The 54,340-nt window shown below is 60.5% G+C and carries 64 protein-coding genes (1 of these 64 cut by a window edge); 45 read left to right on the top strand and 19 right to left on the bottom strand.

Annotated features, from left to right (window positions below; translation table 11 throughout):
* From add to glnA, 5 genes are all read right to left on the bottom strand, one after another.
* Positions 1-195 carry the 5' end (the start) of an adenosine deaminase gene (add, locus tag PG896_RS04090; protein ID WP_041212164.1) on the bottom strand. Its footprint begins 807 nt before the window's first position, so the window shows 195 of its 1,002 coding nt (coding positions 1-195); it begins with the start codon at positions 193-195; its stop codon lies beyond the left edge, outside the window.
* 141 nt (positions 196-336) lie between these two features.
* Positions 337-1,755: a nitrogen regulation protein NR(I) gene (gene glnG / locus PG896_RS04085; RefSeq protein WP_010672523.1), complete on the bottom strand. Its 1,419-nt coding sequence runs from the start codon at positions 1,753-1,755 to the stop codon at positions 337-339.
* 9 nt (positions 1,756-1,764) lie between these two features.
* Positions 1,765-2,820, bottom strand: a complete 1,056-nt coding sequence (gene glnL / locus PG896_RS04080) for a nitrogen regulation protein NR(II) (RefSeq protein WP_010672524.1) — start codon at positions 2,818-2,820, stop codon at positions 1,765-1,767.
* A gap of 86 nt (positions 2,821-2,906) precedes the next feature.
* Positions 2,907-3,476: a DUF4124 domain-containing protein gene (locus PG896_RS04075; protein ID WP_010672525.1), complete on the bottom strand. Its 570-nt coding sequence runs from the start codon at positions 3,474-3,476 to the stop codon at positions 2,907-2,909.
* Between the two features lie 191 nt (positions 3,477-3,667).
* A complete protein-coding gene (gene glnA / locus PG896_RS04070) occupies positions 3,668-5,077 on the bottom strand; it encodes a glutamate--ammonia ligase (protein ID WP_010672526.1) in 1,410 nt (469 codons plus the stop codon).
* 350 nt (positions 5,078-5,427) lie between these two features.
* Here glnA and typA point away from each other — a divergent pair, with 350 nt between their 5' ends.
* From typA to dtd, 3 genes are all read left to right on the top strand, one after another.
* Positions 5,428-7,239, top strand: coding sequence for a translational GTPase TypA (gene typA / locus PG896_RS04065; RefSeq protein WP_043153538.1), 1,812 nt, complete (start codon positions 5,428-5,430; stop codon positions 7,237-7,239).
* Positions 7,240-7,416: 177 nt separating this feature from the next.
* Entirely contained in the window at positions 7,417-8,289 is an 873-nt protein-coding gene (locus PG896_RS04060; RefSeq protein WP_039039511.1) for a virulence factor BrkB family protein, read from the top strand.
* Positions 8,290-8,415: 126 nt separating this feature from the next.
* Positions 8,416-8,853: a D-aminoacyl-tRNA deacylase gene (gene dtd, locus PG896_RS04055; protein WP_010672529.1), complete on the top strand. Its 438-nt coding sequence runs from the start codon at positions 8,416-8,418 to the stop codon at positions 8,851-8,853.
* Between the two features lie 66 nt (positions 8,854-8,919).
* Here dtd and PG896_RS04050 read toward each other — a convergent pair whose 3' ends face one another.
* Entirely contained in the window at positions 8,920-9,600 is a 681-nt protein-coding gene (locus tag PG896_RS04050) for a methyltransferase domain-containing protein (protein WP_043153606.1), read from the bottom strand.
* Positions 9,601-9,773: 173 nt separating this feature from the next.
* Between PG896_RS04050 and PG896_RS04045 the strand changes: the two genes are divergently transcribed.
* Positions 9,774-10,682, top strand: a complete 909-nt coding sequence (locus PG896_RS04045; protein WP_010672532.1) for a bifunctional GNAT family N-acetyltransferase/hotdog fold thioesterase — start codon at positions 9,774-9,776, stop codon at positions 10,680-10,682.
* Between the two features lie 46 nt (positions 10,683-10,728).
* Here the strand turns inward: PG896_RS04045 and PG896_RS04040 are convergent, their stop codons facing one another.
* The 4 genes from PG896_RS04040 to PG896_RS04025 form a co-directional block, all read right to left on the bottom strand.
* Positions 10,729-12,795: an AsmA-like C-terminal region-containing protein gene (locus PG896_RS04040; protein WP_043153532.1), complete on the bottom strand. Its 2,067-nt coding sequence runs from the start codon at positions 12,793-12,795 to the stop codon at positions 10,729-10,731.
* A 254-nt stretch (positions 12,796-13,049) separates the two neighbouring features.
* Complete coding sequence (recG, locus tag PG896_RS04035) at positions 13,050-15,119, bottom strand: ATP-dependent DNA helicase RecG (RefSeq protein WP_010672534.1); 2,070 nt, start codon at positions 15,117-15,119, stop codon at positions 13,050-13,052.
* Positions 15,120-15,295: 176 nt separating this feature from the next.
* Entirely contained in the window at positions 15,296-16,645 is a 1,350-nt protein-coding gene (gene pssA, locus PG896_RS04030; RefSeq protein ID WP_270835388.1) for a CDP-diacylglycerol--serine O-phosphatidyltransferase, read from the bottom strand.
* Positions 16,646-16,797: 152 nt separating this feature from the next.
* The gene (locus tag PG896_RS04025) at positions 16,798-18,159 is read right to left on the bottom strand and encodes a GntP family permease (RefSeq protein ID WP_234035436.1); all 1,362 of its coding nucleotides are present in this window, start codon (positions 18,157-18,159) and stop codon (positions 16,798-16,800) included.
* A 165-nt stretch (positions 18,160-18,324) separates the two neighbouring features.
* On the opposite strand from PG896_RS04025, the gene PG896_RS04020 reads away from it, so the two are divergent.
* From PG896_RS04020 to PG896_RS04005, 4 genes are all read left to right on the top strand, one after another.
* Complete coding sequence (locus PG896_RS04020; RefSeq protein ID WP_039039504.1) at positions 18,325-18,834, top strand: gluconokinase; 510 nt, start codon at positions 18,325-18,327, stop codon at positions 18,832-18,834.
* Between the two features lie 60 nt (positions 18,835-18,894).
* Positions 18,895-20,691 carry a phosphogluconate dehydratase gene (gene edd / locus PG896_RS04015; protein WP_043153528.1) on the top strand — a complete coding sequence of 599 codons (1,797 nt, stop codon included), beginning with the start codon at positions 18,895-18,897 and terminating at the stop codon, positions 20,689-20,691.
* Between the two features lie 9 nt (positions 20,692-20,700).
* Positions 20,701-21,342, top strand: coding sequence for a bifunctional 4-hydroxy-2-oxoglutarate aldolase/2-dehydro-3-deoxy-phosphogluconate aldolase (locus PG896_RS04010; RefSeq protein ID WP_039039502.1), 642 nt, complete (start codon positions 20,701-20,703; stop codon positions 21,340-21,342).
* Between the two features lie 138 nt (positions 21,343-21,480).
* Entirely contained in the window at positions 21,481-22,173 is a 693-nt protein-coding gene (locus PG896_RS04005; RefSeq protein ID WP_151027772.1) for an AraC family transcriptional regulator, read from the top strand.
* Positions 22,174-22,228: 55 nt separating this feature from the next.
* On the opposite strand, the gene PG896_RS04000 is transcribed toward PG896_RS04005, so the two are convergent.
* On the bottom strand, positions 22,229-22,618 hold the full coding sequence (locus PG896_RS04000; RefSeq protein WP_041214080.1) for a nuclear transport factor 2 family protein: 390 nt from the start codon (positions 22,616-22,618) through the stop codon (positions 22,229-22,231).
* Between the two features lie 110 nt (positions 22,619-22,728).
* Positions 22,729-23,736 (bottom strand): substrate-binding domain-containing protein, encoded by a 1,008-nt coding sequence (locus PG896_RS03995; protein WP_039039499.1) that lies wholly within the window; start codon positions 23,734-23,736, stop codon positions 22,729-22,731.
* Between the two features lie 89 nt (positions 23,737-23,825).
* Here PG896_RS03995 and PG896_RS03990 point away from each other — a divergent pair, with 89 nt between their 5' ends.
* Positions 23,826-24,476 (top strand): Qnr family pentapeptide repeat protein, encoded by a 651-nt coding sequence (locus PG896_RS03990; protein ID WP_041212172.1) that lies wholly within the window; start codon positions 23,826-23,828, stop codon positions 24,474-24,476.
* A 206-nt stretch (positions 24,477-24,682) separates the two neighbouring features.
* Here PG896_RS03990 and PG896_RS03985 read toward each other — a convergent pair whose 3' ends face one another.
* Both PG896_RS03985 and gpmM read right to left on the bottom strand, forming a co-directional pair.
* Entirely contained in the window at positions 24,683-26,086 is a 1,404-nt protein-coding gene (locus tag PG896_RS03985) for a peptidoglycan DD-metalloendopeptidase family protein (RefSeq protein ID WP_043153520.1), read from the bottom strand.
* A gap of 9 nt (positions 26,087-26,095) precedes the next feature.
* The gene (gene gpmM, locus PG896_RS03980) at positions 26,096-27,625 is read right to left on the bottom strand and encodes a 2,3-bisphosphoglycerate-independent phosphoglycerate mutase (RefSeq protein WP_043153519.1); all 1,530 of its coding nucleotides are present in this window, start codon (positions 27,623-27,625) and stop codon (positions 26,096-26,098) included.
* 348 nt (positions 27,626-27,973) lie between these two features.
* On the opposite strand from gpmM, the gene PG896_RS03975 reads away from it, so the two are divergent.
* Genes PG896_RS03975 through gpsA form a run of 3 tightly spaced genes read left to right on the top strand, consistent with a single transcriptional unit; the run spans position 27,974 to position 29,930 of the window.
* Positions 27,974-28,405, top strand: a complete 432-nt coding sequence (locus tag PG896_RS03975; protein WP_010672546.1) for a rhodanese-like domain-containing protein — start codon at positions 27,974-27,976, stop codon at positions 28,403-28,405.
* Between the two features lie 47 nt (positions 28,406-28,452).
* Positions 28,453-28,923 (top strand): protein-export chaperone SecB, encoded by a 471-nt coding sequence (gene secB / locus PG896_RS03970; protein ID WP_010672547.1) that lies wholly within the window; start codon positions 28,453-28,455, stop codon positions 28,921-28,923.
* Positions 28,924-28,925: 2 nt separating this feature from the next.
* Positions 28,926-29,930 carry an NAD(P)H-dependent glycerol-3-phosphate dehydrogenase gene (gpsA, locus tag PG896_RS03965; RefSeq protein WP_043153517.1) on the top strand — a complete coding sequence of 335 codons (1,005 nt, stop codon included), beginning with the start codon at positions 28,926-28,928 and terminating at the stop codon, positions 29,928-29,930.
* 291 nt (positions 29,931-30,221) lie between these two features.
* On the opposite strand, the gene nfuA is transcribed toward gpsA, so the two are convergent.
* Positions 30,222-30,800, bottom strand: coding sequence for a Fe-S biogenesis protein NfuA (gene nfuA / locus PG896_RS03960; protein WP_010672549.1), 579 nt, complete (start codon positions 30,798-30,800; stop codon positions 30,222-30,224).
* A 148-nt stretch (positions 30,801-30,948) separates the two neighbouring features.
* Entirely contained in the window at positions 30,949-31,677 is a 729-nt protein-coding gene (locus tag PG896_RS03955) for a ComF family protein (protein ID WP_043153514.1), read from the bottom strand.
* Positions 31,678-31,715: 38 nt separating this feature from the next.
* Between PG896_RS03955 and bioH the strand changes: the two genes are divergently transcribed.
* The 3 genes from bioH (at position 31,716) to PG896_RS03940 (ending at position 33,549) form a co-directional block, all read left to right on the top strand.
* Complete coding sequence (bioH, locus tag PG896_RS03950; protein WP_043153512.1) at positions 31,716-32,480, top strand: pimeloyl-ACP methyl ester esterase BioH; 765 nt, start codon at positions 31,716-31,718, stop codon at positions 32,478-32,480.
* Positions 32,481-32,552: 72 nt separating this feature from the next.
* The gene (locus PG896_RS03945; RefSeq protein ID WP_041214075.1) at positions 32,553-32,786 is read left to right on the top strand and encodes a hypothetical protein; all 234 of its coding nucleotides are present in this window, start codon (positions 32,553-32,555) and stop codon (positions 32,784-32,786) included.
* A gap of 1 nt (position 32,787) precedes the next feature.
* A complete protein-coding gene (locus PG896_RS03940) occupies positions 32,788-33,549 on the top strand; it encodes a putative metalloprotease CJM1_0395 family protein (RefSeq protein ID WP_043153510.1) in 762 nt (253 codons plus the stop codon).
* Positions 33,550-33,607: 58 nt separating this feature from the next.
* Here PG896_RS03940 and PG896_RS03935 read toward each other — a convergent pair whose 3' ends face one another.
* Positions 33,608-35,914, bottom strand: coding sequence for a Tex family protein (locus PG896_RS03935; protein WP_043153507.1), 2,307 nt, complete (start codon positions 35,912-35,914; stop codon positions 33,608-33,610).
* 268 nt (positions 35,915-36,182) lie between these two features.
* On the bottom strand, positions 36,183-36,656 hold the full coding sequence (gene greB / locus PG896_RS03930) for a transcription elongation factor GreB (protein ID WP_043153505.1): 474 nt from the start codon (positions 36,654-36,656) through the stop codon (positions 36,183-36,185).
* A 202-nt stretch (positions 36,657-36,858) separates the two neighbouring features.
* On the opposite strand from greB, the gene ompR reads away from it, so the two are divergent.
* Positions 36,859-37,578, top strand: a complete 720-nt coding sequence (ompR, locus tag PG896_RS03925) for an osmolarity response regulator transcription factor OmpR (RefSeq protein ID WP_010672556.1) — start codon at positions 36,859-36,861, stop codon at positions 37,576-37,578.
* Entirely contained in the window at positions 37,575-38,885 is a 1,311-nt protein-coding gene (envZ, locus tag PG896_RS03920; RefSeq protein ID WP_010672557.1) for a two-component system sensor histidine kinase EnvZ, read from the top strand. The genes ompR and envZ overlap by 4 nt, the downstream gene beginning before the upstream one ends.
* A 36-nt stretch (positions 38,886-38,921) precedes the next feature.
* Here the strand turns inward: envZ and PG896_RS03915 are convergent, their stop codons facing one another.
* Positions 38,922-39,836, bottom strand: coding sequence for a DMT family transporter (locus PG896_RS03915; RefSeq protein WP_048209251.1), 915 nt, complete (start codon positions 39,834-39,836; stop codon positions 38,922-38,924).
* Positions 39,837-40,190: 354 nt separating this feature from the next.
* Here PG896_RS03915 and rpsJ point away from each other — a divergent pair, with 354 nt between their 5' ends.
* The 28 genes from rpsJ (at position 40,191) to rplQ (ending at position 53,812) form a co-directional block, all read left to right on the top strand.
* Positions 40,191-40,502, top strand: a complete 312-nt coding sequence (gene rpsJ / locus PG896_RS03910) for a 30S ribosomal protein S10 (protein ID WP_005307944.1) — start codon at positions 40,191-40,193, stop codon at positions 40,500-40,502.
* A 22-nt stretch (positions 40,503-40,524) separates the two neighbouring features.
* The gene (rplC, locus tag PG896_RS03905; protein WP_010672559.1) at positions 40,525-41,157 is read left to right on the top strand and encodes a 50S ribosomal protein L3; all 633 of its coding nucleotides are present in this window, start codon (positions 40,525-40,527) and stop codon (positions 41,155-41,157) included.
* A 17-nt stretch (positions 41,158-41,174) separates the two neighbouring features.
* Positions 41,175-41,780, top strand: coding sequence for a 50S ribosomal protein L4 (gene rplD, locus PG896_RS03900; RefSeq protein WP_005340616.1), 606 nt, complete (start codon positions 41,175-41,177; stop codon positions 41,778-41,780).
* Positions 41,777-42,079 carry a 50S ribosomal protein L23 gene (gene rplW / locus PG896_RS03895; RefSeq protein ID WP_005307955.1) on the top strand — a complete coding sequence of 101 codons (303 nt, stop codon included), beginning with the start codon at positions 41,777-41,779 and terminating at the stop codon, positions 42,077-42,079. The genes rplD and rplW overlap by 4 nt, the downstream gene beginning before the upstream one ends.
* Positions 42,080-42,094: 15 nt before the next feature.
* Positions 42,095-42,916, top strand: a complete 822-nt coding sequence (rplB, locus tag PG896_RS03890) for a 50S ribosomal protein L2 (protein ID WP_010672560.1) — start codon at positions 42,095-42,097, stop codon at positions 42,914-42,916.
* Positions 42,917-42,938: 22 nt separating this feature from the next.
* Positions 42,939-43,217, top strand: a complete 279-nt coding sequence (gene rpsS / locus PG896_RS03885) for a 30S ribosomal protein S19 (protein ID WP_005307960.1) — start codon at positions 42,939-42,941, stop codon at positions 43,215-43,217.
* A gap of 10 nt (positions 43,218-43,227) precedes the next feature.
* Entirely contained in the window at positions 43,228-43,572 is a 345-nt protein-coding gene (gene rplV / locus PG896_RS03880) for a 50S ribosomal protein L22 (RefSeq protein ID WP_010672561.1), read from the top strand.
* Positions 43,573-43,575: 3 nt separating this feature from the next.
* Positions 43,576-44,289, top strand: a complete 714-nt coding sequence (rpsC, locus tag PG896_RS03875) for a 30S ribosomal protein S3 (RefSeq protein WP_005331168.1) — start codon at positions 43,576-43,578, stop codon at positions 44,287-44,289.
* A gap of 13 nt (positions 44,290-44,302) precedes the next feature.
* Positions 44,303-44,716, top strand: coding sequence for a 50S ribosomal protein L16 (gene rplP, locus PG896_RS03870; RefSeq protein WP_005340612.1), 414 nt, complete (start codon positions 44,303-44,305; stop codon positions 44,714-44,716).
* Positions 44,716-44,907: a 50S ribosomal protein L29 gene (gene rpmC, locus PG896_RS03865; RefSeq protein WP_005307965.1), complete on the top strand. Its 192-nt coding sequence runs from the start codon at positions 44,716-44,718 to the stop codon at positions 44,905-44,907. Before rplP ends, rpmC begins: the two co-directional genes overlap by 1 nt.
* Positions 44,907-45,155, top strand: a complete 249-nt coding sequence (rpsQ, locus tag PG896_RS03860) for a 30S ribosomal protein S17 (RefSeq protein WP_005307966.1) — start codon at positions 44,907-44,909, stop codon at positions 45,153-45,155. Before rpmC ends, rpsQ begins: the two co-directional genes overlap by 1 nt.
* A gap of 147 nt (positions 45,156-45,302) precedes the next feature.
* Entirely contained in the window at positions 45,303-45,671 is a 369-nt protein-coding gene (gene rplN, locus PG896_RS03855; RefSeq protein WP_005307975.1) for a 50S ribosomal protein L14, read from the top strand.
* An 11-nt stretch (positions 45,672-45,682) separates the two neighbouring features.
* The gene (rplX, locus tag PG896_RS03850) at positions 45,683-46,000 is read left to right on the top strand and encodes a 50S ribosomal protein L24 (protein ID WP_005307977.1); all 318 of its coding nucleotides are present in this window, start codon (positions 45,683-45,685) and stop codon (positions 45,998-46,000) included.
* A gap of 13 nt (positions 46,001-46,013) precedes the next feature.
* Complete coding sequence (rplE, locus tag PG896_RS03845; protein WP_005331162.1) at positions 46,014-46,553, top strand: 50S ribosomal protein L5; 540 nt, start codon at positions 46,014-46,016, stop codon at positions 46,551-46,553.
* Between the two features lie 10 nt (positions 46,554-46,563).
* The gene (gene rpsN, locus PG896_RS03840; protein WP_005331161.1) at positions 46,564-46,869 is read left to right on the top strand and encodes a 30S ribosomal protein S14; all 306 of its coding nucleotides are present in this window, start codon (positions 46,564-46,566) and stop codon (positions 46,867-46,869) included.
* A gap of 19 nt (positions 46,870-46,888) precedes the next feature.
* On the top strand, positions 46,889-47,281 hold the full coding sequence (gene rpsH / locus PG896_RS03835) for a 30S ribosomal protein S8 (RefSeq protein WP_010672564.1): 393 nt from the start codon (positions 46,889-46,891) through the stop codon (positions 47,279-47,281).
* A 13-nt stretch (positions 47,282-47,294) separates the two neighbouring features.
* A complete protein-coding gene (gene rplF, locus PG896_RS03830; protein WP_010672565.1) occupies positions 47,295-47,828 on the top strand; it encodes a 50S ribosomal protein L6 in 534 nt (177 codons plus the stop codon).
* A 9-nt stretch (positions 47,829-47,837) separates the two neighbouring features.
* On the top strand, positions 47,838-48,191 hold the full coding sequence (gene rplR, locus PG896_RS03825; RefSeq protein ID WP_041212181.1) for a 50S ribosomal protein L18: 354 nt from the start codon (positions 47,838-47,840) through the stop codon (positions 48,189-48,191).
* Between the two features lie 14 nt (positions 48,192-48,205).
* A complete protein-coding gene (rpsE, locus tag PG896_RS03820) occupies positions 48,206-48,706 on the top strand; it encodes a 30S ribosomal protein S5 (RefSeq protein ID WP_005340605.1) in 501 nt (166 codons plus the stop codon).
* Between the two features lie 6 nt (positions 48,707-48,712).
* On the top strand, positions 48,713-48,892 hold the full coding sequence (rpmD, locus tag PG896_RS03815) for a 50S ribosomal protein L30 (protein ID WP_005307985.1): 180 nt from the start codon (positions 48,713-48,715) through the stop codon (positions 48,890-48,892).
* Positions 48,893-48,894: 2 nt separating this feature from the next.
* Entirely contained in the window at positions 48,895-49,332 is a 438-nt protein-coding gene (gene rplO, locus PG896_RS03810; RefSeq protein ID WP_005307987.1) for a 50S ribosomal protein L15, read from the top strand.
* 8 nt (positions 49,333-49,340) lie between these two features.
* Entirely contained in the window at positions 49,341-50,669 is a 1,329-nt protein-coding gene (gene secY, locus PG896_RS03805; RefSeq protein WP_010672567.1) for a preprotein translocase subunit SecY, read from the top strand.
* Positions 50,670-50,696: 27 nt separating this feature from the next.
* Positions 50,697-50,810, top strand: a complete 114-nt coding sequence (rpmJ, locus tag PG896_RS03800; RefSeq protein WP_005319705.1) for a 50S ribosomal protein L36 — start codon at positions 50,697-50,699, stop codon at positions 50,808-50,810.
* A 139-nt stretch (positions 50,811-50,949) separates the two neighbouring features.
* Positions 50,950-51,306, top strand: a complete 357-nt coding sequence (rpsM, locus tag PG896_RS03795; protein ID WP_005307991.1) for a 30S ribosomal protein S13 — start codon at positions 50,950-50,952, stop codon at positions 51,304-51,306.
* A 14-nt stretch (positions 51,307-51,320) separates the two neighbouring features.
* A complete protein-coding gene (gene rpsK, locus PG896_RS03790) occupies positions 51,321-51,710 on the top strand; it encodes a 30S ribosomal protein S11 (protein WP_005319702.1) in 390 nt (129 codons plus the stop codon).
* A gap of 39 nt (positions 51,711-51,749) precedes the next feature.
* The gene (gene rpsD, locus PG896_RS03785; protein WP_010672568.1) at positions 51,750-52,370 is read left to right on the top strand and encodes a 30S ribosomal protein S4; all 621 of its coding nucleotides are present in this window, start codon (positions 51,750-51,752) and stop codon (positions 52,368-52,370) included.
* Between the two features lie 25 nt (positions 52,371-52,395).
* Positions 52,396-53,385 (top strand): DNA-directed RNA polymerase subunit alpha, encoded by a 990-nt coding sequence (locus PG896_RS03780; RefSeq protein WP_005307997.1) that lies wholly within the window; start codon positions 52,396-52,398, stop codon positions 53,383-53,385.
* Between the two features lie 43 nt (positions 53,386-53,428).
* A complete protein-coding gene (gene rplQ / locus PG896_RS03775; protein ID WP_005307999.1) occupies positions 53,429-53,812 on the top strand; it encodes a 50S ribosomal protein L17 in 384 nt (127 codons plus the stop codon).
* The last annotated feature ends 528 nt before the right edge of the window (positions 53,813-54,340 follow it).

The following is a 54,340-nucleotide window of genomic DNA, read 5'->3' as shown; positions in this document are numbered from 1 at the left end:
CCAGTCCAGTTTCTTCAGGAAGGCCACCAGACTCGGCTCGTTCTCGACGATCTGCACGTGCGGGCGCAGGGCTTCCAGCTCATCGGCCGGCAGTCGGATGTTGTGCTGACGTCCCAGCTCGAGAATGGTCTGCGGGCGGATGTTGCCATCCAGATGGCGATGCAGGTCGGTCAGGGGGAGGGATCTGTCAATCATGGGGCACCTTCTGCGAGTCGGGTTGGAAAGCCTGCCATTCTAGGCGGGGCGCCTGAAAAAGATACCCCGTTTGCAAGCAAACGGGGTGTGATTGGTCAGGCTTTCCCTCAAGGCGTGATGGGAATCGTTTTTCCCGCAGGCTCAGGGAATGTCGAGCTCCTTGAGCTTGCGGGTCAGGGTATTGCGGCCCCAGCCGAGAAGGCGGGCAGCCTCCTGCTTGTGACCGTGGGTGTGATCCAGTGCCGTCTCCAGCATGATCCGTTCGAACTGGGGCATGGCATCCGCCAGGATATCGGTCTCCCCCAGGGCCAGCTTGGCGGCCACCCAGTCCTGCAACTGCTGCTGCCAGCCACCGGTCAGGGCGGGCTGGCCCGGCTCGGCGGTGCTGGTGATGGGAGTCAGCAGCTCGGTGGGCAGATCGCCTACCAGCACCTCCTGGCCCGAGGCCATCACCGTCAGCCAGCGGCAGACGTTCTCCAGCTGGCGCACGTTGCCCGGCCAGGGCAGGCGGCTGATGTAGGTCTGGGTATCCGGGTGCAGGCTCTTGGCCTCCACGTTCAGCTCCTTGGCGGCTCGCAGCAGGAAGTGTTGGGCCAGCTGGGGGATGTCCTCCCGGCGCTCCTTGAGGGCCGGAATATGGATGCGGATGACGTTGAGGCGGTGGAACAGGTCTTCCCGAAACTCGCCGTCGGCGACCCGCTTCTCCAGATTCTGGTGGGTGGCGGCAATGATCCGCACATCCACCTGCACCGGTTGGTGGCCGCCAACCCGGTAGAACTGCCCGTCCGCCAGTACCCGCAGCAACCGGGTCTGCACGTCCAGCGGCATGTCGCCTATTTCGTCGAGAAACAGGGTGCCGCCGTCGGCCTGTTCGAAGCGGCCGTGACGAATGTTGTTGGCACCGGTGAAGGCCCCCTTCTCATGACCGAACAGCTCGGATTCGATGAGATCTTTCGGGATGGCCGCCATGTTGAGGGCGATGAAGTTCTTGTGGGCCCGGGGGCTGTGCTTGTGCAGGGCATGGGCAACCAGCTCCTTGCCGGTACCGCTTTGACCGTTGATGAGCACCGAGATGCTGGAGCGCGACAGCCGGCCGATGGCGCGGAACACCTCCTGCATGGCAGGGGCTTCGCCGATGATCTCCGGGGTGGTGGTGGCTTCCTGTTGGCGAGCCTTGCGCTTGGTACGTTGCTCCTTGAGATGGTTCTCGGCCCTGCGTACCAGGGTGACAGCCTCGTCGATGTCGAACGGCTTGGGCAGGTATTCGAAGGCTCCGCGCTGGTAGGCGTTGACCGCGCTGTCGAGGTCCGAGTGGGCCGTCATGATGATGATGGGTAGATCGGCCTGGCGGCGATGGATCTGTTCCAGCAGGCTCAGGCCGTCGATGCCCGGCATGCGGATATCCGAGAGGATCACGTCCGGTGAGCGCATCTCCAGTGAACTCAGCAGGGCTTCGCCGTCGGCGAAACTTTCGCATTCGAAGCCTTCGCTGCCAAGGGTGCGCTCCAGAACCCACCGGATGGAGCTGTCGTCATCGACGATCCACACTTTTGCTGTCATGAGGTTCCCTTATTTGCGAAGTGGTAGATAAATGGTGAATTCGGTGTGGCCCGGCCAGCTGATGCAGTCGATGCGACCCTTGTGCTGATCGATCAGGTTCTGGGCGATGGAGAGGCCCAGGCCCGTTCCCCCTTCCTTGCCGGTGATCATGGGGTAGAAGAGGGTGTCGCGAATGGCGTCGGGAATGCCGGGGCCGTTGTCGATGATCTTGATTTCGGCCGCCAGGCGATAGCGCTGGCCATGGATGGTGATCTGGAAGGCGGTGCGCGTCTTGATGCGGATGAGGCCGTCCTGATCCCCAAGGGCCTCGGCGGCGTTGCGCACTATGTTCAGGAACGCCTGTTGCAGCTGGTCCGATTCCATCTCGAATTCGGGGATGCTGGGGTCGTAGTCCCGCTCGATGCGGATCTGCGGCGGCAGCTCCAGGTCCACCAGACGGCGCACCTGTTCCAGCACGGAGTGAACGTTGTGCATCTGGTGACGGCCGGGACGCTGGGGACCGAGCAACCTGTCGACCAGCACCCGCAGGCGATCGGCCTGCTCGATGATGATGCCGGTGTATTCACGCAAGGCCGGGTCGGGCAACTCCTTTTGCAGCAGTTGGGCCGCGCCGCGCAATCCCCCCAGGGGGTTCTTGATCTCGTGCGCCAGGCCGCGCACCAGCTCCTTGGCGGCCTGCTGCTGGGCGTGTTGCTGCAGCTCCTGGCTGATCTTCTTCTGCTGATCGATCTTGCGCAGTTCTACCACCATCAGTCGCTGTTCATGATCGGCCATGGGGCTGACGCTGATCTCCACCAGCCTGGGTTCCCCCTCCACCACCAGGGTGACTTCGCTGTCGGTGAAGCCCTGCCCCGAAATGAGGCACTGTTTGAAACGCTGCAGATCGAGAGAGATATGTTCCAGCAGGTGGGGCAGTTCGATGCCGATCAGTCGTCGTTCGCTGAGGGAAAGCAGCTGCTCTGCCGCCGGGTTGACGAATTGAATGCAGAGACGCTCATCCATGAGAATGACGGCGGTCAGCAGGTTGTCCAAGAGTGTCTTGGCGTTGTCCGAGCGGGTTGGCACAGGTTTCTCCCTAAAACGGTGCTGTACACCTAGAATGCACCAATATAGTGCATCAAGTTTACCCGCATCGGTGCGTCACATCACCCCTAATTGGCCTTGGGGGCGGCTCTGGGAGCCTGATTCACCGACGCCCTGTGCAGGTAAAAGGTGGTTGGCTTAGATTTAGCAAGGATCGTACCGTCTTTGGCGAGCAACTCGAGCCGTGCCTCATAGGCGCCTCTATCGAGGTTTTCCACCCGTATGGCCAGGCTGTTGTGAACCAGGGGCACCGCCTTGCCGTTCAGGATCAGGCGAACATCGTATTGCACCGGGACCTGGGGAGAGATCTCGCCCTGGAAGACGATGTTGCCGGTATTGTCGCGCAATGTGCTGCCCGGTTCCGGAGAGATGAGATCGATCTCCAGGGGAGCCGCTTCCAGGGCTTTCCTGGCATCGACACCGGTCAGGCTGTTGAAGTTGTCCACCTGGACCGAGTGGGGGGCTGTGCCGATGAGCGGCGAGACCCGCAGGTCCACCTCTTTTGCGCTCTTGCCGGGAGGGGGGGCATCGGTGTAGTGGGTCACCCCCTGGGGATCGACCCAGGAGTAGACGCGGGCGGCCTGTGCGGAACAGGAGGCCATCAGCAGGAGGCTCAGCAGCCAGGGTACAGTGTTCATCCATCTCTCCTTGACGGGGTTCACCTTAATCCTATCAGAGAAAAACCACGGGGTCGGGGTGTGAACAGCCGAGGGTGGTACGGCTCCGTGAACGGGATCATCTTTCTGCATGATCGTGCCCGTTCGGCGGTATTTCCGTTGCCAGAATGAAAAAAACCCGCCAGATGGCGGGTTTGTCATGGGAAAGCGGATTAGACGGAGTAGTACAGCTCGAACTCCAGCGGGTGCGGGGTCATGCGCACGCGGTCAACATCCTGCTGTTTCAGTTCCAGGTAGGAGTTGATGAAGTCATCGCTGAACACGCCACCACGGGTCAGGAACTCACGGTCTGCATCCAGTGCGGACAGCGCTTCGTCCAGGGAACCGGCAACGGTCGGCACTTCAGCGGCTTCTTCCGGCGGCAGATCGTATAGGTTCTTGTCCATGGCATCGCCCGGATGGATCTTGTTGATGATACCGTCCAGACCGGCCATCAGCTGGGCAGCGAAGGCCAGGTACGGGTTGGCAGCCGGATCCGGGAAGCGTACTTCGATGCGGCGGGCTTTCGGGCTCGGCACGACCGGGATACGGATGGAGGCAGAGCGGTTGCGGGCGGAGTAGGCCAGCATGACCGGTGCTTCATAGCCCGGCACCAGACGCTTGTAGGAGTTGGTGGTCGGGTTGGCGAAGGCGTTGATGGCCTTGGCGTGCTTGATGATGCCGCCGATGTAGTGCAGTGCCATCTCGGACAGACCGCCATACAGGTCGCCTGCGAACAGGTTGACGCCGTCTTTGGCCAGGGACTGGTGGCAGTGCATGCCGGAGCCGTTGTCGCCAAACATGGGTTTCGGCATGAAGGTGACGGTCTTGTTGTAGGCGTGGGCCACGTTGTGGATCACGTACTTCAGGACCTGTACTTCGTCAGCCTTCAGGGTGAGGGTGTTGAAGCGGGTTGCGATCTCGTTCTGACCGGCGGTCGCCACTTCGTGGTGGTGAGCTTCGACGACCTGGCCCATCTCTTCCAGTACCAGGCACATGGCGGCACGGATGTCCTGGGAGGAGTCAACCGGGGCAACCGGGAAGTAACCACCCTTGACGAACGGACGGTGACCCTTGTTGCCGTGCTCGTAGTCGGTACCGGAGTTCCAGGCAGCTTCTTCGGATTCGATCTTCACGAAGCTGTGGCCCATGGTGTTGGAGAAGGTGATGTTGTCGAACATGAAGAATTCCGGCTCCGGCCCGAACAGCACGGTGTCAGCGATGCCGCTGGACTTCAGGAAATCTTCGGCACGCTTGGCGATGGAGCGCGGATCACGGTCATAGCCTTGCATGGTGGCGGGTTCAAGCACGTCACAGACGATGTTCAGAGTAGTCTCTTCGGTGAACGGGTCCAGTTTGGCGGAAGCCGGGTCCGGCATCAGCACCATGTCAGACTCGTTGATGCCCTTCCAGCCGCCGATGGAGGAACCATCGAACATCTTGCCGTCTTCGAAGAAGTCTTCGTCAACCTGGTGGGAAGGGATGGATACGTGCTGCTCTTTACCCTTGGTGTCGGTAAAACGCAGATCAACAAACTTGACTTCGTGTTCCTGGATCAGGGCCAAAACGTTCTGGGCTGACATGCTAAGTAACCTCCGGTGTTAAAACTCTTTGGGTGAATGCGTCGTCACATTCACATAAGCCAGTATCGTGCCAAGTTTGTGACAGCTTGATTTCAGGGCACTTGCACCGTTTCAGGCTGTCGAGAAACCCGTTCTCATGCCGGTTGCTGCATTAAAGTGGTGCAACCTTGGATCGTTTTGGTGCACCGAGATGGTGCGCCAGCGTATCCAGGCCATCTAAGCAGCCTTTTGCTGCGGGGTCCATGATCCTGATCCTTTGTTGTGTGTGAATGTGTTGCAATTCTGCTAGGCAGATCACAAAGGCGAGAGTACAATTAGCGCCCAATTTTACCCGGTGATTTGAGGCGAGAATGTTAGAGAATTTACGCAATATTGCGATTATTGCGCACGTTGACCACGGCAAAACGACTCTGGTTGATAAGCTGCTGCAGCAATCCGGCACTCTGGATCGCACCAGCGAAGGTCAGGAACGGATCATGGACTCCAATGATCTGGAACGGGAACGTGGCATCACCATTCTCGCCAAGAACACTGCGATCCGCTGGAACGACTATCGCATCAACATCGTGGATACCCCGGGTCACGCCGACTTCGGTGGTGAAGTTGAACGCGTACTCTCCATGGTTGACTCCGTGCTGCTGCTGGTCGACGCCGTTGACGGCCCGATGCCGCAGACCCGTTTCGTGACCCAGAAGGCGTTCGCCCAGGGTCTGAAGCCCATCGTGGTCATCAACAAGATCGACCGTCCGGGTGCTCGTCCTGACTGGGTAATGGATCAGGTCTTCGATCTGTTCGACAACCTGGGTGCCACCGATGAGCAACTGGACTTCAAGGTTGTTTACGCCTCTGCACTGAACGGTTGGGCCACCCTGGATCAGGACGTCCCGTCCGAGAACATGGAACCCCTGTTCCAGGCCATCGTCGACAACGTGGAAGCCCCGAAGGGCGACGTTGACGGTGCCTTCCAGATGCAAATCTCCCAGCTGGACTACAACTCCTACGTGGGCGTCATCGGTATCGGCCGCATCACTCGTGGTCGCGTCAAGACCAACCAGCAGGTCACCATCGTCAGTGCCAACGGCAAACCGCGTACCGGCAAGGTCGGTCAGGTGCTGGGCTACCTGGGCCTGTCCCGTACCGAAGTGACCGACGCGCAAGCGGGTGACATCATCGCCATCACCGGTCTGGGCGAGCTGAAGATCTCCGACACCATCTGTGACAACAGTGCCGTCGAAGCCCTGCCGCCGCTCTCCGTTGACGAGCCGACCGTGAACATGACCTTCCAGGTCAACACCTCGCCGTTCGCCGGTAAAGAAGGCAAGTTCGTCACCTCCCGCAACATTCTGGAGCGTCTGAACCAGGAACTGGTCCACAACGTGGCCCTGCGCGTGGAAGAGACCGAAGATCCGGACAAGTTCCGCGTCTCCGGCCGTGGTGAACTGCACCTCTCCATCCTGATCGAAAACATGCGTCGCGAAGGTTACGAACTGGCGGTATCCCGTCCGGAAGTTATCCTGCGTACCGTGGATGGCGAACTGCAAGAACCGTTCGAAACCGTTACTGTGGACGTGGAAGAAGCGCATCAGGGTTCCGTGATGGAGCAGCTCGGCCTGCGTAAAGGCGAGATGACCAACATGACCCCGGATGGCAAGGGTCGGGTCCGTCTGGACTTCATCATCCCGAGCCGTGGCCTGATCGGCTTCCAGACCGAGTTCCTGACCATGACCTCTGGTACCGGTCTGCTGTATCACACCTTCGACCACTACGGTCCGCACAAGGGTGGCAGCATCGGTGAGCGTCAGAACGGCGTGCTGATCTCCAACGCCACCGGCAAGGCTCTGACCTTCGCCCTGTTCGGTCTGCAAGACCGTGGTCGTCTGTTCATCGGTCACGCGACCGAAGTATACGAAGGCCAGGTGATCGGGATCCACTCTCGCTCCAACGACCTGACCGTCAACTGCCTGAAAGGCAAGCAGCTGACCAACATGCGTGCCTCCGGTACCGACGAAGCCCAGGTGCTGACTCCGCCGATCCGCATGACCCTGGAGCAGGCTCTCGAGTTCATCGACAACGACGAGCTGGTCGAGATCACCCCCAAGGCCATCCGTATCCGCAAGAAACTGCTGACCGAGATGGATCGCAAGCGCGCCGGTCGTGCTTGATCGATAGCTGTTCATCGACAGACCAAAGAGAGGCCTTATGGCCTCTTTTTTTATGGGCTCGACATGAGGGCTCATGGGGCCTTAGTTCGATGGAGGCGCATCCGGCCGGTCTGCGGGTGGCCAAATGACCACCCTATCTGACACAATGTCTGCATGATCACGCTTACGAGAAACAAGATGCAGCAGCAGATCCGCGGCCGTCTGGCCCATGCACTCTCCTTCTTGCGCCACGATGGTGCCCACTTCGCCCAGTTTGTCTGGGGCCGCTTCCAGCAGGACAGATTGACGGTGACTGCCGGTTACCTGGCCTATGTCACCCTGCTCTCCCTGGTGCCCATGATCGCCGTGGTGTTCGGCATGATGTCGGCCTTTCCGGTGTTCCAGAGCCTGAAGCAGGCGATGGAGCAGTTCGTCTATCACAACTTCGTCCCCACCGCCGGCGAGATGCTCAAGGAGTACATCGACGGCTTCGTGGCCAACGCCACCAACACCACGGCCGTCGGTATCGGTGCCCTGATCGTGGTGGCCCTGATGCTCATCTCGGCCATCGACAAGAACCTCAACTACATCTGGCGATCCACCCGAAGCCGGCCCTTGGCCCAGGCATTCGCCATGTACTGGATGATCCTGACCCTGGGCCCCGTGCTCATCGGTGCCAGCATCGCCATCTCCTCCTACATTCTCTCGCTCAGGTTGTTCGCGGCTGACAGCCTGTTCGGTATCGGCTATCTGCTGCTGCGCAGCCTGCCGTTCCTCTTCTCCGTGCTCACCTTCCTGCTGATCTATACCGTGGTGCCCAACTGCCGCGTGCGGCTGACCCACGCCTTCATCGGTGCCCTGGTGGCGGCCACCCTGTTCGAGCTGGCCAAGCGCGGCTTTGCCATCTACATCACCAACTTCCCCTCCTACCAGGCCATCTATGGCGCCCTGGCGACCATTCCCATCCTGTTCGTCTGGGTGTATCTGAGCTGGCTGGTGGTGTTGCTGGGGGCCGAGACCACCGCCTGCCTCGGGGAGTACGAGAAGCCCGGTGCAGAGGAGCTGGCCTGACGCCGGCCGGCCATCACACCGGATCCCGGCACAAAGACGTTGGCCCGGGCAGGGCATTTATTGGTAGCATCGACGACCGCTCATCCTGCAGGATGGGCGGTCGTGCTGTTTTGAGAGGAGAGGGATGTGATTGCACTGATTCAGCGGGTCAGCGAGGCCAGCGTAACGGTAGAGGGAGAGGTGACCGGGGCCATCGGCCAGGGGTTGCTGGTGCTGCTCGGGGTGGAGCAGGGGGATGACGAGGCCAAGGCGGACAAGCTGCTGCACAAGGTGAGCGGCTATCGCATCTTCTCTGACGAGAACGGCAAGATGAACCTCAACGTGAGCCAGGTGAGCGGCAGCCTGCTGGTGGTCTCCCAGTTCACCCTGGCGGCGGATACCGGCAAGGGGATGAGACCCAGCTTCTCCGGTGGCGCCCATCCCGCAGATGCCGAGCGACTCTATGAGTACTTCGTGGCTCGCGCCAGGGAGAGCGGCGTGCCGACCGAAACCGGCCGCTTCGCCGCCGACATGAAGGTCAGGCTGCTCAACGACGGCCCCGTCACCTTCTGGCTGCAGGTATAAGGGTGGCAGGCAGGGCAGGCCTCACCGGAGGGGCAGGACGCGATGCCTGCACACTTCGCAGGTTCTTCACCCTGCCGGTGCTCGCCCGCCCTGGCCATGCTGACGGGTTGCGTGCAGGATGACGTTGCGGTAGCCGGGCACGTCGTGGACGTGGGTCGGGCCTATCCACTCCTCTGCCAGTCGCAGAGCCTGTGCCTGTTCGAGCCGGGTGCGGGGCAGCAGATTGATGATGAGGGTACCGCTCAGGCGGCTGGCCAGCGCCTGATAGAGCGGGGCCTGGAACAGCAGAAGGGGGTTGCCGTCCTGGCTGAACAAATCCAGCAGCACCAGATCGTAGATCTCCTGGCTCTGGTGCAGGAAGTGCAGCGCATCGGCGTGATGCAGCCGAGGTGAGCCCCCTGACGAGGGGAGGAAGAACTGCTGGAACAGGGTGAGGATGTCGGCATCCAGATCCACGCAGTCGTGGTGGGCATCGGGCCAGCGTGCCGCCAGGTGACGGGTGAGATCCCCTCCGCCCAGCCCCAGCTCCAGGATCCGGCTTGCCTGCTTTGGCAACTGCTCCGCGATGCTCCGTTGATGAGGCAGACAGAGGCGGGCCGGTTGGTGGAGGCTCATGGCGGATTGCACCACGCCGTCCATTTCCAGCCAGCGATGACGGGCATTTTCAAGCACCGAAACGCGGCGTTCGGGTTTGGCACTGAGGTGCAATAAGTGATCGGCTTGGTACGCTTGCAGATTGAAGTCCATGAATTTGCACGGCAAGATGGTTTTCGACCAGTGTAACTCAAGGATGTTGTTATGTACCGGGTGGTCATCCCCCAAACGGCAGCCGAGCTGGATACCTACTACAGGCTGCGCCGGGAGAAATGGTTGCGTCAGTCCTTCCATCTGCCAGTCGGCGCACACTCAAGGATCGCTTTATGTACCGGGTAGTCACCCCAGAAACACCAGCGGAGCTGGATGCTTACTATCAGTTGCGCTGGGAACTACTGCGCAAACCCTTCAATCTGCCCCTTGGCTCCGAGCGTGACGAGTACGATACCGTTGCCATTCACCGGCTGATGCTCTCCCCCGACGGAACGCCCATCGCCGTGGGTCGCCTCTTTGTGGGCGGCGATGAAGCCCAGATCCGCTTTATGGCGCTGCGACCCGAATTTCGCGGCCAGGGGCTGGGCGCCCGCATGGTGGAGGATCTCGAACAGCTTGCCCGCGACGAGAAGGTGAAACGGCTGGTGATGAACGCCCGCCAGGAGGCGGTGGAGTTCTATCGCCGCTGCGGCTTCCTCGAGGTAGGGGAAGGCCCCGTCTCTTTCGGCCGCATCCCTCACCGCCAGATGATCAAGTCCCTGAGTCCCATGCAGACCATCCAGTACCGTCCGGAGTGGTGCCAGGATCTCACCACCCGCTGGTCGCGGGGCATTCCCATCAGCGAGAAGATGGGGGTGCACATCACCCACTACGATGGCCAGACCTTCCACCTCAAGGCCAACCTGGCGGCCAATCTCAACGTCCACGACACCATGTTCGCCGGCAGCATTTACAGCCAGTGTGTGCTGGCGGGCTGGGGTCTCATCTGGTTGCAGCTCAAGGAGGCAGGGCTGGGAGGCGATACCGTGCTGGCCGAGGGCAACATCAAGTATTACCGGCCGGTGAGCGAAGAGCCGGAGGCGCGGGTGGCCCGGGAGGGCATGCCCGCCGTGCTCGAGCCGCTGAGGGGCGGAGAATCCGCCAAGTTCAGCCTGCGGGTGCAGCTGTTCAGCGGCCGCAAGCTGGCGGTGGAGTTTGTCGGTCAGTATGTGGTACTGCCCATCAAGCGCGGCGCACGCTGATCCCTGGTGTTCACAGCAACAAGGCCTCTTCGCGAGGCCTTGTTCGTTATTGGGCGGCAGGGGCCGGGGGCCGGGGGCGCCAGAGCGGGCCGCTTCGTCCCTGGGCGGGGTAGCGCACACCCGCCTCCCAGCCACAGGCGTCCTGTCCCGTGGGGAAACTCCAGCCCAGGTCGGGCGCATTGAGGGGGCCGCGCCAGCGGGCGAGCAGCTCGGCGCAGCGTCCCTTGTTCAGGACCCCGAGGTCGAGCTGCCACTGGTCTGCGGCCAGGTCGACACCCCCTTGCAGTGCCAGCAGGTGGGTGATGGTGGAGGCACCGCCTTGCTCGATCCGCACCTTGCCCTGCTCCGCCCTGGCATCCAGCCTGATCTGATAGAAGGGGGTGTCTCCGCGCTGCATCGCCTGCCACAGCGTCTGCGGTGTCAGATCGGGGGGGGTCTGCTCCCTGAACCAGTCATCCAGCAGGGGGTCGATGCCGACCTTGTCCCAGAAGGGATCCTTGCTCTCCAGGCTCAGGCTGCCCTGAAGGGTCCGGCGCCAGTTGGCCGTCTGCTCGCCGGGTTGCCCGTTGAGGTCGGCCTGCAGATCTGCCGCCAGATCCACCTTGCCCGCGAAGGAGACGGGGGAGTGCAGCAGCTTGCCCCACTGCTCCAGATCCAGCTGCTTGCCCTGCAACTGCAGGCGGCTCTCCTGCCCGGGCGTTCTGCCCCACTGGCCGCTCAGGTTGAGGGAGCCCTCGTCGGGCAGGGAGGTGGCGAGGGTGTTGAGCTGCCAGGAGCTGGGGGTCAGCTCGCCATCCAGGGTGCCGTTGCGAGCACTGAGACCGTCCCACACCAGCTCGAACCACTTGCTCTCGATGCGGGCACGCCCCAGCAGGGGGCCTGGCTGGTTGCCCCACAGGGCGAGATCGTTCAGGTAGAGTTGCCAGCCGGTCAGGGAGAGGGGCAGGGTGTCGTCGAAAGAGAGCACCTTGAGCTTGTCGAAGGCCAGTTTGCGGATGTCGATCTGTTGCGGGCGCCAGCCCTGCCAATCCTGCCACCACCCCTGGGGCAAGCTGATGTCCATGCCGCTCAGGGCCAGATCCTTCAGGACGAGCTTCTGCTGCTGGGTGTCGAGGGCCAGCTCGACGTTGAACTCCCCTTCGTATGCCTTGCCCCGCAGCTCGGCATCCAGCTGCCGGGGGGAGAAGGCGAGCTTGCCCTCGACGGCCTCAAGCTGGAACAGGCCGCGGCCCATGTCGCCCAGGGTGCCCGCCAGATAGCCGCTGGGCTGGCTGCCCGTCTGCCAGTCGAAGGCGGTGAGCTGGCCGTTGAAGTTGTTGAGGGAGAGCTCCTGATCGATGGCATTGATGCTCACCTGGGCAAGCTGACCCCTGTCCAGGGTGATGCGGCGCAGGGGGAACTCGCCAGGGGGTATGTCACCAAGCTCGAGGCGCATGGCGCGGGCCTTGAGATCGTGCAGTTGCAGGCTGCGCTCTGGCCAGTTCAGCACCATGCCGGTCTCGAGCAGGCCGTCGAACAGGTTGGTGGTCAGTCTGTCGGTGCTGAGCACCTGCCCCTCCAGCCGCCCCTTGAGGCTGAGACGGGCCAGGGTGAACATGGGGGTCTCCAGCTGGTTGATGCCCAGGGTGAGGTTGGCCTGGGGCTGGCGTCTCGGGTCGATCAGTTCCCAGTCACTCAGGGACGCACTGAGGCCGCGCAGGGTCAGGGCCTCGCTCTGCAGGCTCAGGTTGTCGATGGTGCTGTCGCTGATGGTGAGGGAGTGAACCGGCAGGCTTGGCAACTGGTTGGGGAGCGGCAGCTTGATGACGGGACGGATGAGGTCCAGGTGGGCGATGCGCACATCCCGGTTCAACCAGTCGATGTGCTCGATCTCCAGATAGAGTTTTTCCAGCTGTACCGCATCCCCATAGCGCACCTGCTCCGCCAGCAGGGTGTAGGGGTGCAGCGGATTGAACACCAGTCGGCCTATGGTGACGGGCACCCCGGTCTGCTGGCTGAGCCAGTTGGCGATGGGGCCTTTGGCGCGCTCGGCATCGAACAGGCCGAGACCGACCCAGACAAAGAGCAGCAGGAAGGCAAAGGTGTAGAGCAGGCCGCGCAGCCAGGAATTCATCAGTGCTTTCCTCCTGTTTCTGTTGCTTGGTCAGGCATTCGAGTAGTGATCCCGTAGACCGAGCCAGCATCGTATCAAGGGTTCGACACGGCTCGGGTGTTTATCCATCAGGCAAGGTGACCCTCTTCTGCATCTGCCCTGGTCAAGCATTGGAGTAGTGGTCTCGCAGGCCCAGCCAGCGGCGGATCAGGGGCTCGACATGGCTCGGGTGTTTATCCATCAGGCAAGGTGACCCTCTTCTGCATCTGCCTTGGTCAAGCATTGGAGTAGTGGTCTCGCAGGCCCAGCCAGCGGCGGATCAGAGGCTCGACATGCGCCGGGTGTTTGTCCATCAGGAAGCGCGCCATCTTCTGCACCTGAGGGATGAGCGGCTGGTCGCGCACCAGATCGGCGATCTTGAGATCGGCCAGGCCGGTCTGGCGGGTACCGAGCAGCTCGCCTGGGCCGCGCAGTTCCAGATCCCGCTGGGCGATGAGAAAGCCGTCATTGGTCTCCCGCAGTACCCCGAGGCGGCTCTGGGCGGTCTTGGACAAGGGGGCATGATAGAGCAGCACGCAGTGAGAGGCCACCGACCCCCGCCCGACCCGGCCGCGCAGCTGGTGCAACTGGGCCAGCCCCAGTCGCTCCGGGTTTTCGATGATCATCAGGCTGGCATTGGGCACATCCACCCCCACCTCGATGACGGTGGTGGCGACCAGCAGTTGCAGTATGCCCGCCTTGAACTCCTCCATCACCCGTTGTTTCTCGACAGGGCGCATCCGGCCGTGTACCAGGCCGATGTGCAGGCCGGGCAGCAGGGTTTGCAGCTCGGCGGCGGTGTCTTCGGCGGCCTGGCACTCCAGCACCTCCGACTCCTCGATCAGGGTGCAGACCCAGTAGGCCTGCTTGCCCTCCTCGCAGGCGAGCCTCACCCGCTCGATCACGTCCTGGCGGCGACTGTCCGGCAGGGCGACCGTGGTAATGGGAGTGCGGCCCGGCGGCAGCTCGTCGATGATGGAGGTGTCGAGGTCCGCATAGGCGGTCATCGCCAGGGTGCGGGGGATGGGGGTGGCGGTCATGATGAGCTGGTGGGGATGCACCCCTTCCCGCTCTCCTTTTTCCCGCAGGGCGAGGCGCTGATGCACCCCGAACCTGTGCTGTTCATCGATGATGACCAGGGCGAGGCGCTGGAACACCACCTGCTCCTGGAAGATGGCGTGGGTGCCCACCACCATCTTGACGCTGCCGTCCGCGATGGCGGCTAGCGCCTCTTCCCGCGCCTTGCCCTTCTGCTTGCCCGCCAGCCAGCCGACCTTGATGCCGAGCGGTTCCAGCCACCTGGCGAAGTTGATGGCGTGCTGTTCGGCCAGCAGCTCGGTCGGGGCCATCAGCCCCACCTGGCAGCCGTTGCCGATGGCCTGCAGGGCGGCCAGTGCAGCGACCAGCGTTTTACCTGAGCCCACGTCCCCCTGGACCAGGCGCATCATGGGGTGGCTCTGTTGCAGATCCCTGGCTATCTCCGCCACCACACGGCTCTGGGCACCGGTGGGGGTGAACGGCAGGGCGCCGAGCAGCTGCCGGACCAGCTCGGGAGCGGGCTTGAGGGCTCGGGCCAGCTGGGTCTGTGCCTGGGCCCGCACCTTCAAGACCGAGAGGTTGTGGGCCAGCAGCTCTTCCAGTACGAGCCGCTGCTGTGCCGGGTGCTGGCCGCTCTCGAGCAGGGCCAGCGCCACCGAGGGAGGCGGGCGGTGCAGCAGCTTCAGGGCGGCGGCAAGATCGATCTGCTGGGGATAGAGGCCGGCAGGCAGCAGCTCCTCGACCCCGTAGAGGTCGAGCTGGGCCAGGGCCTGATCCGTGAGGCTGCGCAGGGTGAGCTGGCGCAGCCCCTCTGTGGTGGGGTAGACGGGGGTGAGGGCCTCTTCGGTCTGGCCGGCCTGCTCCTCGCCGAGCAGCTTGTACTCGGGGTGGGCCATCTCCAGGCCGTACTTGCCGGGACGTGTCTCGCCAAAGCAGCGGATAAGGCGGCCCTGGGCCAGGCTGTTTTTCTGGGCAGCGGTGAAATTGAAGAAGCGCAGGGTCAGGCTGCCGGTGCCGTCGCTGATACGGCACACCAGCATGCGGCGGCGCCCCATCACCAGCTGGGTGTCCTGGATCTCGCCCTCGACGGCACCGTGCAGGCCGGGCGGCAGATCGCCGATGGGCCACACCTGGGTGCGGTCCTCGTAGCGCAGGGGGAGGTGGAACAGCAGGTCCTGTACCGTGGCCAGCCCCAGCCGCTCGAGTTTCTCCAGCATCTTGCTGCCGACACCCTTGAGGCTGTCGAGGGAGATTTTATCCAATTTCATCAATTAGATGCCCGAAAACACTGTAAATATGTCCAGATGATAGGGGTTGTTGCGGCCTCGATGCAAGCCGCGTTGTGCCGTTCCGGGCTGGTGGGCAAGGGAGCGGGGGGAGGGTCATCCATGAAAAAGGCCTGCCGGAAACGGCAGGCTTTTTCACTGACGGGGCGCCCTGGCGGTCAGAGGATGCGCTTGAGCAGGAGGTGAGCCTTGACCCTGTGGATCCGGGCCAGCAGCTTGCGCACCTGATCCGGGTAATCCTTGATCTGCTCTATCTGGTCGAAGTGACTGATGCGGCGGGTGTGGGCCAGGATGTTCTCCCGCTCCGCACTGAACTGCTCGCGCAGGTGATGGTGCTGGTCGTGTACCAGCAGGCCGTTCTCCAGATCCAGCGCCCAGGCTCGGGGATTGAGGTTGTTGCCGGTGAGCAGGGCCCACTCCTCATCCACGAAGATCCCCTTGAGGTGATAGGAGTTCTTCTCGCAGCACCAGAGCATGAGGTTGAGCCGGCCGTTGTCGATGTGGTGCTGGTTGCGCTCGGCAAACTTGCGCAGGTTGGTCTCGTAGAGATAGGGCAGACCACCGATGGTGGAGAACTTCTCCTCCGGGGGGATGAAGAAGTCGTTGGCGGTCTTGTCGCCCACGACGATGGTCACCTTGCAGCCGCGTTTGAGCAGCGCCTCCACGTCCTTGTTCAACTCCTTGGGGGGGTTGAAGTAGGGGGTGCAGATGAAGATCTCCCGCTCGGTGGCCCGCACCAGGTTGCGGATCATCCGGTTGAGCTGGTTGCCCCGCTTGCCCAGGCCCACCATGGGGGTCACGGCGATCTCCCGATCGTTGGGCTTGATGCTCTCGAAGCGGTACTGGCAGAGGCGCAGACGCTGCTTGAAGCGGCGGATCGGCCCCTTGAGCTGCTTGGCGCCGGGGATGCCGGTGCGATCCAGCCGCTGGACGGCCTCGCTGCCGAGGAAGACGTCATCCACGTAGTTGACCATGCTGCGGGTCAGTGCCGGGCTGTGGATCTGGTGATAGCGATCGAAGCGGTAGCGCTCCTGCTGGTGCAGGTAGATGTCGTTGAGGCTGGCGCCGGAGTAAAGCAGGGTGTCGTCGAAGATGAAGCCCTTGAGGTGCAGCACCCCGAGCAGCTCGCGGCCCTTGACCGGCACGCCGTAGATCTCGATCTGGTGTTGGTGGCTGGCGGCCATGGCCTGGTACATCAGGTGGTTGCCCCCCTGCTTGCCCTTGCCGATCAGGCCGCGCTGGGCGCGGTGGAAGTCGACGAACACCTTGATGTCGAGAGAGGGATTGCGCTGCTTGGCGGCATAGAGGGCGGAGAGGATCTCCCGTCCCGCCTCGTCATCCTGCAGATAGAGCGCGATCAGATAGATGCGCTGGGTCGCATGGGCGATGAGCGACAGGATCCGGCTCTTGAAGTCTTTGGCGCTGCTGAGTATCTGGAACTGATCCGCGGCGACCGCGATCTGGGGTAAGCGGGTCAGCAACTGTCGATAATGTGCCGATGAATGCATAGAGAAGCCTGAAATCACGGGATGAAGCGTTCCACTCGGGGCGAAGAATAGGCAATTCTAGCAATCTGTGGCGATGGGCCCAAGCAAGAATCCGTAAAAAGTCGGTGCAATATCACATCGGGGCCGACGGATGCGGCCCCGATGTGTTTCCGTCAGAGGATGGCGCTGGCCGTGGCCACGATGAGGAAGGCGATGGTGCCGAGCAGGGTCTCCATCACGGTCCAGGTCTTGAGGGTGGTCTTCTCGTCCATGTTGAGGAAGCGGCTGACCAGCCAGAAGCCGGAGTCATTGAAGTGGGAGAGCACGGTGGCGCCCCCGGCGATGGCGATGACGATGAAGGTCAGGTCCAGCTCGCTCAGGCCGGTGGTGGCGGCCACGGTCGGCGCCATCAGGGCGGCGGTGGTGGTCAGGGCCACGGTGGCGGAACCCTGGGCAACCCGCAGCGCGGCGGACACCAGGAAGGCTGCGAGGATCACCGGCATGCCGGTATCGGAGAGCACGTCGGCCAGCGCGGTGCCGATGCCGCTCGCCCGCAATACGCCGCCGAACATGCCGCCGGCACCGGTGACCAGGATGACGGCGCAGACCGGGGCCAGGGCGTCGTTGCAGAACTTCTCGAGCTGCACCTTGCCCTGGCTCTGGCGGAACATCCAGAGGGCGTACAGCACAGTGATGAGCAGGGCGACCGGGGTCTTGCCGACCATGCGCAGCACGTTGACCCAGTCCGCACCCTTGTCGATGACGCCCATGACGCCCAGGGTATTGAGGCCGGTATCCATGAAGATGAGCACCAGCGGCAGCAGCAGGATGGAGATCACCTGGCCGAAGCTCGGCGCCTTGTCGGAGAGCTGCTCGGCACTGGCGGTGAAGCTCGGGGGCAGGGGCAACTCAAACTTCTTGCCGGACCAGAGCCCGAACAGGTAAGCACCCAGATACCAGGTGGGCAGCGCGACCAGCAGGCCCACGACGGTGAGCAGACCGATGTTGGCACCCAGCAGCTCGCTGGCGGCCACCGGGCCCGGGTGGGGCGGCAGGAAGGCGTGCATCACCGCGAAGGCGCCGGCGGAGGGCAGGGCATACTTGAGGACGGAGCCGCCGAACTGCTTCGCCACGCTGAAGATGATGGGCAGCATGACGATGAGACCGGCGTCGAAGAAGATCGGGAAGCCGAACAGCAGGGAGGCCACACCCAGCGCGAAGGGGGCGCGGTGGGAGCCGAAGCGGTTGATCAGGGTATCGGCCAGTACCTTGGCGCCCCCCGTCATCTCCAGGATCCGGCCTATCATGGCGCCGAGGCCGACCAGCAGCGCGACCGAGGCCAGGGTGCCGCCGAAACCGGTCAGCATGGTGGGGATCACCTGGTCATAGGTGACCCCGGTGGCCAGGGCCGTCAGCATGCTGACCAGGGTCAATGCCACGAAGGCATGTACCTTGAATCGCATGATCAGCACCAGCAACATGACAATGGCTCCGCCCGCTACCGAGAGCAGATAGGCGACATCGGGTGTGTTCATTGCTCCGTCCATAAAATTGTCCTCAAATGGTTCTAGTTGTTGTTCTGCACATTTCTGTGCTGCACTTCACATTGCGAAACGTTACCGGTAACATGTTACCGGTAACGTGGTAGCTTAGAACCCATCAGGCGAACGTTTTTTGAAAAGTGAGAGAGAGGTCAAATAATGGCGGGCAAGTGCATTATCGTGATGGGTGTGTGTGGCAGCGGCAAGTCCAGCATCGGCCTCAAGGTGGCCAATGCCCTGGGGGCCAAGTTCATCGACGGCGATGATCTGCACCCTCGCGCGAACATCCAGAAGATGGCGGCGGGCAACCCGCTCAACGATGAAGACAGGGCCCCCTGGCTGGAGCGGATCCGCGATGCGGCCTACAGCCTGGAGCGCAAGAACGAGCTCGGCGTCATCGTCTGCTCGGCCCTCAAGAAGCAGTACCGCGACCAGATCCGCGAGGGCAACGACTCGGTGAGTTTCCTGTTTCTGGATGGCAGCCAGTCCCTCATTCTCGAACGGATGCGGGCACGGCAGGGCCACTTCATGCGCGAAGCCATGGTACAAAGCCAGTTTGATACCCTGGAGCGACCGGATGGCGAGCCCGGCGTGTTTCGCATCGATATCGACGGGACCTTCGAACAGGTGGTCGACCGTGCCGTCACCGCGCTGACGCAGGCGCAATGAGCCATGTCGCGCGCCCGGCTGCAGCCGACCGCGCCCGTATATAGAGTTGGAGAGAAAGCTATGACCCATCCCGTGATCACCCAGGTGACCAACCGCATCCGCGAGCGCAGCACCGCCCGCCGTGCCCGCTTCCTGGCCCGCATCCAGCGCCAGGCTGATCAGGGCAAGACCCGCGCCTCCCTCTCCTGTGGCAACCTGGCCCACGCCGTGGCCGCCTCGAGCTGTGACGAGAAGGGGCGGATCCTCGACATGACCCGCGCCAACGTGGCCATCGTCACCGCCTACAACGACATGCTGAGTGCCCATCAGCCCTATCAGGGCTACCCGGACATCATCAAGGGCGCCCTGGCGGAGCTCGGCCACAGCGCCCAGGTCGCCGGCGGCGTGCCCGCCATGTGCGACGGCGTGACCCAGGGTCAGCCGGGGATGGACATGTCCCTCTTCTCCCGGGACCTCATCGCCCAGGCCACCGCGGTCTCCCTCTCCCACAACACCTTCGACGCCACCCTGCTGCTCGGCATCTGCGACAAGATTGCCCCGGGCCAGATCATGGGGGCGCTTTCCCACGCCCACCTGCCCACCGCCTTCGTGCCTGCCGGCCCCATGGCGAGCGGCATCAGCAACGACGAGAAGGTGAAGGTGCGCCAGCAGTACGCTGCCGGTGAAGTGGGCCGCGACGCCCTGCTCAAGATGGAGTGCGGCGCCTACCACGCGGCGGGCACCTGCACCTTCTACGGCACCGCCAACACCAACCAGCTGGTGTTCGAAGCCATGGGCCTGATGCTGCCGGGCTCCGCCTTCGTGCATCCGCACAGCGAGCTGCGCCACGCCCTCACCGAGGAAGCGGCCCGCCGCATCAGCGCCATGATCCCGGGCTCCCCCGCCTATCGCCCCCTGAGTGCGGTGATCGACGAGCGCGCCCTGGTCAACGGCCTGGTGGCCCTGCTCGCCTCCGGCGGCAGCACCAACCACAGCATCCACATGGTGGCGCTGGCCCGTGCCGCCGGGCTGGAGCTGACCTGGGACGACCTGAGCGATCTCTCCGACGTGGTGCCGCTCCTGGTGCGCATGTACCCGAACGGCCCGGCGGACGTCAACGCCTTCGAGCAGGCGGGGGGCGTGCCCGGCCTGATGCGTCGTCTGGCCGAAGAAGGGCTGATCCACATGGATGCCACCCCGGTCTTCGGCGAGATGCAGGACTACCTCAGCCGTCCGGCACTGGTGGATGGCAAGCTGGTGTGGCAACCGGTGGGCGAGAGCGGGGATCCGAGCGTGCTCTCCCCCTCTGGCAGCGAGTTCCAGGCCACCGGCGGCACCAAGCTGCTGGCGGGCAACCTGGGCCGCGCCGTGGTCAAGGTTTCCGCCGTCGCGCCCGAGTATCGGGTCATCGAGGCCCCGGCCCGGGTCTTCTCCTCCCAGCATGCGGTGGAGGCGGCCTACAAGGCCGGTGAGTTGAACCAGGACGCCGTCATCGTGGTGCGCCACAACGGCCCGGCCGCCAACGGCATGCCGGAGCTGCACAAGCTGATGCCGGTGCTTGGCAACCTGCAGAAGGCGGGTCACAAGGTGGCCCTGGTCACCGATGGTCGCCTCTCCGGTGCCTCCGGCAAGATCCCGGCCGCCATCCACGTCACCCCGGAAGCGCTGCACGGCGGGGCCATCGGCCTGCTCGCCGATGGCGACCTGCTGCGGGTGGATGCCGAGTCAGGCCGCCTCGACTGCCTGACCGATTTGAGTGGCCGTACCCAGGCCGAGATCGACCTCACCCTGGAACAAGAGGGGTGGGGTCGTGAACTGTTCAGCGTGATGCGTCGCGCGGTATCGAGCGCCGAGTGCGGCGCCACCATCTTTGACTAAGGAAGAGCTATGCAGAACTGGAAAGTGACCCCTGCCGAGGTGTTTGCCGCCTCCCCCCTGGTACCCGTGATGGTCATCAACGACCTGGAGCAGGCCCTGCCGATGGCCAAGGCGCTGCTCGACGGCGGCATCTCGGTGTTCGAGATCACCCTGCGCACCCCGGTGGCGCTGGACGCCATCGCCCTCATCGCCAAGGCGATGCCGGATGCCATGGTCGGTGCCGGTACCGTGCTCAACTGCGCGCAGTTTGATGCCGCCGTCGCTGCCGGTGCCCGCTTCGTCATCTCCCCGGGCATGACCCCGGCCCTGCTGGCCCACGCGGCCAAGAGCACGGCGCCGCTGATCCCGGGGGTGGCCACCCCGTCCGAGGTGATGCAGGCGCTGGAAGCGGGCTACGACCACCTCAAATTCTTCCCGGCCGAGGCGAACGGCGGCACCAAGGCACTCTCCGCCATCGCGGCGCCCCTGCCCCAGGTGAAATTCTGCCCCACCGGCGGCATCGGCCCGAAAAACGTGGCCGACTACCTGGCGCTGAAATGTGTGGCCACCGTCGGCGGCTCCTGGATGCTGCCGGCAGACGCCGTCAAGAGCGGCAACTGGGAGGAGGTGACCCGCCTCTCCCGGGAAGCGGTTGAATTGGTTAAACGCTAAGCAAATATCGTTTAGAAAAATTAAACAGGCCACCCCCGGGTGGCCTGCTGTTTTTCCGCCCCCGGAGGGGGTGGGCCGTTTGCTTCCGGCCTCGCCCTGGCTTAAGGTCGGGGGCTGCCCCTCTCCCCTGGAGCCTTCATGTCCTGTCTGCATCCATCCTACCCGCAAGGGCACTTCACCGCGCTGCACTGCCACCCCCATGCCCAATACTGCTATCTGCACGACGGGGGCGGCATCATCACGGGGCGAGGGGAGGGAGAACTGCTGGTGGCGGGCCAGATCTGCTTTATTCCGGCGGGGTGGGAGCACGAGTTTCGCGTGCTGCGCCGCTCCCGGCTCTCCCTCCTCTATGTGCCGACGTCGGCCCGTACCGCCTTCGGCCCCTTGCAGGCCAGCCCGCTGCTGGCGGGCCTCTTCGCCCGCCTGTCCGAGCTGGCCGAGGAGGAGGTGAAAGGGGCCTATCTGACGGTGCTTGGCCAGGAGCTGGAGCGCGCCGACCCGCTCGCGGCGCGCATTCCCCTCGCCGGGGCGCTGGACCCGCGCCTGCTGCGGGTGCTGGACAGGGTGTGCCAGGCACCCGCCATCCATCTGACGCTGACGGCGCTGGCGGCAGATTGCGGCGCCTCGGTGCGCACCCTCAACCGGCTCTTCCTCCAGCAGCTGGGGTGCAGCTTTCGCCAGTGGCGGGAGCAGGTGGTGCTGGGACGGGCGCGCCAGTTGCAGCACAGGGGGCTCACGCTGGCCCAGATCGCCGATCGGCTCGGCTACGAGGATCCCGGCGCCTTGTCCCGCGCCCTCCAGCGCCTTGCCCGACGCGAACCGGCGGCCTGAGGGCCCGTCGTCTGCCTTCCTGCCCGCCATGGCGGTGTCTGCGGGTTGCCGGCAGTCAGCGCCGCGAGCCGATATCCGCATCCTCCTTGCTGCCTGCCAGCAGACAGGTCACCTCGTCGGTGTGGCAGATCCGGTCGCCGCGAAAGGTGAAGAGGCCGCTTACCTTGCAGACCAGGGTGCCGCCGTCCTGGCGGGTGGCCCGTACCACATGGGTCGAGTGCACCCGCTCCCCCTGCGCCAGGGTGGCGACAAACTCGATGCTCGCACCGGCCAGATGGCGGCGCAGTGTGGCGATGTGCTGGTGAAACGCCGGGTAGTCGAGCCGCTCGCCGTTCACCTCCTGGCAGTAGTCTGGGGTGAACCAGGCGTCGAGCTCCGCCAGGGGGAAGGCGGGATCGCAGATGACGCGCTGCAGGCAGGCTTTCAATCGTTCGGTGTGGTGCATGGTCTGCTCCTGACAGGGTGGATGGAGGAGCCAGCATAGGCCAGGGGACGGCGAGGGGAGAGGGGAGAAGGCGCCATCATGGCGGTCGAACGCGCCATGATGGCCGGGGATCAGCCGAGGCTTTCCCCCTCATAGAGGGAGAAGCCGATGTCCTTGCACCTGGTCGCCAGCGGCTGGCCGCCGAGGCGGGCCAGCAGCATGATGGCGGCTTCGCGACCTATGGTCTCGCGGGGGGTGACGATGCTGGCGAGCTTGGGGGTCATGGCGTGGCCGATGTCGAGGGCGTTGCTGCCGGCAATGGCCACCTGCTGGGGCACCGGGATCCACCTGGCCTGGCATTGCAGCAGGGCCCCCACTGCGAGGTCGTCGTTGGTGCAGAACAGGCCGTCGAGATCGGGGAAGCGCGCCATGGCCTGGGCCAGCAGCTCTCCCCCCAGGGTGAAGCTGGAGGATTGCTCGGTCAGCAGGTGCTGGCCGGTCAGACCGAAATCGGCCATCGCCTGGTAGTAGCCTTCCATTCGCAGCTGGGTGCGCACGTCTAGCCGGGCGCCGAGGTAGATCACCTTGCGCCGTCCCCGGCGCAGCATCTCTGTTACCATGGCCCGGGCGGCGGCCCGGTGATCCATGCCCACCACCATGTCGATGGGGGAGAGGGGCAGATCCATGGTCTCCACCACCGGGATGCCGGCGGTGGCGATCATCTTGCGGGTGCGCTCGGTGTGCTGGGTGTCCGAGAGGATGAGCCCGTCCACGTTGTAGGAGAGGAGCGAGGCGACCTGCTCCTCCTCCCGCTCCGGGCTGTAGCCGTAGTGGGCGAGCAGGGTCTGGTAGCCGGCGGGCCGGGTCACCGCCTCGATGCCGTGGATCACCGCTGAGAAGACCTGGTTGGAGAGGGAGGGGATCAGGATGCCGATCGCCTTGCTGGTGGCGTTCGACAGCATGTCCGGCGCCCGGTTCGGGATGTAGCCGAGCTCCTCCACCGCGGCGGCGATGCGCTCGCGGGTCCCTTCGGCCACGGCGGACGGGTCGCGCAGGTAGCGGCTGACGGTCATCTTGGTGACACCGGTCAGGTCGGCAATGTCCTGCAGGGTAGGGCGGCGCTTGCGGGTGTCGTTCATCTGGGGATCCGGCAAAAAAATGTTACACGTAACATTACCGTTTTTGCACGGCAATGTCAGCATATGACGCCATCAACAGGGGGCAGGGGATGATCAAGGGCAGGTGTTTCGAGGGGGTCCACTTCGAGCAGCAAGAGGTGGAGGGGGAGCAGTTCCAGGGGTGCCGCTTCATCGGCTGTCACTTCTCCTGGCTCGATCTCGGGGAGAGCCGCTTCGTCGACTGCAGCTTCTATGACAGGGAACGGGAGCTGGGATGCCTGTTTCAGGGCTGCGATCTGAGGGAGGCGAGCTTCCTGCGCTGCGATCTCACCCTGGCGGACTTCGGCCGCAGCCAGTGTCTTGGGCTGGAGATGCGCGACTGCCAGGCCATGGGGATCAACTTCGCCCATGCCAGCTTCGCCAACCGGATCACCGCCAAAAGCTACTTCTGCGAAGCCCACCTCACCGGCAACAACTTCAGCTACGCCAACTTCGAAAGCTGCCTGCTGGAGCGGTGCGAGCTTGCCGGCAACCGCTGGCAGGGGGCCAACCTGCTGGGCGCCTCCCTGGCGGGCTCGGATCTCAGCGGCTCCGAGTTCGGGCAAATCGACTGGACCAGCTTCAACCTGCAAGGCTGCGATCTGCGCCAGTGCGATCTGCCCGGCCTGGATCTGCGCCGGGTCAACCTCGCCGGGGTGCAGATCAATGAAGATCAGCAGCAGGGGCTACTGGAGCAGATCGGGCTGGTGGTCTTCCCCTGAGCGGGATGGAAAAGAGGTAAGTTTTCATCATCGGGGCGGGCGGTGTGGTGCCTCCCCTGCCAAGTAAAAAGCCTGCGCGATGCAGACTTTTTGTCAGGTGAAGTGGTAAACGACGCGGTGTTGCTGTCTTTTGCTCCCTGCTCCCCTCGCGGGAGAAGGGCTGGGGATGAGGTAGCGGACTCCACTCGGGCACCGCCAAGGCGGGCTTAGCGTCTGGCCAGCCACTTGGTCGGGTTGATGGCCTCGCCCTGATAGCGGATCTCGAAGTAGAGGCCGGAGCGCTCCTGTCCGCCGCTGTCGCCGACCAGGGCCACGGGCTCACCCTGCTCCACCTTTTGTCCCACCTGGCGCAGCAGCGACTGGTTGTGGCCGTAGAGGCTCATGTAACCCTTGCCGTGGTCGATGACCAGCAGCATGCCGAAGCCGTCGAGCCAGTCGGCGTAGACCACCTGGCCCGGAGCCACCGCCTTGACCTGGGTCCCTTCGCTGGCGCCGATCAGGGTGCCCTTCCACTTCAGCTCGGCGGTACGCGGCGAGCCGTAGGAGATGAGGATGGGGCCCTGCACCGGCCAGCGCAGGTTGCCACCCGTGCTCAGACCGCCGTAGCCGTTGCTGCTCGCCTTGGCGCTGTTGCGGGCGGCAGCTTGCTGCTGCGCCACCTTGGCCTGCTGTTCGGCGACGCGCTGCTGCTGGGCCGCCAGCCGCTGCTGTTCGCCGACCTGGCGCTGCTGGGCCGCGATCCGCTGCTGCTCCTCGATGCGTTTCTGTTCGGCTGCCAGGCGCTGGGCCTCCAGACGGCGCTGGCGCTCCTGCTCGGCCTTGATCTTGGCGAGGCGCTCCCGCTCTGCCCGTTCGCGGCGTTCCTTTTCTTCCTGCTGGCGACGCAGCTCTTCCAGCCGCGCCTTGAGCGCCTTCTCCGCCTTGACCAGCTTGTCGAGCTTCTGCTCGTCGGCCTGCACCGATTGCTGCAACTGGTTGCGCACCTTGGCACGGCTCTGCTGGCTGGCCAGCAGGCTCTGGTGATGCTCCTGCTGCTCGCCGAGCAGGGTCTGGAGGCGGTTCTCGGTCTCCCTGGTGGCCTGCTGGTTCTTGGCCAGCTTGTCACGGGTGGCGCGCAGGGCTTCAATGGCCTCGATACGGGCCTTGTTGAGGTAATCGAAATAGTCGAGGGCGCGGCTCAGCTTGGCCGGATCCTGCTGGTTGAGCAGCAGTTTGAGGTAATCGTGGTTGCCCGCCTGGAAGGCGCTTTCCGCCTGCTTGGCCAGCAACTGCTTCTGGTGTTTGGCTTGTTGCTCCAGTGCCAGCTTGTCCTGCTGCAGGGACGCCAGCTTCTGCTGGTTCTGCCGGAGTTGCTGTCTGGTCTGCTCGAGTTTGGCGGCGGCAGCCGAAATGGCCTGCTCGTCAGCCTTGAGCTGGGTGTTGAGCTTGGCAAGCTCCTGCTTGCTGAGCTTGAGGGTCTGTTGCTGTTCCTTGATCTGGGACTGCATGGCCCCCAGCTGCTGGTTCGCAGCCCGGGCTGTGCCGGTACCGCCGATCAGGCAAAAAAACAGCGCGCCGACCAACAGGCCGACGCGACTGGTTTTCTGTGAAATAATTTCGCATCCCCGCATGGGGCAGGATTATTTCAGAATCATCAGGGGCTTGCCAGTCATTTCCGGCGGCACCGGCAGACCCATCAGGGTCAGCATGGTGGGGGCCAGATCGGACAGTTTGCCGCCTTCGGCGACCTCGGCTTTACGACCGAAGTAGATGAGGGGAACCGGCAGATTGGTGTGGGCGGTGTGGGCCTGACCGGTCTCTTCGTCCATCATCTTCTCGGCGTTGCCATGGTCTGCGGTGATGAGGCACTCGCCACCCACTTCCGCCAGGGCGTCGGTGACGCGACCGATGCAGTGGTCGACCGCTTCACAGGCTTTGACGGCCGCATCGAACACGCCGGTGTGACCGACCATGTCGCCGTTCGGGTAGTTGCAGATGATGACGTCGTACTTGCCGCTCTTGATGGCCGCAACCAGCTTGTCGGTCAGCTCTTCGGAGCTCATCTCCGGCTGCAGGTCATAGGTAGCCACTTTCGGGCTCGCCACGATTTCGCGATCTTCGCCGCTGAAGCAGGCCTCTTCGCCACCGTTGAAGAAGAAGGTGACGTGGGCGTACTTCTCGGTCTCGGAGATGCGCAGCTGGGTCTTGCCCTGCTTGGCCAGCCACTCACCCAGGGTATTGACCAGGGCGGTGGGCGGATAGGCGCAGGCGGTTTTGATGTCGGCCGCGTATTCGGTCAGCATCACGAAGTGCAGGGCCGGGGTGGCGGTGCGGGCGAAGCCGGTGAAGTCGGTATCGACGAAGGCGCGGGTGATTTCGCGGGCGCGGTCGGCACGGAAGTTCATGAAGATCAGCGCGTCGCCGTCGATCATCGGTGCAGCGTCGCCGATGCGGGTGGCCTTGACGAACTCGTCGTTCTCGTCGCGGGCATAGGCAGCGGCCAGCGCGTCGGTGGCGTTGTCGGCGGTGAATTCGCCCTTGCCCTGGGTCATCAGGTCATAGGCCTGCTGCACGCGATCCCAGCGGTTGTCGCGGTCCATGGCGTAGTAACGACCGATCATGGAGGCGAAACGACCCTTGCCCAGTCGGGCAAACAGGGCGTCGAACAGCTCGATGGAGGACTGGGCACTGCGCGGCGGGACGTCGCGGCCATCCAGGAAGGCGTGGAAGTAGATCTGCTCGGCGCCACGCTTGGCGGCCATCTCGATCATGCCCATGATGTGCTCTTCGTGGCTGTGTACGCCACCCGGGGACATCAGACCCATGATGTGCACGGCCTTGCCCTTGGTCACGGCAGCGTCGACAGCCTTGGCCAGCTCGACGTTCTGGAAGAAGTCGCCGTCCTGGATGTCCTTGGAGATGCGGGTCAGCTCCTGATAGACGACGCGACCGGCACCGATGTTGGTGTGGCCCACTTCGGAGTTGCCCATCTGGCCGTCCGGCAGACCCACGTCCAGGCCGGAGCCGGAGATCAGGGTGCTGGTGTAGTCACGGGCCAGGCGATCCAGATTGGGGGTCTTGGCAGCAGCAACGGCGTTGTACTCTTGCTTGGTGCTGTAGCCCCAACCGTCCATGATGACCAGAACCAGCGGTTTCTTAGCTGTTGACATAAGGCTATGTCCTCTCGGATAGGAATGAATTGCGGGAAGTGAAACTAGCGTAATATTACTACATCTGCCGAAATAGTCACCTGATAGCCAAGTCCCTCTCCAGCCTCGCTTTTTAACTGTTATCCCGCTGTTTTAGGCATGTTGCCGGCTTGTCTGCCGCGGCGGGGTTTCCTCTGTTTCCCCCCTCTTTTCGGCATGGCACATCCTCTCGTTCTGCCCGGTTGGAGGAGGAAGAATCGGCAGCCATCCCTGATGGGAGCTTGCTCTCGCTTTGCCGCCAAGATGGCTGATCTTATGCAGGGCCCCATGTATACTCGGGCCCTTGTCTTGGTCCCTGGATAGTAGAAGATGCAAGAGTATTTGGATTTCGCGGCCCGCAATCCGCTGCTGACCGCAGCCTGGTTGGGCCTGGCAGGCACCCTGGTGTATACCACTGTGCGTGCTCGTTTTTCTCCGGTGAAGGCGGTCAACAACCACGCCGCTACCCTGCTTATCAACCGTGAAAACGCCACCGTCGTGGACATTCGCAGTCAGGATGAATTTGCCAAGGGTCATCTGGCCGGGGCCCATCACCTGCCGCTCGCCCAGATCCAGGCGAATAATCTGGGTCCGGTTGAAAAGCACAAGGATGCCCCCATCATAGTGGTGTGCGAGTCGGGGATGACCGCTGGTGGCGCGGGTCGCCAACTGAGCAAGGCCGGTTTCAAGCAGGTGTATGTGCTCAGCGGTGGCATGGCCCAATGGCGTGCAGACAATCTGCCGGTGACCAAAAAACGCTGATTTAAGGGCCTGCGCCCACTCATTATCTTAAAAAGGAATCAAACGAAATGGCTGACGAAATCAACAACCAGGAAGTGCAACCGGAATTCCACATCCAGCGTGTCTACACCAAGGATGTTTCCTTCGAAGCCCCGAATACTCCGCACATCTTCCAGAAAGAGTGGCAGCCGGACGTCAAGCTGGACATGGACACCAAGACCAATGTCCTGGCCGACAGCGTCTATGAAGTGGTGCTGACCCTGACCGTCACCTGCAAGCTGGAAACCGAGACCGCCTTCCTGTGCGAAGTGCAGCAAGCCGGCATCTTCACCATCGGCAACCTGCCTGAGCCGCAACTGGCCCACTGCCTGGCGGCCTTCTGCCCGAACATCCTGTTCCCGTATGCCCGCGAAGCGGTGTCCAACCTGGTGAGCAAGGGTTCCTTCCCGCAGCTGAACCTGGCACCGGTCAACTTCGACGCCCTGTTCGCCCAGCACATGGCGCAGGTACAGGCCCAGCAGGCGACTGCGGAAGCCTGATAATGGCCGACCAGATCGCAATCTCGGTCCTGGGGGCGGGGTCTTATGGCTCCGCCCTTGCCATTTCTCTGGCGCGCAATGGTCATCCGACCCTGCTGTGGGGTCACGACCCTGCCCATGTCGCCGAGCTGGAACAGGATCGCTGCAACAAGGCATTCTTGCCGGATGTCCCCTTCCCGGCCGATCTGCAACTGACGTCGGATCTGCAGGCGGCGGTGCAAGCCGCTCCCGTGCTGCTGCTGGTGGTGCCGAGCCATGTGTTCGGCCAGGTACTGGCCCAGGTCAAACCCTTCCTGCGCCCGGATACCCGGATCGCCTGGGCCACCAAGGGGCTGGAGCCGGATAGCGGCCGTCTGCTGCAAGAGGTGGCGCGGGAGGTGCTGGGGGATGCCATTCCACTGGCGGTCATCTCGGGCCCGACCTTCGCCCGCGAGCTGGCCGCCGGTCTGCCGACCGCCATCTCGGTGGCCTCGACCCACGACGACTTTGCCGACGATCTCTCCCACCTGCTGCACTGCGGCCGCTCGTTCCGGGTCTATACCAATCCGGACTTCATCGGTCTGCAGCTGGGCGGGGCGGTCAAGAACGTCATCGCCATCGGTGCCGGTCTCTCCGACGGACTCGGCTTTGGGGCCAACGCCAGAACTGCGCTCATCACTCGGGGCCTGGTGGAGATGCAGCGTCTGGGCGCCGCCCTCGGGGCCGACGCCAAGACCTTCATGGGGATGGCGGGGCTCGGGGATCTGGTGCTGACCTGTACCGACAACCAGTCGCGCAACCGCCGTTTCGGTCTGGCGCTGGGAGCGGGCAAGTCGGTTGACACCGCCATGGCCGAGATAGGCCAGGTGGTGGAAGGCTATCGCAACACCAAGGAGGTGCATCTGCTGGCGGCCCGCTGTGGCGTCGAGATGCCCATCTGCGAACAGATCTTCAAGGTGCTGTACGAAGGCAAGAATCCGAAAGAGGCGGCCATCGCCCTGCTGTCGCGAGACAAGAAGGACGAGTGATCTTCTGCCAGCCGCAGCATGCAAAAGGCCCCGCCAACTGGCGCAATGCTGTTCAGATAAGCACATTTTTGACTAATTATTCATAAATGCGACTTGAGTTGGGGGAGCAAGGCTGTTTCCAGTCGATGTTCCTTCAGCCTTTATCCAGCGTGGCTTGCAATAGAAAGAGGGAGGCATCATGCCTCCCTCATTTTTTAGCCCTGATACTACGTGGACTGGAACTCAAATTCTCTTAAGTGAACAGCATTGCCGCCAACTGGCGGGGCCTTTTCTTTGCCGCAAGGGGGCAAATCAGTAGTAGGAGTGGTCGCCGCGCTGGTGCTCGGTGGCATCTTTCACGCCGTTGAGTTCGCCCGGGAATTTCTCCAGCAACTGCTTCTCGATCCCCTCTTTCAGGGTGTAGTCGACCATGGAGCAACCGTTGCAACCGCCGCCGAACTGCAGGATGGCCAGTTTGTCGTCGGTCAGCTCGACCAAGGTGACCTTGCCGCCGTGACCGGCCAGCATGGGGTTCACCTCGGACATCAACACGTACTCGATACGGTCGATCAGCGGGGCGTCGTCGGCCACCTTGCGCATCTTGGCGTTGGGGGCTTTCAGGGTGAGCTGGGAGCCCATCTGATCGGTGACGAAATCGATGGTGGCATCCACCAGGAAGGGGGCGCTCAGGGGATCGACCAGGCAGTCGAAGCCGCTGAAGGGCAGGTGCTGATCTTCCGGATCGACCGCGTCGGGTGGGCAATAGGATACGCCGCACTCGGCATTCTGGGTTCCCGGATTGACCACAAACACCCGGATGTTGGTGCCATCAGGCTGCTTCTCCAGCAACTTGCGGAAGTGGGCCTGGGCGGTGTCGGAAATGCTGATCATCACTATCCTCATAAACCTGAGTGTACGACTAGGGTATTCATGATAACTCGCTTGGCGGGGCTTGGGTAGCGTGCCGATGGCGAGCCTGTGAGCCCGGGCGTATCGGAATCATGCCGCCAGCGGACTCCCGGGCCGGATCCCAGCCCGGTTATTTCAGGTGTCGGAGGGTACGGCAGATGGCCCACACCTCTACCGTGGTGACGCCGTGCTCATGAAGCAACCGGGTGAGCTGACCTGCGGTGGCGCCCGTGGTGACCACATCATCAAGCAGTGCCACATGCCGGTAGTGGTGAGGTTCTATTTCGAAGGCGCCACGCAGATTGCGTCGCCGCTGGCCGGCACTGAGCCGGGTCTGTTGCGGGGTCGACCTTGTCCGGCGCAGTACGCGGGTGTCGCAAGGAATGCCGGTGAGTGCGCTCAGGGCATGGCCGATTTCTTCTGCCTGATTGAAGCCGCGCCACCACTGGCGCCACCAGTGCAGGGGAACCGGAATGATGACCTGCGGTGGGTTGGCGAGGTCCAGATGGTCTGCCAGCAGGCGGGCAAGCAGCGGCGCGAGCAGGATCTGACCGGAATACTTCAGCTGGGGGATGAGTTGGGCATAAGGTGCCTGATAATCGCCGATCACCTGTAAACGCTCCCAGGGGGAGGGTCTGCGCTGGCAGCGACCGCACAGCAGTTCGCTCTCGCGATGTTGCTCCGGCAGCGGTGCTGCACACATCAGGCATCGTCTGTCGTGTTGGCGCTGGGCGTGGCGACACCAGGAGCACAACAAGGGCGTGTCATCACAGGGTTGGCGACAGAGCAGGCACAGACCGAGCCAGTCGGACTGGGTGCCAAGGATCGGACTTGCTTTGGCGAGCAGCCGCTTTAACATGCAGGCTCCAAGCAGATAAACAGGGATCTTGAGTCTAGATGAGCGTATCGGTTGAGCGGTTTGGCCAGGGCCCGGACCTGGTGTTGTTGCATGGCTGGGGCATGAACGGGGCCGTCTGGCACGGTATTGCCCAAGAACTGGCTGCCCACTATCGGCTGCATCTGGTGGACCTGCCCGGCTTTGGCAACAGCCCCCTGCAATCAGGAACAGACTACACCCTGCCCTGGCTGGCAGAGCAGGTGGCGGCCATATTGCCTGAAAAATGCCATCTGCTCGGCTGGTCCCTCGGTGGTCTGGTGGCGAGTCAGTTGGCGCTGACCATGCCTGAACGCCTTCACTCTCTCATTACCGTAGCCAGTTCTCCCTGCTTCATGGCCCGCGACGAGTGGCCCGGGATTGCCCCCAAGGTGCTGGCGGGGTTCAACCAGATGCTGGCCGGCGACTTCATGCAGACCATAGAGCGTTTCCTCGCGATCCAGGCCATGGGCAGCGAGCACGCCAGAAATGACATTCGCCAGTTGCGTCACTGGCTGGCGGAGCGACCCGCTCCCCGGCTTGCGGCCCTGGAGGCGGGTCTGGGCCTGCTGGCCGAGGTCGATCTGCGGGATGAACTGATCGGCCTGGATCTGCCCTGGCTGCGTCTTTACGGCAGGCTGGATACCCTGGTGCCGAAGGCCGCCATTCCCTTGCTGGATGCGCGCTACCCTGCCAGCCACAGTCTGGTGCTGGAGAAGGCATCCCATGCCCCCTTCATCTCCCATCCAGAGCAGTTCATCACCCTCCTGCGGCAGTTCATTGACTGAGATTTGAGCGGCAGGCTTCAATAACTCGTCAGGTTGATGGATAATTAGCCAACCCTACAGAGGAGTGTGCCAATGCGTATCGAATCAGCCATGACGGCGGGCGTGCAGGGGTTCCAACGGGCCGAGCAGTTGGCGGGCCAGGCGTCCAGCCAAATCGCCCGTCTCAATACGCCAGCGGGTGAGCAGGTGCAGTTGCCGGATGAACTGGTGAATCTCAAGGTGGCCGAGCTGCATGCCGGGGCATCCGCCAAGGTGATCCAGACGGCCAGCGACATGCTGGGCACCCTGATCGATATCCGGGTGTGACATGAACATCAACGTCAGTCTGCCGACCATCATTCCGAATCAACTGCAGCCGCAGACGGAATCGGCACAGACTGACAACCGCCGCGCAGAACTGGTGCCCCCCAGCCGCCAGAGTGAGGCGTCCAACGCCGAGTCCGGCGTCGGTTCCCAGAAAGAGAGATCCCGGGCCGCCCAGGCCAATCCCGCCGCCCCATCCTCGTCCACGAAAGAGAACGGCCAGACCGGCCCCGTGATGGTGGCGCACCGTTTTGTCGAGGCAACGGGGGAGGAGGGGGAGCGTCGACAACGTCAGGAGGGTGAACAGCAGGAGCAGCAAAAGCAGCAGCGTCAGGTGGCTGCGCTGGTCGAACGGGATCTCGAAGTTCGCAAGCACGAGCAGGCGCACCAGGCAGCCGGCGGCGAGCATGCGGGGAGCCCTACCTACCAGTTTTCCCGTGGGCCGGATGGCAAGCGTTATGCCACCGGGGGGGAGGTGGTCATCGACATGGGGACCATTCCCGGGGATCCCGCCGCGACCATCGCCAAGATGCAGCAGGTGCGTGCCGCAGCACTGGCTCCCGATGAACCATCGTCACAAGACATGAGTGTGGCCCGTGCCGCCTCTGGCAAGGAGGCACAGGCCCGCAAGGATCTGATGACCCTCAGGCAGGAAACCACAGGCCCGCTCGGTGCTTATATGGACAATCGAAACCAGGTGATTGCCAGGCACTATCAGCAAGCGGTGAGGCCGGCCTCCCCGCATAGCCTGAGTCAGGACGTCTGATCCCGCTCCGTGCAGGCATGAAAAAGCCCCTTTCGGGGCTTTTTTGCATTCTGGGGGCTTATTTCTTCAGTTTCGACAGGGCAGCCGCGAAGGCGTTGCCCATGGCACCCTCGGTCGGAGCGCTCTGACGGGGCGCCTGTTTCGGTCGGGTGTTGCCGGTGTGACGCGGCTCGGCCGTTTTGCGTGCAGGCTGGCCGGCTTTTTCATCCAGACGCATGGTCAGACTGATGCGTTTGCGCGGTACGTCGACTTCCAGCACCTTGACCCGGACGATGTCACCGGCCTTGACCACCTCGCGGGGATCCTTGACGAAGCGATCGGTGAGGGAAGAAATGTGCACCAGCCCGTCCTGATGGACGCCGATGTCGACGAAGGCGCCGAAGTTGGTGACGTTGGTGACCACACCCTCCAGCACCATCTCGGGCACCAGATCGCTGATTTTCTCCACCCCTTCCTTGAAGGTGGCGGTCTTGAACTCGGGACGCGGGTCGCGGCCGGGCTTGTCCAGCTCGCCAATGATGTCGGTGACGGTAGGCACCCCGAACTGATCGTCGGTGTAGTCGGTGGGCTTGAGGGTGCGCAGCAGGCTGCTGTTGCCGAGCAGGCTGTCCACGGTCTGCTCCAGCTTGGCGAGGATCCGCTCCACCACCGGGTAGGATTCCGGGTGCACCGCCGAGCCGTCCAGCGGGTTGCTGCCGCCCCGAATGCGCAGGAAGCCGGCGCATTGCTCGAATGCCTTGGGCCCGAGTCGGCTTACTTTCAGCAGCTGCTGACGACTCTTGAAGGCGCCGTTCTCGTCGCGGTAGGCGACGATGTTCTGGGCCAGGGTCTGGGAGAGGCCGGAAACCCGGTTGAGCAGGGCGACCGAGGCGGTATTCACATCCACCCCGACCGCGTTCACGCAATCCTCGACCACCGCGTCGAGGCGGCGGGCCAGCTGGCTCTGGCCGACGTCGTGCTGGTACTGGCCCACACCGATGCTCTTGGGATCGATCTTGACCAGCTCTGCCAGGGGATCCTGGAGACGACGAGCGATGGAGACGGCGCCGCGAATGGAGACGTCGAGATCCGGGAATTCCTGGGAGGCGAGCTCGGAGGCGGAGTAGACCGATGCCCCCGCTTCACTCACTACTATCTTCTGTGCCTTGGCGGCCGGGTAGCGCTCGAACAGATCGCTCACCAGGCGGTCGGTTTCCCGGGATGCGGTGCCGTTGCCGATGCTGATGAGCTCGACCTTGTGCTTCTGGCACAGCTCGCTCAGGGTCTTGAGACTCTGGTCAACCTGGCGTTTGGGTTCGAACGGATAGATGGTCGCGTGATCGACCAGCTTGCCGGTGGCATCCACCACCGCTACCTTGACCCCGGTGCGGATGCCGGGATCCAGCCCCATGGTGCAGCGCATGCCGGCCGGTGCCGCCATCAGCAGATCCTTGAGGTTCATGGCGAACACCTTGATCGCCTCCTCCTCCGCTGACTCGCGGATACGGCCGATCAGCTCGGTTTCCATCTGCAGGGAGAGCTTGATCTTCCAGGTCCAGCTCACCACCCCCTGCAGCCACTTGTCGGCCGGGCGGTGTTGCAGGTTGAGTCTGAGGTGATGGGCAATGATCCCTTCGCAGGGGCTGGTACCCTCATCCTCGCCGGTGACCAGCGCCAGGTTGAGGATCCCCTCGTTGCGGCCGCGCAACATGGCCAGCACCCGGTGGGAGGGGGCCTTGTGCAGGGGTTCGTCGTGTTCGAAGTAGTCCTTGAATTTGGCCCCTTCCTGCTCCTTGCCGGCCACCACGCGGGCACGCAGGGTGGCGTTGTGCCACAGGTAGTCCCGCAACTTCTCAAGGAGATCGGCCTGCTCGGCGAAGCGCTCCATCAGGATGTAACGGGCACCGTCGAGGGCGGCCTTGCCGTCGGTGATCCCCTGCTCGGCATTGAGGAAGCGAACCGCCTCTTGCTCGGGATCCTTCATGGGGTCACCCAGCAGCAAATCCGCCAGTGGCTCCAGCCCCGCCTCGATGGCCATCTGCCCCTTGGTGCGCCGCTTGGGCTTGTAGGGGAGGTAGAGGTCTTCCAGCCGGGTCTTGCTGTCGGCGTCGTTCAGCTCGCGGGCCAGCTCGGGGGTCAGTTTGCCCTGCTCTTCGATGGAGCGCAGGATCACCTGGCGGCGATCCGCCAGTTCACGCAGGTAGCCGAGGCGGCTCTCCAGGGTACGCAGCTGGCTGTCGTCCAGACCGCCGGTCACCTCTTTGCGGTAACGGGCGATGAAGGGAACGGTCGCGCCTTCGTCCAGCAGGCGAACGGCTGCCTGCACCTGTTCCGGGCGGGCATTCAGCTCACCGGCGATCTGATGTTCTATTACGTGGCTTTGCATCGAGGGTCTCTTGGTCGGGTTCTGTCTAACTGGCCAGCGTTGGGCTATGTCGCCGAACAGGGGGTCTGTCCTGGCGATACTTTAGATACCTGCCAGGCCACTGCCGCGCGGGCCGGTTGGCGCCGCAAGGCGCCGAGTGTGAGCACTATATGGGGTCGGGCAGCGGGATGCCACCCCGGCAGAAATGACGTTTCTCATACCCGGTGGGCGGACATGCTCGGTCTCTCCTGGCCTTGTCAGCCGATTTGGCAGTGAGGCTAGGCCTGGCTTATTTGGGATAGCTGATCTCATTGATGTACCAGCAGGCGTCACCCACTGGCGTTTGAACCATGGCTTCATCGCCCACCTCTTTCTTGAGCAGGGCACGGGCCATGGGGGAGTCGATGGAGATGTAATCCTTGCGGCCGAAGATCTCGTCATAGCCGACGATGCGAAAGCGCTTGGTCTCACCCTCGTCGTTTTCCACCTCGACCCAGGCGCCGAAGAAGACCTTGCCCTCCTGGGAGGGGGAGTAGTCGACTATGGTCAGCTCTTCCAGGCACTTGCGCAGGTAGCGAACCCGGCGGTCGATCTCCCGCAGGCGTTTCTTGTTGTACTGGTAATCGGCATTCTCGCTGCGATCACCCAGGCTCGCTGCCCAGGCCACTTTTTTGGTGACATCGGGCCTCTCCTCCCGCCAGAGCATGTCGTGCTCCTGCCGGAGCATGGTGTAGCCTTCACGGGTAATGAGTTTGGTTTTCATGGAGTTATCACTCCCTCGCCAATTGCATCCGGTTGCTCGGGATCTTAGTCATTGTCGCCGCGCTGTCGAGCAAAAAGCAGAGCTGGCCATCCATCCTTCCCGGCTCCGGGGCCGAATGAGGGCAATAACCGGTAACATATTTATGCTTTGTGGTTGCAGGGGGCGGCTCTAGTATGAGGGGAGACAGAAAAGAGAGGTGGCAATGAGTCAGCAATACAAGGTCCTGGTGGTGGACGACGATCTGAAACTGCGTTCCTTGCTGGAGCGCTACCTCACCGAGCAGGGGTTTGTAGTGCGAGGTGTCGCCAACGGGGAGCAGGCCGATCGCCTGCTGACGCGTGAAAACTTCAGCCTGATGGTGCTTGATCTGATGCTGCCGGGGGAAGACGGCCTCTCCATCTGCCGCCGCCTGCGCGAGGCCGGCAACCAGATCCCTGTCTTGATGCTCACCGCCAAGGGGGACGAAGTGGATCGCATCGTCGGTCTGGAGATGGGGGCCGACGATTATCTGCCCAAGCCGTTCAACCCCCGTGAGCTGCTGGCCCGGATCCGCGCCGTGCTGCGCCGCCACACCGTGGAGCTGCCCGGCGCCCCTTCCGCGGCGGAGAAGATGGTGAGTTTCGGGGCCTACCAGCTCAATCTGGCGACCCGTGAACTGAGCCGTGATGGCGAACCGGTTGCCCTGACCAGCGGGGAGTTCGCCGTGCTCAAGGTGCTGGTGAGTCATCCTCGCGAACCGCTCTCCCGTGACAAGCTGATGAACCTGGCCCGTGGTCGCGAGTACACGGCCACCGAGCGCAGCATTGATGTGCAGGTCTCCCGCCTGCGCCGCCTGCTGGAACAGGACCCGGCCCAGCCTCGCTATCTGCAGACCGTCTGGGGTCTGGGGTATGTGTTCGTACCGGACGGTGAGAACGCATGAAGAAAGTGGGCAGCATGTTCTCCCGCATGCTCTGGTTTCTGGCTGCCGTGCTGGTGGTCTATCAAGTCGTCTCCTACGTTACCTTCTACAACTACCTGCTGGCGCCGACCGTCAAGCAGATCAGCCACCTGCTGGCAAACCAGGTCAAACTCATCTTTCCGGTGGACAACAACCAGCTGGCGCTCAGTGAAGATGCCGAGGCGCTGGTCTATGTGACCACTGGCAGCGACATCTATACCCAGAGCGAGGCGGAGCAGCACGGGCTGAATGATTCCAAGCCCTACCCCTATCTGGAGCAGAGCATCAGCCGCGAATTGAAAGGGGATACCAGGGTCAGAGTTGAAATCCAGGATCACTACATCATCTGGATCCAGCCTCCCCAGGCCAGCCAGATGTGGGTGCGCATTCCCCTGACTGAAATTGAAGATGACGACATCGAACCGCTCATCCTCTATATGAGCGTCTTGCTGGTGGTGACCCTGTTTGCAGCCTGGCGTTTTGCCCGTCAGCTGGTGCGACCGCTGGAGGATCTGGAAGCGGGGGCCGTGGCGGTGGCGCGCGGCAACTTTCCCGATGCCCTGGGGGAGCAGGGCTCGCGGGAGGTGCGCCGCCTGACCCGCACCTTCAACCACATGTCGAGCTCCATCAAGGGGCTGATCGAGGAGCGCAACCTGATGATGGCCGGGGTATCCCACGATTTGCGCACCCCTCTCACCCGCATTCGTCTCGCGACCGAGATGATGTCCTCGGGGGATGAGTACCTCAAGGAGAGCATCAATGCGGATATCGATGAGTCGAACGGCATCATCGATCAGTTCATCGACTACATTCGCCCGAACGAGGGGCTCGATGCCCGGCCCGTCGACCTGACCCAGCTCATTCACGATGCGTTGCTGATGCAGACCGATCAGGGACTGGAAGTGGAGCTGCTCCTGCCGGAGGAGGCGGTGCGTGTGGCCTGCCATCCCATCAGCATTCGCCGTATCCTCAACAATCTGTCGGGCAACTCCCTGCGCTATGGCGCGACCCGGTTGCAGGCCGAGCTCAGGGATGATGGCCACTGGGTGCGGCTGCGACTCTCCGACAATGGCCCGGGGATCGCAGAAGAGGACTACTCCCGGGTGCTCAAGCCCTTCACCCAGGGCAATGTGGCGCGCACCGGTGGCGGCAGTGGGCTGGGGCTGGCCATCGTTGCCAAGATAGTTTCCCAGCATCACGGCACCATCAGGTTGGGGCGCTCCGAACTGGGGGGCTTGCAGGTGGAGATCCGGCTACCCAAGAACCAGCCGCTGGAGTGGATGGATTGAAAGCAGGGCGTATCGAGAGATGCGCCCTTTTGTCTGTCAGGCGTGGGGGTCGCTCACCTTGCGGTAGCGCTTGCCATATTTGAGTTGCTGGATAAGCAGGGCGGCGACGATGAGAGCCAACCCGATGGGGGTTGCCGGGTGAATGGTTTCGCCGATCAACAGGTTGAGCAGCACCAGAGAGGCAAACGGCGAGATGAAGATGAGGTTGCTGATGGGGGCTGTGTTGGTGGCGTGGCGCAGGGCCATCAGCCAGAGCACGAAACCGAAGCCCATCTCGAACAGCCCCACATAGATGGCGCCAGCCCATCCCTGCCAGGCGGTCATGGCAAAGTCCGAGAGCAACCAGGTCGCCACGATGATGAAGGGCAGGCTGATGAGGAAGCCGAGCAGCAGGCTGACGACGGGATCCCCCTGATTGCGGGTGTTGAGGATCCAGTAACCGGCCCAGATCAGGGTCGACACCAGCGCCAGCGTGACGCCGAGGGGGCTGTCGAACTGTAGACCGAACACGTCCCCCCTGGTGGCGATCACCAGGGCGCCGAAATAGCCGAGCACGATGGCGACGCCATCGCGGCGGCGCAGCTTTTGACCGAGGAAGGGAACGGCCAGCAGGCTGAGGGTGATGGCCCAGGTGTAGTTGAGAGTCTGTGCCTGCTGGGCGGGCAGCAGATCATATGCCTTGAACAGCAGCAGGTAATAGAGGAAGGGGTTCAGGACCCCGAGAGCGAGGTAGTAGAGGGGGCGACTCTTGATGTAGTCGAGCAGTAGCGGCAGTTTGCCCTGACAGGCCACGATGCACCCCAGGGTCAGGGTCGAGGTGCAGGCCGCGACCAGCAGCAGCTGTACCGGTTCAAAGTAGGCGAGGGAGATCTTGAAGGCGCTGGCCACCGTGGACCAGAGGGCGACGGCACAGAGCCCGTACTGGTAGGCTTTCTTCTGATTCTTGAGCATGGGATGCGTTCCGCAAACTGGGGCGAGGGCGCAGTCTATCAGCCTGTTTGCAACATTGTCGTTACCGTCTCGCCGAGGGCGATGATTTGATCGCCTGGAGATCCATCTGCCACACAACATTGCGCACAATCTGTCCGCCTTCACTTGCGTGAGTGGAAAAAATCCGTATAATCCCCTCCGCTTGCCCATGAGGCAGCCAGACGATATGTCTGCTTGCTGAGCTTCCCGTTTACGAGTTGCCAGCCATACAGTCCTCCCGATATGGGAGGAAACGTGAAAAATCACACCTCTGGCGGGAGTAGTCTCGGTCGGGCGGTGTTGATTTATGTTCTTTTATCTATTGGAGCTCTGTCAATGCAGAACCAAAGAATCCGTATCCGCCTGAAGGCTTTTGATCATCGCCTGATCGATCAATCCACTGCGGAAATCGTTGAAACTGCTAAGCGCACTGGCGCGCAGGTTCGCGGTCCTATCCCGCTGCCGACTCGCAAAGAGCGTTTCACCGTTCTGATCTCCCCGCACGTCAACAAAGACGCGCGTGATCAGTACGAGATCCGCACTCACAAGCGTCTGGTAGACATCGTTGAACCGACTGACAAGACCGTTGACGCTCTGATGCGTCTGGATCTGGCAGCTGGTGTAGACGTCCAGATCAGCCTGGGTTAATTACGGAAAGAGGTTGATAACAATGACAATCGGTCTTGTAGGTCGCAAAGTGGGTATGACTCGCATCTTCACTGAAGATGGCGTTTCTATCCCGGTGACTGTTATCGAAGTTGAAGCTAACCGTGTAACTCAGGTCAAATCTGTAGAAACCGACGGCTACAACGCTATTCAGGTTACCACTGGCGCCAAGAAAGCCAGCCGCGTAACCAAGCCGGAAGCTGGCCACTTCGCCAAAGCTGGTGTAGAAGCCGGTCGCGGTCTGTGGGAATTCCGCCTGAACAACGGTGAAACTTTCACTGTTGGTAGCGAGCTGAAAGTAGATCTTCTCGCTGACGTTAAGCTGGTAGACGTTACCGGCACATCCAAGGGTAAAGGTTTTGCCGGTACTGTTAAGCGCTGGAACTTCCGTACCCAGGATATGACCCACGGTAACTCCCTGTCCCACCGTGTACCTGGCTCCATCGGTCAAAACCAGACCCCGGGTCGTGTATTCAAGGGCAAGAAGATGGCTGGTCACATGGGTGCTGAGCGTGTAACGACTCAGAACCTGGAACTGGTTCGTGTTGACGCTGAACGCAACCTGCTGCTCATCAAAGGCGCAGTACCGGGTGCAACCAACGGCAACGTGATCGTCAAACCTGCCGTCAAAGCGTAACGTCTGAGGAGATAGTAATGGAATTGGTAATGAAAGACGCCAAGAGCGCTCTTGAAGTTTCCGAGACTACCTTCGGGCGCGAATTCAACGAAGCTCTGGTTCACCAGGTTGTCGTTGCATATGCCGCTGGTGCCCGTCAGGGTACTCGTGCGCAGCTGACTCGCTCTGAAGTGTCTGGTGGCGGCAAAAAGCCGTGGCGTCAGAAGGGTACTGGTCGTGCCCGTGCTGGCTCCATCCGTTCGCCCATCTGGCGTTCCGGTGGTGTGACCTTTGCTGCTAAGCCGCAAGATCACAGCCAGAAAGTAAACAAGAAGATGTACCGCGGCGCTATCCGTAGCATCCTGTCCGAGCTGGTACGTCAAGAGCGCCTGATCGTTGTTGAGAAGTTCGGCATCGAAGCGCCGAAGACCAAAGAACTGATCGCCAAGCTGAAAGAAATGGAACTGACTGACGTTCTGATCGTGACTGCTGAAGTCGATGAGAACCTGTTCCTGGCTGCTCGTAACCTGTACAAAGTTGACGTGCGTGACGTTGCCGGTATCGACCCGGTCAGCCTGATCGCTTTCGACAAGGTTCTGATGACTGCTGACGCAGTTAAGCAAATCGAGGAGATGCTGGCATGATCCGTGAAGAGCGTCTGCTGAAAGTTCTGAAGGCTCCGCACATCTCTGAAAAGAGCACCATGGTCGCAGAAAAGCAGAACACTATCGTGTTCAAAGTTGCTGTTGATGCCACCAAGGCGGAAGTCAAAGCTGCAGTTGCGAAACTGTTCGAGGTCGAAGTTGAGACCGTCCGTACCCTGAACATGAAGGGTAAGACCAAGCGCGCAGGTGCACGCGTAGGCCGTCGTTCCGATTGGAAAAAGGCTTATGTGACCCTGAAAGCTGGTCAGGACATCGACTTCATGGGCGCAGCCGAGTAAGAGGAGTTCTGAAAAATGGCAATCGTTAAGTGCAAGCCTACTTCTCCGGGCCGCCGCCACGTCGTCAAGATCGTCAACCAAGAGCTGTACAAGGGCAAGCCCTTCGCCGCTCTGCTGGACAGCAAAAGCAAGTCCGGTGGCCGTAACAACAACGGTCGTATCACCACTCGTCATATCGGTGGTGGTCACAAGCAACACTACCGTCTGATCGACTTCAAGCGCGACAAAGACGGCATTCCGGCCAAAGTTGAGCGTCTGGAATACGATCCTAACCGTACCGCAAACATCGCCCTGGTGCTGTATGCAGACGGTGAGCGTCGTTACATCCTGGCCCCGAAAGGCCTGAAAGCTGGTGATGCAATCGCCTCTGGTGCTGATGCTGCCATCAAGGTAGGTAACACCCTGCCGATGCGCAACATCCCGGTCGGTTCTACCGTTCACGCCGTTGAGATGAAGCCTGGTAAAGGTGCCCAGCTGGCTCGTTCCGCTGGTACTTTCATCCAGATCCTGGCTCGTGAAGGTAACTATGTAACTCTGCGTCTGCGTTCCGGCGAAGTACGTAAAGTTCTGGCCGAGTGCCGCGCTACCATCGGTGAAGTGGGTAACTCCGAGCACATGCTGCGTCAACTGGGTAAAGCCGGTGCTAACCGCTGGCGTGGTATTCGTCCGACCGTTCGCGGTATGGCGATGAACCCGGTTGATCACCCGCACGGTGGTGGTGAGGGTCGTAACAAGGGCATGCAGCCTGTGTCCCCATGGGGCCAGAAGGCTAAGGGCTTCAAGACCCGTAAGAACAAGCGTACCGACAAGTACATCGTACGTCGTCGTAACAAGTAATTGTTAACATAGAGGAATCACCATGCCACGTTCTCTCAAGAAGGGTCCATTTATCGACCTGCACTTGCTGAAGAAGGTAGAGAAAGCGGTGGAAAGCGGGGATAAAAAGCCGGTTAAGACCTGGTCCCGTCGTTCAATGATCATCCCGAACATGATCGGTTTGACCATCGCTGTCCATAATGGTCGTCAGCACGTTCCGGTTTTCGTTACCGAAGAAATGATCGGTCACAAACTGGGTGAATTCGCACCGACTCGTACTTATCGCGGCCATGCTGCTGATAAGAAGGCTAAGAAGCGCTAAGGGATAAATGATGGAAGCTATCGCTAAACACCGTTATGCCCGTACTTCTGCCCAGAAAGCTCGTCTGGTAGCCGATCAAGTACGTGGTCTGTCCGTAGACAAGGCTCTGAACATCCTGACCTTCAGCCCGAAAAAGGCTGCTGTTCTGGTGAAGAAAGTGCTGGAATCTGCCATTGCCAACGCTGAGCACAACGAAGGTGCCGATATCGACACCCTGCGTGTTGCCACCATCATGGTAGACGAAGGTCCCTCCATGAAGCGCATCCGCCCGCGTGCCAAAGGTCGCGCGGATCGTATCCTCAAGCGTACCGCTCACATCACTGTAGTGGTATCCGACGCTAAGGCTGGGAGATAAGCAATGGGTCAGAAAGTACATCCTAATGGCATTCGCCTGGGTATTACCAAGCCTTGGAATTCTACCTGGTTCGCGAACACCAAAGACTTCGCTGACAACCTGTACAGCGATTTCCAAGTACGCCAGTTCCTGACCAAGGAGCTGAAAAACGCTTCCTTGTCCAAGATCACTATCGAGCGTCCGGCCAAGAGCATTCGTGTGACCATTCACACCGCTCGTCCGGGTGTCGTGATCGGCAAGAAAGGCGAAGACGTTGAAAAACTGCGCAAAGCTGTAGCCGCAATCGCTGGCGTGCCTGCTCAGATCAACATTTCCGAAGTCCGCAAGCCGGAGCTGGATGGCAAACTGGTTGCCGACAGCATCACTTCCCAGCTGGAGCGTCGTGTAATGTTCCGTCGTGCTATGAAGCGCGCCGTACAGAACGCAATGCGCCTGGGTGCCAAGGGCATCAAAGTGGAAGTTTCCGGTCGTCTGGGCGGCGCTGAAATCGCGCGTACCGAATGGTACCGTGAAGGTCGTGTGCCGTTGCACACCCTGCGTGCCGACATCGACTACGCAACTTCTGAAGCCCACACCACTTACGGTGTGATCGGCGTTAAAGTTTGGATCTTCAAGGGCGAAGTTCTGGGCGGTCTGGCTGCTGTTAACGCTGCCGCTGCTCAAGAGCAAGCTCCTGCAAAGCCCAAGCGTGACAACAAGCGCCGCGCTGCCAAGTAAGGAGATTCGGTAAATGTTGCAACCTAAGCGTACTAAATTCCGCAAGACCCACAAGGGTCGTAACCGCGGTCTGGCCACCTCTGGTAACGAAGTATCCTTCGGTACCTTTGGCCTGAAGGCGACATCCCGTGGTCAACTGACTGCTCGTCAAATCGAAGCAGCCCGTCGTGCCATGACCCGTCACGTTAAGCGTCAAGGTAAGATCTGGATCCGTGTGTTCCCGGACAAGCCCATCACCGAAAAGCCCCTCGAAGTTCGTATGGGTAAAGGTAAGGGTAACGTGGAATACTGGGTTTGCCCGATCCAGCCTGGCAAGGTTCTGTACGAGATGGACGGTGTACCTGAGGCTCTGGCGCGTGAAGCGTTTGCCCTGGCCGCAGCTAAGCTGTCTGTTCAGACCACTTTCGTAATTAAGACGGTGATGTGATGAAAGCCCAAGATCTGCGTCAAAAGAGCGTCGAAGAACTGAACCAGGAGCTGCTGGGCCTGCTGCGCGAGCAATTCAACATGCGCATGCAAGCGTCCACCGGCCAGCTGGCTCAGACTCACACTCTGAAACAAGTGCGTCGTGACGTCGCACGTATCAAGACTGTACTGACTGAGAAGGCAGGTGCGTAATGACTGACAAGATCCGTACTCTGCAAGGTCGTGTAATCAGCGACAAGATGGACAAGTCCATCACTGTTGCTATCGAGCGTAAGGTAAAGCACCCGATCTACGGTAAGATCATCAAGCGCACTACCAAGCTGCACGTACATGACGAAAACAACGAGTGCAAAGCTGGCGACCTCGTGGAAATCCGCGAATGCCGCCCGCTGTCCAAGACCAAGTCCTGGACCCTGGTTGCCGTTGTAGAAAAGGCCTAATCGGTACTTTGTAGTCCAAGCGGCCCCTTTCAGGGGCCGTTTGTTTTTTAGGCTACCTTTTCTGAAAATCCTGTGTTATAGTTTCGCGCCTTTTGAAGGCAGCCAGATCCCATTAGGGATAAGAAGTAAACAAAGCGGAGCACTAAGATGATCCAGATGCAAAGTATGCTGGGTGTTGCCGACAACTCCGGCGCTCGCAGTGTAATGTGTATTAAGGTTCTGGGTGGCTCGCACCGCCGTTACGCCGGCATCGGCGACATCATCAAGGTTTCCATCAAGGAAGCCATTCCTCGCGGTAAAGTGAAGAAAGGTGATGTGTATAACGCGGTGGTCGTACGCACCCGTAAAGGCGTTCGTCGTCCGGACGGCTCTGTCATCCGTTTCGACAACAATGCGGCTGTGTTGCTTAACAACAACCAACAGCCAATCGGTACTCGTATTTTTGGCCCGGTGACCCGTGAACTGCGTAATGAGAAGTTCATGAAGATTGTGTCCCTGGCACCCGAAGTACTGTAAGGAGTCGAACGATGGCAGCTAAAATCCGTCGCGAAGACGAAGTGATTGTTCTTACCGGCAAAGACAAGGGCAAGCGTGGCAAAGTCACTCAAGTCCTGATTGCAAAAGGTAAGGTAATCGTGGAAGGCATCAACCAGGTGAAGAAACACCAGAAGCCGGTACCCGCACTGGGTCAGGCTGGCGGTATCGTCACCAAAGAAGCCCCCATCGATGTATCAAACGTAGCGCTGTTCAACTCTGCCACTGGCAAAGCTGACCGCGTTGGTTTCCGGATTGAAGACGGCAAAAAAGTCCGTTTCTTCAAATCCACCGGCGAACTTGTGAAGTAATTGGAGTTTAACGATGGCGAAACTGCATGATTACTACAAATCCGATGTAGTAAATGAACTGTCCAAGCAGTTCGGTTACAAGACTATCATGCAAGTCCCTCGGATCGAGAAAATCACCCTGAACATGGGTGTTGGTGAAGCGATCTCTGACAAGAAGTTGCTGGAAAATGCTGCTGCCGATATGGCTGCCATTTCCGGTCAGAAACCGCTGATCACCAAAGCACGCAAATCTGTTGCGGGCTTCAAGATTCGTGAAGGCTACCCGATAGGTTGTAAAGTAACCCTGCGTGGCGAGCGTATGTGGGAGTTCCTGGAACGGCTGATTTGCATCTCCGTACCGCGTATCCGTGACTTCCGTGGTCTGAACGCCAAGGCGTTCGATGGCCGTGGTAACTACTCCATGGGCGTGCGTGAGCAAATCATCTTCCCGGAAATCGACTATGACAAGGTCGATCGCGTCCGTGGTCTGGATATCACCATCACCACTTCCGCGAATACCGACGAAGAAGGCCGTGCTCTGCTGGCTGCCTTTAACTTCCCATTCCGCAAGTAAGGTTAGGGTTATGGCTAAAACATCCATGAAAGCACGTGAAGCAAAGCGTGCGAAGCTGGCAGCCAAGTTCGCGACCAAGCGTACCGAGCTGAAAGCTATCATCGTTGATATGAACGCTTCTGAAGAAGCGCGTTGGGATGCTGTCTTGCAACTGCAACAGCTGCCCCGTGATTCCAGTCCGTCCCGCCAGCGTAACCGTTGCAACATCACTGGTCGTCCGCACGGTTTCCTGCGGAAGTTTGGCCTCTCTCGCATCAAGGTGCGTGAGCATGCCATGAAGGGCGAAATTCCGGGCCTCAAAAAGGCCTCTTGGTAAGAATCTCGGGAGTTAGACTATGAGCATGCAAGATCCGATCGCGGATATGCTGACCCGCATCCGTAACGGTCAGGCGGCGAGCAAAGTTGCGGTTTCCATGCCTTCTTCCAAGCTGAAAGTGGCTATCGCCAAAGTGCTGAAAGAAGAAGGTTACATCGCTGGCTACAACGTAGCTGGTGACGTGAAACCGGAACTGGAAATCGAACTGAAATATTTCCAGGGCAAGCCGGTTGTAGAACTGATCCAACGCGTGAGCCGTCCCGGCCTGCGTATTTACAAGCGCACTACTGATCTGCCGAAAGTCATGGGCGGTCTCGGTGTTGCTATCGTGTCCACGTCTAAAGGTGTGATGACCGACCGTGCTGCCCGTAAGGCAAGCATGGGTGGTGAGATCATCTGCTACGTCGCTTAATAGGAGGTCGGAAATGTCTCGCGTTGCTAAGGCACCCGTCACTATTCCTGCTGGCGTAGAGGTGACTCTGAACGGCCAAGAACTGTCCATCAAAGGTGGCAAGGGTTCCCTGGTTCGTTCCATCCACGCCGGTGTAGAAGTGACCAAAGAAGACAATGTACTGAAGTTCGCCCCGCGCGACGGCATCGCTGGTGCTGACGCTCAGGCCGGTACTGCCCGTGCATTGGTCAACAACATGGTAGTCGGTGTTACCCAAGGCTTCGAGCGCAAGCTGCAGCTGGTTGGTGTAGGTTACAAAGCCTCCATCAAGGGCAATGCTGTTGCGCTGGCACTGGGCTTCTCTCACCCGGTAGAGCATGCGCTGCCGGCTGGTGTCACCGCTGAATGTCCGTCCGCCACCGAGATCGTTCTGCGTGGTGTGGACAAGCAGCTGGTTGGCCAAGTCGCCGCCGATATCCGTGCTTACCGCGCTCCGGAGCCCTACAAGGGCAAGGGTGTACGCTATGCCAACGAGCAAGTGCGTACTAAAGAAGCTAAGAAGAAGTAAGGTAACACTATGGACAAGAAAGCAGCTCGTCTCCGTCGTGCTACTCGTGCTCGGAAAAAGATGCAGGAACTGGGAGCTACCCGTCTGGTTGTTCACCGTACCCCGCGTCATATCTATGCGCAGGTTATTGCAGCCAACGGTTCCGAAGTTCTGGCCTCTGCTTCCACAGTAGAGAAAGCCATCAGTGAAGCTCTGAAATACACCGGTAACGCAGATGCTGCTACCGCTGTAGGTAAGGCTATCGCTGAGCGTGCTATTGCCAAAGGCGTTCAGAACGTATCTTTCGATCGTTCCGGTTTCAAGTATCACGGTCGTGTAGCCGCTCTGGCTACCGCTGCTCGTGACGCTGGTCTTCAGTTCTAAGCTAGGAGTCGAAGATGGCTAAAGTCGAATCTCAAGCCGGCGAACTGCAAGAAAAGCTCATTGCAGTAAACCGTGTTTCGAAAACTGTTAAAGGTGGTCGTATCATGTCCTTCACCGCGTTGACCGTGGTGGGTGATGGTAACGGCCGTGTAGGTTACGGTTACGGTAAGGCCCGTGAAGTTCCGGCCGCCATTCAAAAGGCGATGGAACAGGCTAAGCGTAACCTGAACAAGGTTGAGCTGAACAACGGCACCCTGCACCACCCGGTGCGTGGCGTTCACTCTGGTTCCACCGTGTTCATGAAGCCGGCCTCCCAAGGTACTGGTATCATTGCAGGCGGCGCCATGCGTGCCGTACTGGAAGTTGCTGGTATCCACAACGTGCTGGCCAAGACCTACGGTTCCACCAACCCAATCAACGTTGTTCGCGCAACTGTCGACGCTCTGGTTCACGGTCAATCACCGGAACAGATCGCGGCCAAGCGTGGTCTGCGCGTTGAAGAAATTCTGGGGTAATGCGACATGGCTAACACTGTAAAAGTAACTCAAACTCGCAGCTCTATCGGCCGTCTGCCAAAGCACAAGGCGACTCTGCGTGGTCTGGGTCTGCGTCGCATTGGTCACACCGTTGAGCTGGAAGATACTCCCTGCGTACGCGGCATGATCAACCAGGTTTATTACATGGTTAAGGTGGAGGGCTAAGCATGCGTCTGAATACTCTGTCTCCGGCCGCTGGCTCCAAGCGCGTCAAGCACCGTCCGGGCCGTGGTATCGGTTCTGGTCTGGGCAAGACCGGTGGTCGTGGTGTTAAAGGTCAAACCTCTCGTTCCGGTGGCGGCAAGGTCCGCAACGGTTTCGAAGGCGGCCAGATGCCTTTGAAAATCCGTCTGCCGAAGTTCGGTTTCTTCTCTCGCAAATCTTTGGTTTCTGCCGAAGTGCGCCTGAACGAAATTGCCCTGGTAGAAGGTGATGTGGTCGACGTGAGCACTCTGAAGCAAGCCGGTGTTATTACCAAAAACATCGTGTTCGCTAAAGTTGTTCTGTCTGGCAACATTGACCGTGCTGTGACCGTTCGTGGTCTGTCCGTCACCAAGGGTGCACGTGCAGCCATCGAGGCCGCTGGCGGTAAAATCGAGGAATAATCAGTACAATGGCTAAGAAACCAGGATTGGATGTTAAAGCACAAGGTGGTCTGAGCGAACTGAAGAGCCGTCTGCTCTTCGTTCTCGGGGCAATTATCGTGTTCCGTGCAGGCTCTTATGTGCCGATCCCTGGTATTGACGCCGCCGTACTGGCCGAGTTGTTCCAACAACAGAAGGGCACCATCATTGAGATGTTCAACATGTTCAGTGGTGGTGCACTCTCGCGTGCTTCTATTCTTGCACTGGGGATCATGCCGTACATTTCGGCGTCGATCATTATCCAGTTGCTGACTGTGGTTCATCCTGCTCTTGCTGAACTCAAGAAAGAGGGTGAATCCGGCCGTCGCAAGATTAGCCAATATACCCGTTGGGGCACGCTGGTTTTGGGAACGTTCCAGGCCATTGGTATTGCAACCGGTCTGCCGAATATGATGCAAGGACTCGTGACTCATCCGGGTTTGGGCTTCTATTTCACAGCCGTTGTGAGTCTGGTCACCGGTACCATGTTCTTGATGTGGTTGGGTGAACAGATTACCGAGCGTGGGATTGGTAATGGTATCTCGTTGATTATCTTCACAGGTATCGTCGCCGGTCTGCCTCATGCCATTGGCGCTACGGCCGAACAGGCACGTCAAGGGGAATTGCACATCCTGCTGTTGTTGTTGCTGGGCTTGATTGTTTTCGCTGTGACTTACTTTGTGGTGTTCGTGGAGCGTGGTCAGCGTCGTATCGTCGTTAACTATGCCAAGCGTCAACAAGGCCGCCAGGTATTCGCTGCGCAAAGCACACACCTGCCGTTGAAAGTGAATATGGCCGGTGTGATTCCTGCGATTTTCGCATCCAGCATCATCCTCTTCCCGGGTACCATTACCTCCTGGTTTGGTCAGGGCGAGGGCAAGATCGCTGACATCCTGCAACAGGTCTCTATGGTCCTGCAGCCGGGTCAGCCCTTGTACGAGATGCTCTATGCAGCAGCCATTATCTTCTTCTGCTTCTTCTATACCGCGCTGGTGTTCAACCCCCGCGAGACAGCAGATAATCTGAAGAAGAGTGGAGCCTTTATCCCGGGGATCCGCCCGGGCGAGCAGACAGCACGTTACATCGATAAGGTTATGACTCGCCTGACATTGGCAGGTGCGCTCTATATTACCTTTATCTGTCTGGTACCCCAGTTCCTGATGACTGCCTGGAACGTACAGTTCTACTTCGGTGGCACCTCGCTGCTGATTATCGTGGTAGTTATCATGGACTTCATGGCTCAGGTTCAGACCCATATGATGTCTCATCAATATGGCGACGTCCTGAGGAAGGCCAACCTGAAGGGCTACGGCCGCTAAAGGTCGGCGTAGTTACGGAGTTAAGCAATGAAAGTTCGTGCTTCCGTTAAGGCAATCTGCCGTAACTGCAAAATCATCAAGCGTCACGGTGTGGTGCGTGTGATTTGCAGCGAGCCAAAGCATAAACAGCGCCAAGGCTAATTTTTTACGGTTAGTACTTGCAACAAATAGTTGTGCTGGCTAATATAGCCAGCCAACTTTTGTTGTGTATTGGTTGACCGCCACGTATCCGCTCACGGGCTTTGTGGTGGTCGTTATCTACTATATGTAGGAGTGAATAGTGGCCCGTATCGCTGGCATTAACATTCCTGACCATAAACATGCAGTCATTGCGTTGACTGCTATTTATGGCGTCGGTCGTACCCGCTCCAAGGCCATCTGTGCCGCAGCCGGTATCGCTGAGAATGTGAAAATTAAAGACCTGGACGAAGCTCAGATCGAGAGTCTGCGTGAACAAGTAGGTAAATTCACCGTTGAAGGTGACCTGCGTCGTCAGATTTCCATGAACATCAAGCGATTGATGGATCTGGGTTGCTACCGTGGTTTGCGTCACCGTCGTAGCCTGCCTGTTCGTGGTCAACGTACCAAGACCAACGCTCGTACCCGTAAGGGTCCGCGCAAGGCTATCAAGAAGTAACGGGAAGGTAGAAAATGGCTAAAACTCCGACTCGTGCTCGCAAGCGCGTTAAAAAGCAAGTGAGCGACGGTATTGCGCACGTTCATGCATCTTTCAACAACACAATCGTGACCATTACTGACCGTCAGGGCAATGCTCTGTCTTGGGCTACCTCTGGTGGTTCCGGTTTCCGTGGTTCCCGTAAGTCCACTCCGTTTGCTGCCCAGGTAGCTGCTGAGCGTGCTGGTGAGATCGCCAAAGAATACGGCGTGAAGAACCTGGAAGTCATGGTCAAAGGTCCGGGTCCCGGTCGTGAGTCTTCCATCCGCGCTCTGAACGCGGCTGGTTTCCGCATCACTAACATTACTGATGTGACTCCGATCCCGCACAACGGTTGTCGTCCTCCCAAGAAGCGCCGCGTGTAACGCTGTAGCTACTTGGTCTAGGATTGTTGGAGAAAGAAGATGGCAAGATATATCGGTCCTAAGCTTAAGCTTAGCCGTCGTGAGGGCACCGACCTCTTCCTGAAGTCTGGTGTTCGTGCGATTGATTCTAAGTGCAAGATTGACACCGTTCCTGGTCAACACGGTGCGCGTAAAGCGCGTCTGTCCGACTACGGTGTGCAACTGCGCGAGAAACAAAAAGTACGTCGTATCTACGGCGTATTGGAAAAACAGTTCCGCAACTACTACCGCGACGCTGCCCGTCAAAAGGGTAACACCGGTGAAAACCTGTTGCAGCTGCTGGAAGGTCGTCTGGACAACGTCGTCTACCGCATGGGCTTCGGCGCCACTCGTGCTGAATCTCGTCAGCTGGTGAGCCACAAAGCCATCATGGTAAACGGCCGCGTTGTGAATGTTCCTTCTTTCCAGGTATCCCCTGAGGACGTGATCTGCGTTCGCGAGAAGGCTAAGAAGCAAGCGCGTATCAAAGCTTCCCTGGAAGTTGCTGGTCAGCGCGAGAAGCCGACTTGGGTAGAGGTTGACGCTGCTAAGATGGAAGGTGCCTTCAAGCGCCTGCCTGAGCGTTCCGACCTGTCTGCCGACATTAACGAACAGCTGATCGTCGAGCTTTACTCCAAGTAAAGCTAGCTTCTAAAGAGAGGACACAATGCTGGGTTCTGTAACAGATTTTCTTAAACCGCGGCTAGTTGACATCGAGCAAGTTAGCCCGACTCACGCGAAAGTGACTCTCGAGCCGCTTGAGCGTGGCTTTGGCCACACGCTGGGCAATGCCCTGCGTCGTATTTTGCTGTCATCTATGCCCGGTTGTGCGGTTACTGAAGTCGAGATCGACGGAGTACTGCACGAGTACAGCAGCAAAGAAGGTGTACAGGAAGACATTCTTGAAATCCTGCTCAACCTGAAAGGTATCGCTGTGAAGCTGGAAGGCAAGGACGAGGTAACTCTGTCCCTGACCAAGTCTGGAACAGGCCCCGTTACCGCTGGTGATATCACTCACGGTGATGAAGTCGAGATCGTAAACCCGGAGCACGTAATCTGCCACCTGACTGGTGCAAATGCTGAGATCAGCATGCGCCTGAAAGTTCAGCGCGGTCGTGGTTATGTGCCTGCTTCTGCTCGTGTTCACAACGATGATGAAGAGCGTCCTATCGGTCGCCTGCTGCTGGACTCCGCGTTCAGCCCCATCGTTCGCATCGCCTACAATGTCGAGGCGGCACGTGTGGAACAGCGCACCGACTTGGACAAGCTGGTTATCGACATGGAGACCAATGGTACTCTGGATCCGGAAGAAGCCATCCGTCGTTCAGCCACTATTCTGGCAGAGCAACTGGAAGCCTTCGTGGATCTGCGCGATGTCAGCGTGCCCGAGAAGAAAGAAGAGAAACCCGAGTTTGATCCGATTCTGCTGCGTCCTGTCGATGATTTGGAGCTGACAGTTCGTTCAGCGAACTGTCTGAAGGCAGAAGCTATCCACTATATTGGTGATCTGGTACAGCGTACCGAAGTTGAGTTGCTTAAGACTCCTAACCTCGGTAAGAAGTCCCTGACTGAGATCAAGGACGTGTTGGCCTCCCGTGGTCTGTCTCTTGGCATGCGCCTTGAGAACTGGCCGCCCGCCAGCATCGCTGACGAGTAATCCAGATTACGGGTTTCACAGATTTAGTTAGAAGGATAAGGTCATGCGCCATCGTTTGAGTGGTCGTCAACTGAACCGGAACAGCAGCCATCGTCAGGCTATGTTCCGCAACATGGCCAGCTCCCTGGTTCGTCATGAGATCATCAAGACGACTCTGCCTAAGGCAAAAGAGCTGCGTCGTGTAGTTGAACCGCTGATCACCCTTGCCAAGACTGATAGCGTTGCTAATCGTCGCCTGGCATTTGCCCGTACTCGCGATAACGCGATCGTGGCTAAGCTGTTCAATGAACTGGGCCCGCGCTACCTGGAGCGCGCCGGCGGTTATACTCGCATTCTGAAATGCGGTTTCCGTGCTGGCGACAACGCTCCTATGGCTTACATTGAGCTGGTAGACCGCCCGGCCGCTGCTGAAGCAGCTGCTGAGTGATAAAAGAAAAAGCCGGGCTTGTCCCGGCTTTTCTTCTGGTGGATTCTGATACTGCCTCTACTGCCTCTACTGCCTCTACTGCCTCTACTGCCTCTACTGCCTCTACTGCCTCTACTGCCTCTACTGCCTCTACTGCCTCTACTGCCTCTACTGCCTCTACTGCCTCTACTGCCTCTACTGCCTCTACTGCCTCTACTGCCTCTACTGCCTCTACTGCCTTACTTTGTAAGTGAGCGATGATTTTTCAATAGTCTCTATATTAAGTCTTTATCTCTACCTGAACGACAGCGGTTCGTGTTACATAGCCCAGAGTGGGGCAATGTCATTGTTCATCTGACGTATTAAGCAGGCGTGAGTCATGGCGTGTGGCTGCTGTAGTGCCGTTGAGGGCTTCTTCTGTGGGTAAGCCTGTATAAAAGCTGTGCTTAGATATGAATAACTAAAAAAGTGTCGATTTTTGCAATTTTATTGCAGAGGAGGGGTTGCCAGAACGAATTCGCTCCCTATAATGCGCCTCCATCGACAGGG

The organism is Aeromonas sp. QDB30 (assembly GCF_027707645.1).
GTDB lineage: Bacteria > Pseudomonadota > Gammaproteobacteria > Enterobacterales > Aeromonadaceae > Aeromonas > Aeromonas caviae.
The sequence above is the reverse complement of the archived record's forward strand: the minus strand, read 5'-3'. Positions and strand labels throughout refer to the sequence as shown.

Coding starts and splice junctions, on each gene's coding strand:
- glnG (WP_010672523.1), bottom strand. CDS start 1,755: ATGACAGCAAAAGTGTGGATCGTCGATGACGACAGCTCCATCCGGTGG.
- PG896_RS04075 (WP_010672525.1), bottom strand. CDS start 3,476: ATGAACACTGTACCCTGGCTGCTGAGCCTCCTGCTGATGGCCTCCTGT.
- glnA (WP_010672526.1), bottom strand. CDS start 5,077: ATGTCAGCCCAGAACGTTTTGGCCCTGATCCAGGAACACGAAGTCAAG.
- typA (WP_043153538.1), top strand. CDS start 5,428: ATGTTAGAGAATTTACGCAATATTGCGATTATTGCGCACGTTGACCAC.
- PG896_RS04060 (WP_039039511.1), top strand. CDS start 7,417: ATGCAGCAGCAGATCCGCGGCCGTCTGGCCCATGCACTCTCCTTCTTG.
- PG896_RS04050 (WP_043153606.1), bottom strand. CDS start 9,600: ATGGACTTCAATCTGCAAGCGTACCAAGCCGATCACTTATTGCACCTC.
- PG896_RS04045 (WP_010672532.1), top strand. CDS start 9,774: ATGTACCGGGTAGTCACCCCAGAAACACCAGCGGAGCTGGATGCTTAC.
- PG896_RS04040 (WP_043153532.1), bottom strand. CDS start 12,795: ATGAATTCCTGGCTGCGCGGCCTGCTCTACACCTTTGCCTTCCTGCTG.
- recG (WP_010672534.1), bottom strand. CDS start 15,119: ATGAAATTGGATAAAATCTCCCTCGACAGCCTCAAGGGTGTCGGCAGC.
- pssA (WP_270835388.1), bottom strand. CDS start 16,645: ATGCATTCATCGGCACATTATCGACAGTTGCTGACCCGCTTACCCCAG.
- PG896_RS04025 (WP_234035436.1), bottom strand. CDS start 18,159: ATGAACACACCCGATGTCGCCTATCTGCTCTCGGTAGCGGGCGGAGCC.
- PG896_RS04020 (WP_039039504.1), top strand. CDS start 18,325: ATGGCGGGCAAGTGCATTATCGTGATGGGTGTGTGTGGCAGCGGCAAG.
- edd (WP_043153528.1), top strand. CDS start 18,895: ATGACCCATCCCGTGATCACCCAGGTGACCAACCGCATCCGCGAGCGC.
- PG896_RS04010 (WP_039039502.1), top strand. CDS start 20,701: ATGCAGAACTGGAAAGTGACCCCTGCCGAGGTGTTTGCCGCCTCCCCC.
- PG896_RS04005 (WP_151027772.1), top strand. CDS start 21,481: ATGTCCTGTCTGCATCCATCCTACCCGCAAGGGCACTTCACCGCGCTG.
- PG896_RS04000 (WP_041214080.1), bottom strand. CDS start 22,618: ATGCACCACACCGAACGATTGAAAGCCTGCCTGCAGCGCGTCATCTGC.
- PG896_RS03995 (WP_039039499.1), bottom strand. CDS start 23,736: ATGAACGACACCCGCAAGCGCCGCCCTACCCTGCAGGACATTGCCGAC.
- PG896_RS03990 (WP_041212172.1), top strand. CDS start 23,826: ATGATCAAGGGCAGGTGTTTCGAGGGGGTCCACTTCGAGCAGCAAGAG.
- PG896_RS03985 (WP_043153520.1), bottom strand. CDS start 26,086: ATGCGGGGATGCGAAATTATTTCACAGAAAACCAGTCGCGTCGGCCTG.
- gpmM (WP_043153519.1), bottom strand. CDS start 27,625: ATGTCAACAGCTAAGAAACCGCTGGTTCTGGTCATCATGGACGGTTGG.
- PG896_RS03975 (WP_010672546.1), top strand. CDS start 27,974: ATGCAAGAGTATTTGGATTTCGCGGCCCGCAATCCGCTGCTGACCGCA.
- secB (WP_010672547.1), top strand. CDS start 28,453: ATGGCTGACGAAATCAACAACCAGGAAGTGCAACCGGAATTCCACATC.
- gpsA (WP_043153517.1), top strand. CDS start 28,926: ATGGCCGACCAGATCGCAATCTCGGTCCTGGGGGCGGGGTCTTATGGC.
- nfuA (WP_010672549.1), bottom strand. CDS start 30,800: ATGATCAGCATTTCCGACACCGCCCAGGCCCACTTCCGCAAGTTGCTG.
- PG896_RS03955 (WP_043153514.1), bottom strand. CDS start 31,677: ATGTTAAAGCGGCTGCTCGCCAAAGCAAGTCCGATCCTTGGCACCCAG.
- bioH (WP_043153512.1), top strand. CDS start 31,716: ATGAGCGTATCGGTTGAGCGGTTTGGCCAGGGCCCGGACCTGGTGTTG.
- PG896_RS03945 (WP_041214075.1), top strand. CDS start 32,553: ATGCGTATCGAATCAGCCATGACGGCGGGCGTGCAGGGGTTCCAACGG.
- PG896_RS03940 (WP_043153510.1), top strand. CDS start 32,788: ATGAACATCAACGTCAGTCTGCCGACCATCATTCCGAATCAACTGCAG.
- PG896_RS03935 (WP_043153507.1), bottom strand. CDS start 35,914: ATGCAAAGCCACGTAATAGAACATCAGATCGCCGGTGAGCTGAATGCC.
- greB (WP_043153505.1), bottom strand. CDS start 36,656: ATGAAAACCAAACTCATTACCCGTGAAGGCTACACCATGCTCCGGCAG.
- ompR (WP_010672556.1), top strand. CDS start 36,859: ATGAGTCAGCAATACAAGGTCCTGGTGGTGGACGACGATCTGAAACTG.
- envZ (WP_010672557.1), top strand. CDS start 37,575: ATGAAGAAAGTGGGCAGCATGTTCTCCCGCATGCTCTGGTTTCTGGCT.
- PG896_RS03915 (WP_048209251.1), bottom strand. CDS start 39,836: ATGCTCAAGAATCAGAAGAAAGCCTACCAGTACGGGCTCTGTGCCGTC.
- rpsJ (WP_005307944.1), top strand. CDS start 40,191: ATGCAGAACCAAAGAATCCGTATCCGCCTGAAGGCTTTTGATCATCGC.
- rplC (WP_010672559.1), top strand. CDS start 40,525: ATGACAATCGGTCTTGTAGGTCGCAAAGTGGGTATGACTCGCATCTTC.
- rplD (WP_005340616.1), top strand. CDS start 41,175: ATGGAATTGGTAATGAAAGACGCCAAGAGCGCTCTTGAAGTTTCCGAG.
- rplW (WP_005307955.1), top strand. CDS start 41,777: ATGATCCGTGAAGAGCGTCTGCTGAAAGTTCTGAAGGCTCCGCACATC.
- rplB (WP_010672560.1), top strand. CDS start 42,095: ATGGCAATCGTTAAGTGCAAGCCTACTTCTCCGGGCCGCCGCCACGTC.
- rpsS (WP_005307960.1), top strand. CDS start 42,939: ATGCCACGTTCTCTCAAGAAGGGTCCATTTATCGACCTGCACTTGCTG.
- rplV (WP_010672561.1), top strand. CDS start 43,228: ATGGAAGCTATCGCTAAACACCGTTATGCCCGTACTTCTGCCCAGAAA.
- rpsC (WP_005331168.1), top strand. CDS start 43,576: ATGGGTCAGAAAGTACATCCTAATGGCATTCGCCTGGGTATTACCAAG.
- rplP (WP_005340612.1), top strand. CDS start 44,303: ATGTTGCAACCTAAGCGTACTAAATTCCGCAAGACCCACAAGGGTCGT.
- rpmC (WP_005307965.1), top strand. CDS start 44,716: ATGAAAGCCCAAGATCTGCGTCAAAAGAGCGTCGAAGAACTGAACCAG.
- rpsQ (WP_005307966.1), top strand. CDS start 44,907: ATGACTGACAAGATCCGTACTCTGCAAGGTCGTGTAATCAGCGACAAG.
- rplN (WP_005307975.1), top strand. CDS start 45,303: ATGATCCAGATGCAAAGTATGCTGGGTGTTGCCGACAACTCCGGCGCT.
- rplX (WP_005307977.1), top strand. CDS start 45,683: ATGGCAGCTAAAATCCGTCGCGAAGACGAAGTGATTGTTCTTACCGGC.
- rplE (WP_005331162.1), top strand. CDS start 46,014: ATGGCGAAACTGCATGATTACTACAAATCCGATGTAGTAAATGAACTG.
- rpsN (WP_005331161.1), top strand. CDS start 46,564: ATGGCTAAAACATCCATGAAAGCACGTGAAGCAAAGCGTGCGAAGCTG.
- rpsH (WP_010672564.1), top strand. CDS start 46,889: ATGAGCATGCAAGATCCGATCGCGGATATGCTGACCCGCATCCGTAAC.
- rplF (WP_010672565.1), top strand. CDS start 47,295: ATGTCTCGCGTTGCTAAGGCACCCGTCACTATTCCTGCTGGCGTAGAG.
- rplR (WP_041212181.1), top strand. CDS start 47,838: ATGGACAAGAAAGCAGCTCGTCTCCGTCGTGCTACTCGTGCTCGGAAA.
- rpsE (WP_005340605.1), top strand. CDS start 48,206: ATGGCTAAAGTCGAATCTCAAGCCGGCGAACTGCAAGAAAAGCTCATT.
- rpmD (WP_005307985.1), top strand. CDS start 48,713: ATGGCTAACACTGTAAAAGTAACTCAAACTCGCAGCTCTATCGGCCGT.
- rplO (WP_005307987.1), top strand. CDS start 48,895: ATGCGTCTGAATACTCTGTCTCCGGCCGCTGGCTCCAAGCGCGTCAAG.
- secY (WP_010672567.1), top strand. CDS start 49,341: ATGGCTAAGAAACCAGGATTGGATGTTAAAGCACAAGGTGGTCTGAGC.
- rpmJ (WP_005319705.1), top strand. CDS start 50,697: ATGAAAGTTCGTGCTTCCGTTAAGGCAATCTGCCGTAACTGCAAAATC.
- rpsK (WP_005319702.1), top strand. CDS start 51,321: ATGGCTAAAACTCCGACTCGTGCTCGCAAGCGCGTTAAAAAGCAAGTG.
- rpsD (WP_010672568.1), top strand. CDS start 51,750: ATGGCAAGATATATCGGTCCTAAGCTTAAGCTTAGCCGTCGTGAGGGC.
- PG896_RS03780 (WP_005307997.1), top strand. CDS start 52,396: ATGCTGGGTTCTGTAACAGATTTTCTTAAACCGCGGCTAGTTGACATC.
- rplQ (WP_005307999.1), top strand. CDS start 53,429: ATGCGCCATCGTTTGAGTGGTCGTCAACTGAACCGGAACAGCAGCCAT.